General features: G+C 64.0%; 41 protein-coding genes and 1 pseudogene. 15 read left to right on the plus strand and 27 right to left on the minus strand.

Going from position 1 to position 49,080, the window contains the following annotated elements:
• Window positions 1-97 precede the first annotated feature (97 nt).
• The 6 genes from accC to ACLEJU_RS25595 all read right to left on the minus strand — a co-directional run bounded on the left by accC (window position 98) and on the right by ACLEJU_RS25595 (window position 8,153).
• Window positions 98-1,453 carry an acetyl-CoA carboxylase biotin carboxylase subunit gene (accC, locus tag ACLEJU_RS25570; RefSeq protein ID WP_003255333.1) on the minus strand — a complete coding sequence of 452 codons (1,356 nt, stop codon included), beginning with the start codon at window positions 1,451-1,453 and terminating at the stop codon, window positions 98-100.
• Window positions 1,454-1,470: 17 nt separating this feature from the next.
• Window positions 1,471-1,935: an acetyl-CoA carboxylase biotin carboxyl carrier protein gene (gene accB / locus ACLEJU_RS25575; protein WP_110633686.1), complete on the minus strand. Its 465-nt coding sequence runs from the start codon at window positions 1,933-1,935 to the stop codon at window positions 1,471-1,473.
• Window positions 1,936-2,035: 100 nt separating this feature from the next.
• Entirely contained in the window at window positions 2,036-2,488 is a 453-nt protein-coding gene (gene aroQ / locus ACLEJU_RS25580) for a type II 3-dehydroquinate dehydratase (RefSeq protein ID WP_008093086.1), read from the minus strand.
• 179 nt (window positions 2,489-2,667) lie between these two features.
• Window positions 2,668-4,443, minus strand: a complete 1,776-nt coding sequence (locus tag ACLEJU_RS25585) for a protein-disulfide reductase DsbD (protein ID WP_435424583.1) — start codon at window positions 4,441-4,443, stop codon at window positions 2,668-2,670.
• A 264-nt stretch (window positions 4,444-4,707) separates the two neighbouring features.
• Complete coding sequence (locus ACLEJU_RS25590; protein WP_435424584.1) at window positions 4,708-6,669, minus strand: methyl-accepting chemotaxis protein; 1,962 nt, start codon at window positions 6,667-6,669, stop codon at window positions 4,708-4,710.
• Between the two features lie 104 nt (window positions 6,670-6,773).
• Window positions 6,774-8,153, minus strand: coding sequence for a diguanylate cyclase (locus tag ACLEJU_RS25595; protein WP_435424585.1), 1,380 nt, complete (start codon window positions 8,151-8,153; stop codon window positions 6,774-6,776).
• A 247-nt stretch (window positions 8,154-8,400) separates the two neighbouring features.
• Between ACLEJU_RS25595 and ACLEJU_RS25600 the strand changes: the two genes are divergently transcribed.
• The 5 genes from ACLEJU_RS25600 (at window position 8,401) to ACLEJU_RS25620 (ending at window position 13,371) form a co-directional block, all read left to right on the plus strand.
• On the plus strand, window positions 8,401-9,468 hold the full coding sequence (locus tag ACLEJU_RS25600; protein ID WP_435424586.1) for a DUF2333 family protein: 1,068 nt from the start codon (window positions 8,401-8,403) through the stop codon (window positions 9,466-9,468).
• 2 nt (window positions 9,469-9,470) lie between these two features.
• On the plus strand, window positions 9,471-10,007 hold the full coding sequence (locus tag ACLEJU_RS25605; protein ID WP_435424587.1) for an NUDIX hydrolase: 537 nt from the start codon (window positions 9,471-9,473) through the stop codon (window positions 10,005-10,007).
• Between the two features lie 304 nt (window positions 10,008-10,311).
• A complete protein-coding gene (locus tag ACLEJU_RS25610) occupies window positions 10,312-10,683 on the plus strand; it encodes a translation initiation factor Sui1 (RefSeq protein ID WP_435424588.1) in 372 nt (123 codons plus the stop codon).
• A gap of 152 nt (window positions 10,684-10,835) precedes the next feature.
• On the plus strand, window positions 10,836-12,749 hold the full coding sequence (speA, locus tag ACLEJU_RS25615) for an arginine decarboxylase (protein WP_103445819.1): 1,914 nt from the start codon (window positions 10,836-10,838) through the stop codon (window positions 12,747-12,749).
• 166 nt (window positions 12,750-12,915) lie between these two features.
• Window positions 12,916-13,371, plus strand: coding sequence for an REP-associated tyrosine transposase (locus ACLEJU_RS25620; RefSeq protein ID WP_435424589.1), 456 nt, complete (start codon window positions 12,916-12,918; stop codon window positions 13,369-13,371).
• Window positions 13,372-13,493: 122 nt separating this feature from the next.
• Here ACLEJU_RS25620 and ACLEJU_RS25625 read toward each other — a convergent pair whose 3' ends face one another.
• Window positions 13,494-14,831: an MATE family efflux transporter gene (locus tag ACLEJU_RS25625; RefSeq protein ID WP_435424590.1), complete on the minus strand. Its 1,338-nt coding sequence runs from the start codon at window positions 14,829-14,831 to the stop codon at window positions 13,494-13,496.
• 180 nt (window positions 14,832-15,011) lie between these two features.
• Between ACLEJU_RS25625 and ACLEJU_RS25630 the strand changes: the two genes are divergently transcribed.
• Window positions 15,012-19,913 (plus strand): alpha-2-macroglobulin family protein, encoded by a 4,902-nt coding sequence (locus tag ACLEJU_RS25630; protein WP_435424591.1) that lies wholly within the window; start codon window positions 15,012-15,014, stop codon window positions 19,911-19,913.
• 165 nt (window positions 19,914-20,078) lie between these two features.
• Here the strand turns inward: ACLEJU_RS25630 and ACLEJU_RS25635 are convergent, their stop codons facing one another.
• Entirely contained in the window at window positions 20,079-20,372 is a 294-nt protein-coding gene (locus tag ACLEJU_RS25635; protein WP_435424592.1) for a hypothetical protein, read from the minus strand.
• A gap of 77 nt (window positions 20,373-20,449) precedes the next feature.
• Here ACLEJU_RS25635 and pbpC point away from each other — a divergent pair, with 77 nt between their 5' ends.
• Both pbpC and ACLEJU_RS25645 read left to right on the plus strand, forming a co-directional pair.
• Window positions 20,450-22,804 (plus strand): peptidoglycan glycosyltransferase PbpC, encoded by a 2,355-nt coding sequence (pbpC, locus tag ACLEJU_RS25640; protein WP_435424593.1) that lies wholly within the window; start codon window positions 20,450-20,452, stop codon window positions 22,802-22,804.
• A gap of 92 nt (window positions 22,805-22,896) precedes the next feature.
• Window positions 22,897-24,558: a ShlB/FhaC/HecB family hemolysin secretion/activation protein gene (locus ACLEJU_RS25645; protein ID WP_435424594.1), complete on the plus strand. Its 1,662-nt coding sequence runs from the start codon at window positions 22,897-22,899 to the stop codon at window positions 24,556-24,558.
• Between the two features lie 138 nt (window positions 24,559-24,696).
• Here ACLEJU_RS25645 and ACLEJU_RS25650 read toward each other — a convergent pair whose 3' ends face one another.
• From ACLEJU_RS25650 to ACLEJU_RS25685, 8 genes are all read right to left on the minus strand, one after another.
• Window positions 24,697-25,485, minus strand: coding sequence for a response regulator transcription factor (locus ACLEJU_RS25650; RefSeq protein ID WP_435424595.1), 789 nt, complete (start codon window positions 25,483-25,485; stop codon window positions 24,697-24,699).
• A gap of 113 nt (window positions 25,486-25,598) precedes the next feature.
• The gene (locus ACLEJU_RS25655) at window positions 25,599-26,069 is read right to left on the minus strand and encodes an A24 family peptidase (protein WP_435424596.1); all 471 of its coding nucleotides are present in this window, start codon (window positions 26,067-26,069) and stop codon (window positions 25,599-25,601) included.
• Between the two features lie 165 nt (window positions 26,070-26,234).
• A complete protein-coding gene (locus ACLEJU_RS25660; RefSeq protein WP_435424597.1) occupies window positions 26,235-26,804 on the minus strand; it encodes a DUF4136 domain-containing protein in 570 nt (189 codons plus the stop codon).
• 19 nt (window positions 26,805-26,823) lie between these two features.
• Window positions 26,824-27,459 (minus strand): DUF4136 domain-containing protein, encoded by a 636-nt coding sequence (locus ACLEJU_RS25665; RefSeq protein ID WP_435424598.1) that lies wholly within the window; start codon window positions 27,457-27,459, stop codon window positions 26,824-26,826.
• A 23-nt stretch (window positions 27,460-27,482) separates the two neighbouring features.
• Window positions 27,483-28,232 (minus strand): methyltransferase, encoded by a 750-nt coding sequence (locus tag ACLEJU_RS25670; protein ID WP_435424599.1) that lies wholly within the window; start codon window positions 28,230-28,232, stop codon window positions 27,483-27,485.
• Complete coding sequence (locus ACLEJU_RS25675; RefSeq protein ID WP_103445808.1) at window positions 28,229-28,534, minus strand: MazG-like family protein; 306 nt, start codon at window positions 28,532-28,534, stop codon at window positions 28,229-28,231. Before ACLEJU_RS25675 ends, ACLEJU_RS25670 begins: the two co-directional genes overlap by 4 nt.
• A 64-nt stretch (window positions 28,535-28,598) precedes the next feature.
• Window positions 28,599-29,450: a MaoC family dehydratase gene (locus ACLEJU_RS25680; RefSeq protein WP_435424600.1), complete on the minus strand. Its 852-nt coding sequence runs from the start codon at window positions 29,448-29,450 to the stop codon at window positions 28,599-28,601.
• A 2-nt stretch (window positions 29,451-29,452) separates the two neighbouring features.
• Window positions 29,453-30,805: a 3-oxoacyl-ACP reductase gene (locus ACLEJU_RS25685; RefSeq protein WP_435424601.1), complete on the minus strand. Its 1,353-nt coding sequence runs from the start codon at window positions 30,803-30,805 to the stop codon at window positions 29,453-29,455.
• A 118-nt stretch (window positions 30,806-30,923) separates the two neighbouring features.
• On the opposite strand from ACLEJU_RS25685, the gene ACLEJU_RS25690 reads away from it, so the two are divergent.
• Window positions 30,924-32,201 (plus strand): acetyl-CoA C-acetyltransferase, encoded by a 1,278-nt coding sequence (locus ACLEJU_RS25690; protein ID WP_435424602.1) that lies wholly within the window; start codon window positions 30,924-30,926, stop codon window positions 32,199-32,201.
• Between the two features lie 58 nt (window positions 32,202-32,259).
• Complete coding sequence (locus ACLEJU_RS25695) at window positions 32,260-33,039, plus strand: AraC family transcriptional regulator (protein WP_435424603.1); 780 nt, start codon at window positions 32,260-32,262, stop codon at window positions 33,037-33,039.
• 120 nt (window positions 33,040-33,159) lie between these two features.
• Here the strand turns inward: ACLEJU_RS25695 and ACLEJU_RS25700 are convergent, their stop codons facing one another.
• From ACLEJU_RS25700 to ACLEJU_RS25720, 5 genes and pseudogenes are all read right to left on the minus strand, one after another.
• A complete protein-coding gene (locus tag ACLEJU_RS25700; protein WP_371263267.1) occupies window positions 33,160-33,927 on the minus strand; it encodes a methyl-accepting chemotaxis protein in 768 nt (255 codons plus the stop codon).
• A gap of 90 nt (window positions 33,928-34,017) precedes the next feature.
• Window positions 34,018-35,103, minus strand: a pseudogene (locus ACLEJU_RS25705) (HAMP domain-containing protein); the annotation flags it as partial.
• 190 nt (window positions 35,104-35,293) lie between these two features.
• Window positions 35,294-35,698 carry a Cu(I)-responsive transcriptional regulator gene (gene cueR, locus ACLEJU_RS25710; protein WP_435425372.1) on the minus strand — a complete coding sequence of 135 codons (405 nt, stop codon included), beginning with the start codon at window positions 35,696-35,698 and terminating at the stop codon, window positions 35,294-35,296.
• Entirely contained in the window at window positions 35,695-38,094 is a 2,400-nt protein-coding gene (locus tag ACLEJU_RS25715) for a heavy metal translocating P-type ATPase (protein ID WP_435425373.1), read from the minus strand. Before ACLEJU_RS25715 ends, cueR begins: the two co-directional genes overlap by 4 nt.
• 57 nt (window positions 38,095-38,151) lie before the next feature.
• A complete protein-coding gene (locus ACLEJU_RS25720; RefSeq protein ID WP_435425374.1) occupies window positions 38,152-38,538 on the minus strand; it encodes a hypothetical protein in 387 nt (128 codons plus the stop codon).
• 145 nt (window positions 38,539-38,683) lie between these two features.
• Between ACLEJU_RS25720 and ACLEJU_RS25725 the strand changes: the two genes are divergently transcribed.
• Both ACLEJU_RS25725 and ACLEJU_RS25730 read left to right on the plus strand, forming a co-directional pair.
• The gene (locus tag ACLEJU_RS25725; protein ID WP_435425375.1) at window positions 38,684-38,881 is read left to right on the plus strand and encodes a heavy-metal-associated domain-containing protein; all 198 of its coding nucleotides are present in this window, start codon (window positions 38,684-38,686) and stop codon (window positions 38,879-38,881) included.
• 107 nt (window positions 38,882-38,988) lie between these two features.
• Window positions 38,989-40,170, plus strand: coding sequence for a multidrug effflux MFS transporter (locus ACLEJU_RS25730; protein WP_435425376.1), 1,182 nt, complete (start codon window positions 38,989-38,991; stop codon window positions 40,168-40,170).
• On the opposite strand, the gene ACLEJU_RS25735 is transcribed toward ACLEJU_RS25730, so the two are convergent.
• Window positions 40,121-40,318: a hypothetical protein gene (locus tag ACLEJU_RS25735; protein WP_240349693.1), complete on the minus strand. Its 198-nt coding sequence runs from the start codon at window positions 40,316-40,318 to the stop codon at window positions 40,121-40,123. The two genes, ACLEJU_RS25730 and ACLEJU_RS25735, sit on opposite strands and share 50 nt — an antisense overlap.
• A 466-nt stretch (window positions 40,319-40,784) precedes the next feature.
• On the opposite strand from ACLEJU_RS25735, the gene ACLEJU_RS25740 reads away from it, so the two are divergent.
• Window positions 40,785-41,492 (plus strand): transcriptional regulator, encoded by a 708-nt coding sequence (locus ACLEJU_RS25740; RefSeq protein ID WP_435425377.1) that lies wholly within the window; start codon window positions 40,785-40,787, stop codon window positions 41,490-41,492.
• Between the two features lie 5 nt (window positions 41,493-41,497).
• Here ACLEJU_RS25740 and ACLEJU_RS25745 read toward each other — a convergent pair whose 3' ends face one another.
• The 5 genes from ACLEJU_RS25745 to ACLEJU_RS25765 form a co-directional block, all read right to left on the minus strand.
• Window positions 41,498-42,445 carry an adenosine deaminase gene (locus ACLEJU_RS25745; protein WP_435425378.1) on the minus strand — a complete coding sequence of 316 codons (948 nt, stop codon included), beginning with the start codon at window positions 42,443-42,445 and terminating at the stop codon, window positions 41,498-41,500.
• A gap of 83 nt (window positions 42,446-42,528) precedes the next feature.
• Window positions 42,529-43,215: an SDR family oxidoreductase gene (locus tag ACLEJU_RS25750; protein WP_435425379.1), complete on the minus strand. Its 687-nt coding sequence runs from the start codon at window positions 43,213-43,215 to the stop codon at window positions 42,529-42,531.
• A 366-nt stretch (window positions 43,216-43,581) separates the two neighbouring features.
• Window positions 43,582-44,166: an IMPACT family protein gene (locus ACLEJU_RS25755; protein WP_435425380.1), complete on the minus strand. Its 585-nt coding sequence runs from the start codon at window positions 44,164-44,166 to the stop codon at window positions 43,582-43,584.
• A gap of 9 nt (window positions 44,167-44,175) precedes the next feature.
• On the minus strand, window positions 44,176-44,838 hold the full coding sequence (locus tag ACLEJU_RS25760) for a TetR/AcrR family transcriptional regulator (RefSeq protein WP_435425381.1): 663 nt from the start codon (window positions 44,836-44,838) through the stop codon (window positions 44,176-44,178).
• A gap of 90 nt (window positions 44,839-44,928) precedes the next feature.
• Window positions 44,929-45,846: a LysR family transcriptional regulator gene (locus tag ACLEJU_RS25765; RefSeq protein WP_435425382.1), complete on the minus strand. Its 918-nt coding sequence runs from the start codon at window positions 45,844-45,846 to the stop codon at window positions 44,929-44,931.
• Between the two features lie 118 nt (window positions 45,847-45,964).
• Between ACLEJU_RS25765 and ACLEJU_RS25770 the strand changes: the two genes are divergently transcribed.
• Window positions 45,965-47,311, plus strand: coding sequence for an aspartate aminotransferase family protein (locus tag ACLEJU_RS25770; RefSeq protein WP_435425383.1), 1,347 nt, complete (start codon window positions 45,965-45,967; stop codon window positions 47,309-47,311).
• 73 nt (window positions 47,312-47,384) lie between these two features.
• The gene (locus tag ACLEJU_RS25775; protein WP_400720457.1) at window positions 47,385-48,878 is read left to right on the plus strand and encodes a CoA-acylating methylmalonate-semialdehyde dehydrogenase; all 1,494 of its coding nucleotides are present in this window, start codon (window positions 47,385-47,387) and stop codon (window positions 48,876-48,878) included.
• Window positions 48,879-49,080: the final 202 nt, after the last annotated feature.

Raw genomic sequence — 49,080 nt, forward strand, 5'->3', positions numbered from 1 at the left:
ACACAAGGCCGCTCCTGCAGCGACCGTGCAAGCCTTCTGAGGGCTAATAAAAAACCCCGGAACAAGTCCGGGGTTTTGATGCATCACGCTAACGCGATCACTCCTGGTTGGCCAGTTTGTGCTCGAGGTAGTGGATGTTGACGCCGCCTTTGCAGAAACCTTCATCTCGCACCAGGTCGCGGTGCAGCGGGATGTTGGTCTTGATGCCGTCTACGACGATCTCGTCCAGGGCATTGCGCATGCGCGCCATGGCTTCGTCGCGGTCCTTGCCGTAGGTGATCAGCTTGCCGATCAGCGAGTCGTAGTTCGGCGGAACCGAGTAGCCGCTGTACAGGTGCGAATCGACGCGTACGCCGTTGCCGCCCGGGGCGTGGAAGTGCTTGACCTTGCCTGGGCTCGGAATGAACTTCTTCGGGTCTTCGGCGTTGATCCGGCACTCCAGCGAGTGGCCACGGATGACCACGTCTTCCTGGCGGAACGACAGCTTGTTGCCAGCGGCGATGCTCAGCATCTCCTTGACGATGTCGATACCGGTGACCATCTCCGACACCGGGTGCTCAACCTGCACACGGGTGTTCATCTCGATGAAGTAGAAACGGCCGTTCTCGTACAAGAACTCGAAGGTGCCGGCACCGCGGTAGCCGATCTCGATGCACGCATCGACGCAACGCTTGAAGACTTCCTGGCGGGCCTTTTCGTCGATACCCGGGGCCGGTGCTTCTTCCAGCACCTTCTGGTGACGGCGCTGCAGCGAGCAGTCGCGGTCGCCCAGGTGGATGGCGTTGCCCTGGCCGTCGGACAGCACCTGAACTTCCACGTGACGTGGGTTGGTCAGGAACTTCTCCAGATAGACCATCGGGTTGCCGAAGGCTGCACCGGCTTCGGTACGGGTGAGCTTGGCCGAGGAAATCAGGTCCTCTTCCTTGTGCACCACGCGCATGCCGCGACCACCACCGCCACCGGCGGCCTTGATGATCACCGGGTAGCCGACATCACGAGCGATCGCCAGGGCGACTTCTTCGTCTTCCGGCAGCGGGCCATCGGAGCCCGGTACGGTCGGTACGCCCGACTTGATCATCGCGTCCTTGGCCGAAACCTTGTCGCCCATCAGGCGAATGGTGTCGGCTTTCGGGCCGATGAAGGCGAAACCGGACTTTTCCACCTGCTCGGCGAAATCGGCGTTTTCCGCGAGGAAGCCGTAACCCGGGTGGATCGCGGTGGCGCCGGTGACTTCGGCGGCAGCGATGATCGCCGGGATGTGCAGGTAGGAATCCTTGGACGATGCAGGGCCGATGCAGACCGACTCGTCTGCCAGGCCCAGGTGCATCAGTTCACGGTCGGCCGTGGAGTGCACGGCGACGGTCTTGATGCCCAGCTCTTTGCAGGCACGCAGGATCCGCAGGGCAATTTCCCCACGGTTGGCGATCAGGACTTTTTCGAGCTTCCCAGACATCGTTGGCTCTCCGCGATTCAAACGATGGTGAACAGCGGCTGGTCGAACTCAACCGGCTGGCCGTCTTCCACCAGGATGGCGTCGATGACACCGCCAACATCGGCTTCGATGTGGTTCATCATCTTCATGGCTTCGACGATGCACAGGGTGTCGCCTTTCTTCACGCTCTGGCCAACTTCAGCGAAGTTCGGCGAGGTCGGCGAAGGCTTGCGGTAGAAGGTACCGACCATCGGCGAACGGATCACGGTGCCTTTCAGGGCTGGTGCGGCAGCAGCGGCTTCGGCGGCTGGCGCAGCGGCAGCGGCAACCGGGGCAGCGGCAGGTGCGGCAGCCATTGGCGCAGGTGCGTAGAACTGCTGGGCGGCCGGGGTCTTGCTGTGGCGGCTGATACGGACCGACTCTTCGCCTTCCTTGATCTCCAGCTCGTCGATGCCAGACTCTTCCAGCAGCTCGATCAGTTTCTTGACTTTACGGATATCCATTAATCATCAACTCCCAAAGGTTCGGTCAGGGGGCGAAATTTAAAAACGTATCTGAACGTTTCTCTCTAACCCCGGCCCACTGAGGCCAGGGTTTTCGTTATCAGGGCTGTGCGTTGGCAGCCAGTTGTTCCAGTGCAGACTCCAGGGCCAGGCGATAACCGCTGGCGCCCAGGCCGCAGATCACCCCTACCGCAACATCGGAAAAGTAGGAGTGGTGACGGAACGGTTCGCGTTTGTGCACGTTGGACAGGTGCACTTCGATGAATGGGATGCTCACCGCGAGCAATGCGTCACGTAATGCGACGCTTGTGTGGGTGAAAGCAGCCGGATTGATCAGGATGAAGTCCACACCCTCGTTGCGTGCGGCATGAATACGATCGATGAGTTCGTACTCGGCATTGCTCTGCAGGTACTGCAGATGGTGGCCAGCGGCGCGGGCGCGCTGCTCCAGGTCCTGGTTGATCTGGGCCAGGGTCACGGCGCCGTAGTGGCCCGGTTCGCGAGTCCCGAGCAGGTTCAGGTTGGGGCCGTGAAGCACCAGTAGGGTTGCCATCTGCGGATTCCTTGGATTTGTAGGGCAATTCGACACAGCGCGGCGAGTGTGCCGCAAAGCGACGGCAAGTGTCCAGTTCCCGGCAATAGGCAGCACGTTGCCCGAGGTTCGCGCGAAGTATGTGACCAAATAATGAAATCTGGTCACTCATTGGGAGAAATTTCCCGGCACGCGGGAAGTTATAGACCGAGTTTGCCGCGCACGCGCGTCAGAATCTGCGCAAATTCCCCGGCGTTTATTTCGCCAATCACCCGATCGCTGGTCATTTCGCTGCCGTTCGCCGCAAAGAACAACAGCGCCGGCGGCCCGAACAGCTGGTAGCGGTCGAGCAACGTGCGCTGTTCGGCGCTGCTTTGGGTGATATCGAAGCGCAGCAGCTTGAAGGCGCTCAACTGCCCTTGAACCTGCGGTGCATTGAGCACTTCGTGTTCGATCACCTTGCAGCTGATGCACCAGTCGGCGTACCAGTCCAGCAGCACCGGTTGGTCGGCGGCCTTTGCTTCGGCCAGGGCGGCGTTCAGCGCCGCCGGGGTGGTGACGGTTTGCCAGGCATCGGCCTTGGCCACTGCACCGCTGGTGGCAGCGGCGGGGGGTGGCAGTGGGCGCAGCGGGTCACCTTGGCCACTGAGCGCGCCGTACCAGCAGGCCAGCGCATACACCAGCAGCGCCAGGCCCAGCAGTTGTGCCAGGCGCTGACGTGGCGTTTTGACCACGAACTCCAGGGCGCCGAGGAACAGCGCCACGCCGGCTGCCAGGAAGCCGACCAGCAACAAGGTCGCCGGCCCTGGCAGCATACGGCTGAGCAGGCCGATGGCCAGGCCCAGCAGCAATACACCGATGGCGTTTTTCACGGTGTTCAGCCAAGGGCCGCTCTTCGGCAACCAGGCGGCGCCACCTGTGGCAATCAGGAGCAAGGGTGCGCCCATGCCCAGGCCCAGGGCGAACAGCTTGAGCGCACCGCCCACGGCATCGCCGCTGGCGCTGATGTACAGCAAGGCGCCCGCCAGTGGCGCCGACACACAGGGCGAAACCAGCAGGCTGGAGAGCACGCCGAGCACTGCCGCACCGAGCAGCGAGCCGCTCCGGGTGTGGTTGGCGACGTTGTTCAGGCGGTTGCTCAGGGCTTGCGGCAACTTGAGCTCGAACAGGCCGAACATGGCCAGGGCGAACACCACGAAGAAAAGCGCGAAAGGTACCAGTACCCAGGCCGACTGCAGGCGTGCCTGCAGGTTCAGGCCGGCGCCGAACAGGCCCATCAGCGCGCCGAGCACGGCGAAGCTGGCGGCCATTGGCAACACGTAGGCCAGCGACAGCGCGAGGCCGCGCAAACCACCGACCTGGCCACGCAAGACCACGCCAGAAAGGATTGGCAGCATCGGTAGCACGCAAGGGGTGAAGGTCAGGCCTACCCCGGCGAGGAAGAACAGCAGCAGTGACTTCCAGCTCCAGCCCTGTTCGCCGCCTGCAGGCACGGCGGCGCCTGCAGCGGGCGCTTCGCCATCAATGCTCAGGCGTTCGGTTTCCGGCGGGTAGCACAGGCCCTTGTCGGCGCAGCCCTGGTAACCCACCAGCAAGGTGAAGGCGCGAGCGTCGGTGCGTGGGATCTCGATGTCGAGCACGCCGTGGTACACCTCGACGTCGCCGAAGAACTCATCGTGCTTGGCTTCGCCCTTGGGGATGTTCGGCGGGCCCAGGGCGATGTCGGCCGGTTCCGTGCGGAAGTGGAAGCGGTGGCGGTACAGGTAGTAGCCGTCGGTGGCGACGAAGCGCAACTTGAGGGTTTGCGCGTCGGCCTGTACCAGGCTTAGCTTGAAGGCTTCGTGGACCGGCAGGAAGTCGGCATTGTTGGACAGCGAAGCGGCGCCGAGGGTGGCGCTGGGGCGGTTGTCGAGCAGGCCCGAGGCGAAAGCAGGGCTGGCCAGCAGCAGGAACAGCAGGAGAAACAGGCGGCGCATGGCGGACTCGCGAGGTGGAACGTGCCCGCATGATAGCGGAGTTGGCGGTGGTTGGGTGTGCAGTGGCTGGGAGGGCGACACATGGCCGCTGGCCAAGGCCTCATGCAACCTCGAAGCATGTACCGTCCTTGTGGGAGCGGCCTTGTGTCGCGAAAGGGCCGCAACGCGGCCCCAGCAATATCAGCTGTGATGCACAAATCCTGGGGGCGCTTCGCACCCCTTTCGCGACACAAGGCCGCTCCCACAGGGATATCAGTATGGTTGCTAAACCCTGAAGGCTCGCACCGCCTTGCTCAGCTCCCCGCCCAGGCTCAGCAGCTGTTCGCCCTGCTCGCGCCCTTCGCCAATACGCTGCAGGTTGTCTTCACCCAACTCATGAATCCGCTCACTGTGATCGCGAATTTCACTCACCGCACCACTCTGCTGCGCGGTGACATCGGCAATGCGCACCGCCGTATCGGCAATCGTGCGGATCGCGCTGACAATTTCGTCCAGCGCGCCATCGGCGGCCTGGGCCTGGTTGGCGGTGGCTTCGGCATGTTCCAACTGGGTGCGCATCCCGGCCACCGATTCTCGCGCCGCCTGCTGCAGGCGGTCGATCAGCGCCTGGATCTCGCCGGTAGCCCCGGTGGTGCGCTGCGCCAGTGAGCGCACCTCGTCGGCTACCACAGCAAAGCCACGGCCCATCTCGCCAGCGCGGGCGGCCTCAATGGCGGCATTCAATGCCAGCAGGTTGGTCTGTTCGGCGATGGAGCGAATCACCGTCAGCACCCCACCGATGGTGGCCGATTCCTCGGCCAGCTGTTCGATCATGCGCGCGTTGCCTTGCACCTCGTCTACCAGCGCCCGAAGGCCTGACAGGCTCTGGCCAATCACCGTCTGGCCCTGTTCCACCGCGCGGCCGGCATCGCGGCTGGCATCGGCGGCAGAGCTGGCATCGCCGGCCACTTGCTGGATGGTGGCTTCCAGCTCGCCCAGCGCATCGCGAATCTGCCCGGTGTCGCCGGCCTGGCGCTCGGCGCCGTCGTGCAGGGCGGCGCTCATGCCGGCCAGGGCGTGGCTGCTGCCGGCAACCTGCTCGGCGTTGTGGCGGATGGTGCCGACCAGCTCCACCAGGTACTGGCGCAGGCGGTTGAGCGATTCCTGAATGTCGTGCAGCTCGCGGTTGGTCTTGCCCAGTGCGATAGGCGCGGCAAAGTCACCTTCGGCCCAGCGCGACAGGGCCGGGGCCAGGCTGGTCAGGGTGCGGGCCAGGCGCCGCTGCAAAGTGTCGATGAGCAGGGCGATCAGCAGGATCAGGCCGATCATCAGCCCCTGGATGATGCGCACTTCGCCGGCAATCTTCGCGTGCTGGCCGCGCACTTCCGGCTCCAGGCCGGCGATTGCCTGTTGCACGGCTTCCAGGCGCTGGTTGGTGCTGGCGGCCAGGGCGGTGCGGCGGTCAATCTGCTCGCGGGTGCGTTGCAGCTCGGAGGGGTAGCGGTTAAGCAGACTTTGCAGCTCGCGCTTGAGGCCGACCGCCACGTCTTCCTGTTGTTCGCTGGCCTGGGACTGCAGGCCCATCATGGCGGCAAAGTCGTCGGCGTTGGATTCGGCAGCCCGGGTAACCCCCAGCAGGGGCAGGCCGTCGATGACCTGGGCCTGGGTGTGGATCAGTTGCAGTTCGCGCTCGACCTCGTCGGCCAGTTCGGCGCGGCCGCTGCTGACCAGTTTGTCCCGGGCCAGCGACAGCCGGCCCAGGTGCACGGTGGCGTCGAGCAATGGCAGCAGGTAGCGGTTGGCTTCGCTGCCGTCGCTGTCGCGGGCATAGGCGGTCAACTGTTCGAAGTTGGCCCCCAGTTCGCGTTCGGCCTGCAGTAGCAGGGCTTGCGGGTCGCCGGCCAGCTTGCCGGCGGCGAGCAGTTCGTTGGCGGTGAAGGCCTGCAGGGTGTCCAGGCTCGGGCGTAGCTTGCCGGCGAGTTCTGGCGGCCAGTCGGTCAGCGAGGCTTCGAGCTGCTTGTTGGCCTCGACGGCAGCGGCATGGCGCAGGGCATCGCCACTGCCCAGGTAGGCCTGGATGTTGCGCGCCGTCTGGTTCTGGAACTGTTGCGACAGGCCCAGGTAGCGCTCCATCAACTGATAGGGCCGCTCCAGAGCACGTTGCGACCACCACAGGGTCGCGCCCAGGGCGATACACACGGTCACCAGCAACAGGGTGTTGAAATTGGTCAGCCACTTCAGGCGCATAGCCGCGAACTTCCTGCGGGGAGTCGAGAGATAAGCGCCTGAATTTATGGCGAATTTGTTACCAGGTGATGACGATGATAGCGTTGAGCTACTGCGCTCAGTCGTTACGGCTCCACCCTGACCACGCAGTTACGCCCGGCATGCTTGGCCCGGTACAACGCCTCATCCGCCGTGCTGGCCATGCTCAGCGCATCCAGCTGATCGTCCAGCTGGACCACCCCGGCACTGAAAGTGCATTGAAGATCCTCCGGCTGCGCCGGGTAGAGAATCTCGGCAAAACGCCGGCGAATCTCGTCCAGCACCTTGTGCGCGGCTTTCAGCGGGGTGTTGGGCATGACGATGGCAAACTCTTCGCCACCATAGCGGCCAATGAAGTCGGTCTTGCGCAGGCGTTGCTTGAGGAACAGCGCCAGGCTCTTGATCACCCGGTCGCCCATGAGGTGGCCGTGGCGGTCGTTGATCTTCTTGAAATGGTCGATGTCGAGCATGGCGAAGCTCAGCGGTTGCTGCTCACGGCGGGCGCGGTAACTGCAGTCTTCGAGCAGTTGCAGGATGTGGGTGTGGTTGTACAGCCCGGTCAGGCTGTCGCGGACCATGCGAGCCTTGAGGTGGCGGGCGCGTGCGGCTCGGTTGCGCACGGTGGTGATCAGGTGCCGCGAACGGATCGGCTTGGTCAGGAAGTCATCGCCGCCTTCGCTCATGGCATCGAGCTGCTTGTCCAGGTCGTCCTCGGCGGACAGGTAGATGATCGGCACGCTGACGTAACGGTCGTTGTGACGGATCACCTTGGCCAGCTCCGGGCCTGAACACGTCGGCATGTACAGGTCGAGGATGATCAGGTCGGGCTGGAAGTCGGCCAGCTCCGCCATGGCGCGGATCGGGTCGTTCAGGCTGCGGGTCAGCATCCCGGCACTGGCCAGTACCCGTTCGGTATGCAAGGCCTGGGCGCGTGAATCGTCGATGATCAGCACGCGCAAGGGTTCTTGCTGTGCGTTGCTGGTCATGGCTTCGAGTTTTTCCAGCAGGCTGGAAGCTTCCAGCGTACCGGTCAGAAATGCCTGGCCCCCGGCGCGCACCGCCGCGAGGCGTGTCGGCGTGTCGGCCTCGTGCAGGCTGAAGAACAGCAGCGGTATGGGTTGTGCCTGGCTCCGCTGCGCCAGCGTCGCCAACGGCAGGCCGGCACCGGGGCCGTCGAAGTCGACATCCATGACAATGGCGGCCGGAGGCTGCTCGGCCAGCGATGCCAGAAACGCACTGGCGCACGGCTGCGGCTGCGCGCTCAGGCCGAAGAATTCCAGCTGTTGGGCGAGGCGCTCAGCGCGCTCATGATCGTGCAGCAGCAGGTAGACCGGTTTGCGCGCAGGTGGCAGCTCGAGCTGGTCGGGCTGATCGCCGTGGCGCAGGCGCGTACGCGACAGGCGCTGCAACAGCTGTTCGAGCTCCTGCGAGAGGCGCTCCGGGCTCGGCTTCGCGGCTTGGGTCATGTCCTGGCTACTTGTTAGTGGGCTATGCAGGTTCGATGATGGCTGTATGCTAGCACCCCTTTTTCCATCCGCACGTGCTCCGCGTCAACAAAGGCTTGCGAACGAATATTCAATTGCTGACTCATTGGTCGCTTATGCGTACGGCGGTGTCTGCTTTATAGTGCTGCCACGCGGGCTTGCCGTGGCACCCTGGCGCTGGCCTGTGGTCCAAGCCCTTGAACCGTCGTGACTGATTAAGGACAACGCCATGCTGGACTGGAAAAACCGCGAGGCCAAAGCCGAGCCCCGTGAACGTGTGGACGGCCGCGGCGCAGCAGCCCGTAGCTACCTTGGCGGCCTTTGGAGCCGTGCCCTGGGTACCCTGATCGGGTTGTACCTGCTGGTCTGCATCGGCCTGGGCTGGTACTGGAGCCAGGAACCGGACCTGTTCCCGGTGCAGCAGAACGCCCAGGCCGCCGCCGAGCGCAGTGGCCAGCAGATGGTCATCGGCTATACGACCATCGAAACACTCAAGACCGTCGCCGGCACCCTGCTGAACAAGCCGGGCGGTTACATTTCCAACGACCGCTTCCCGCCAGGCCTGTGGATGGACAACATGCCGAGCTGGGAGTACGGCGTGCTGGTGCAGGTGCGTGACCTGTCCCGGGCCCTGCGCAAGGACTTCGCCCGTTCGCAGTCGCAGTCCACCGAAGATGCCGACCTGGCCAAGGCCGAGCCGCGCTTCAACTTCGACAACAAGAGCTGGATCCTGCCGTCGAGCGAATCGGAGTTCGAAGAGGGCATCAAGTCGCTGAGCCGCTACCAGGCGCGCCTGGCCGCCGGCGACAAGGGCGCGATCTTCTATACCCGCGCCGACAACCTGAACAACTGGCTGGGTGACGTCGCCACCCGCCTGGGTTCGCTGTCGCAGCGCCTGTCGGCCAGCGTTGGCCGGGTCAAGCTCAACACCACCCTTAAGACTGAGTCGGTGGTCGCCGGCCAGGCGCCGCAGGTCGATGAAGAGCTGGTGGAAACTCCGTGGCTGCAGATCGACAACGTGTTTTACGAAGCCCGTGGCCAGGCTTGGGCACTGTCGCACCTGCTGCGCGCCATTGAGGTCGACTTCGCCGACGTGCTGGCGAAGAAGAACGCCACCGTCAGCGTGCGTCAGATCATTCGTGAGCTGGAAGCCTCGCAGGAACCGCTGTGGAGCCCGATGGTGCTCAACGGCAGCGGCTTCGGCATGTGGGCCAACCACTCGCTGGTCATGGCCAACTACATTTCCCGGGCCAACGCCGCAGTGATCGATCTGCGTCAGTTGCTGTCGCAGGGTTGAGCATGGCCATCAGCTCCAACGAGGCCGCCCACCGGGCGGCTTCCGACCGTGAACTGGTCACCTGGGTGGACGACGCCGACCAGGTGCTCGGCGCGCTGCCCAGGGCCGAGCTGCGCGAGCGTGGCCTGATTGGCCGCTGCACGTTCATCCTGTTGTTCAACAGTGCCGGTGAGCTGTGTGTGCATCGGCGGGCCCTGAGCAAGGCGCTGTACCCGGGGTATTGGGACGTCGCGGCCGGTGGCATGGTGACGGCAGGGGAGGCGTATGACGACTCGGCTGCCCGCGAGCTGGCCGAGGAGCTGGGCATCGAAGGCGTCGAGTTGCGTTTCCATGAGCGGTTCTATTTCGATATGCCAGACAACCACCTGTGGTGCGCGGTGTATTCGGCGGTGTCGGATGCGCCACTGCGGTTGCAGCCGGAAGAGGTGATCGAGGCGAAGTTTGTCAGCCTTGCGCTGGCAGAGCAGGACAGCCTGATCAAACCCTATTGCCCGGACTCGCTGGCCGCGTTGCAGCGCTACAAGGCCAGCTTGGAATGACGTCGGGGACCGCTTTGCGGTCCTTTCGCGACACAAGGCCGCTTCTGCAGGCGAACGCGCAACCCTTGTAGGAGCGGCCTTGTGTCGCGAAAGGGCTGCGTAGCAGCCCCAAGGTCGCAAATCATTCGCAAAATGGCGCATTCCAGTACTTAGCAACCGCCTGATTTATCGTTACACTGCGCGCCCTTTTCGGGCTGCCGCAGGATCTTGCGGCAGTAGCGCCGCCCCTGCCAGAGTGGGGCTTCGCGGTCGGTCTCTGCCCCAGGGACTGACCAGTTTTTGTCCTCAGCACAGAGGAACAAAAGTGGCCAAGAAAGCTTCTTCCTTCGCCGCCCTTGGCGGTCTCGTTTACTCCACCGATGCCGGTCGGCATTGTCCCGACTGTGGCCAGCCGGTGGACGCCTGCACCTGCAAGCAGCAAGTCATCCCCGAAGGTGACGGCATCGCCCGTGTGCGTCGTGAAAGCAAAGGCCGTGGCGGCAAGACCGTGACGACCGTCACCGGCGTGCCGCTGCCGCTCGACCAGCTCAAGGAAATGGCCACCACCCTCAAGCGCCGCTGCGGTACCGGCGGTGCGCTGAAGGATGGGGTCATCGAGATCCAGGGCGACCACGTCGAGCTGCTGATCGCCGAGCTGATCAAACAGGGCTTCAAGGCGAAAAAGTCCGGCGGCTGATGCGCCCCCGCGATTTTTTGCCCAACGCTTTCTAAACTCGTTCCCGTGACCAGGGTCTACCCCAGGGCACGGACGAATCGTCATTTTCGGCTTTTACACTGCGCCCGCCTCCTTGCGGGGCAGTGTCTTCGACTTATCTATAGGGGACTTGAATGTCCGTACGACGCACACGCAAAGACGATGGTAGCCAATGGACCGTGGCCGACAGCCGCAGTGTTTACGGCATCCGCCATTGGGGCGCTGGTTATTTCGCCATCAATGAAGCCGGGCGCGTCGAAGTGCGCCCCAACGGCCCCGGCAGCGCGCCGATCGACCTGTTCGAACAGGTCGACGAGCTGCGTCAGAGCGGCCTGTCGCTGCCGCTGCTGGTGCGCTTCCCCGACATCCTGCAGGACCGCGTACGCCAGCTGACCGGCGCTTTCGATGCCAACATCGCGCGCCTGGAATACCAGAGCCAGTACACCGCGCTGTACCCGATCAAGGTCAACCAGCAGGAAGCGGTGGTGGAAAACATCATCGCCACGCAGAACGTCTCGATCGGCCTGGAAGCCGGCTCCAAGCCTGAGCTGCTGGCCGTGCTGGCGCTGGCGCCGAAGGGCGGCACCATCGTCTGCAACGGCTACAAGGACCGCGAGTTCATCCGCCTGGCGCTGATGGGCCAGAAGCTCGGCCACAACGTGTTCATCGTCATCGAGAAAGAGTCGGAAGTGGCTCTGGTGATCGATGAGGCTGCCGATCTCAAGGTCAAGCCGCAGGTCGGCCTGCGCGTGCGCCTGTCGTCGCTGGCGTCGAGCAAGTGGGCCGACACCGGGGGCGAGAAGTCCAAGTTCGGGTTGTCCGCCGCCCAGCTGATCTCGGTGGTGCAACGCTTCCGCGATGCCGGCCTGGACCAGGGCATCCGCCTGCTGCACTTCCACATGGGCTCGCAGATCGCCAACTTGGCCGACTACCAGCACGGTTTCAAGGAAGCCATCCGCTACTACGGCGAATTGCGTGCGCTGGGCCTGCCGGTCGACCATATCGACGTCGGCGGTGGCCTGGGCGTGGACTACGACGGTACCCACTCGCGTAATGCCAGCTCGATCAACTACGACATGGATGACTACGCCGGTGTGGTGGTGGGCATGCTCAAGGAGTTCTGCGACGCGCAGGGCCTGCCGCACCCGCACATCTTCTCCGAGAGCGGTCGTTCGCTGACCGCGCACCACGCGATGCTGGTGATCCAGGTGACCGACGTCGAGAAGCACAACGACGATGTGCCGACCATCGAAAACAAGGAAGCCCTGCCGGAAACCGTGCAATGGCTGGTCGACCTGCTGGGCCCGACCGACATCGAGATGGTCACCGAAACCTACTGGCGCGCCACCCACTACATGGGCGACGTGGCGGCGCAGTATGCCGATGGCAAGATCAGCCTGGCCGAGAAAGCCCTGGCCGAGCAGTGCTACTTCGCCGTGTGCCGCCGCCTGCACAACTCGCTGAAGGCCCGCCAGCGCTCGCACCGCCAGGTGCTGGACGAGCTCAACGACAAGCTGGCCGACAAGTACATCTGCAACTTCTCGGTGTTCCAGAGCCTGCCGGACACTTGGGCTATCGGCCAGGTACTGCCGATCATCCCGCTGCATCGCCTGGACGAAGAGCCGATGCGTCGTGCTGTGCTGCAGGACCTGACCTGCGACTCCGACGGCAAGATCAACCAGTACGTCGACGAGCAGAGCATCGAGACCAGCATGCCGGTGCATGCGGTCAACGAAGGTGAGGACTACCTGCTGGGCGTGTTCCTGGTCGGCGCCTACCAGGAAATCCTTGGCGACATGCACAACCTGTTCGGTGACACCGACTCGGTGAACATCTACCAGAATGCCGATGGCAGCGTGTACCACGCCGGTATCGAGACCCACGACACCATCGAAGACATGCTGCGATACGTGCACCTGTCGCCGGAGGAGTTGATGACTCACTACCGCGACAAGGTAGCCAGCGCCAAGATCAGCGCGCGCGAGCGGACCCAGTTCCTCGATGCGTTGCGCCTGGGCCTGACCCGCTCGTCCTACCTGTCGTCGTGACCGCCGAGGCCGCTCCTGCAAACGCCGTACGGCTTTTTTGTGGGAGCGGCCTTGCGTCGCGAAATGAGGGCGAAGCCCTGACCGAATTCACACTCGGTAATGAACCTCTCTGAAGGCTCAGCTCCACCGCGTCTACCTTTGAGTGCAATGTTCAAAGGAGAGTGACATGGAAAGTCCTAGCTCCAATCTGTTGCGGCGAGGCCGCTGGTCCGAGTTCGGCCGCCTTTACCTCATTACAACCAATACAAGAGATCGCGTCCCGCTATTCACTGATTTCCACTGGGCCAGGACTATCGTCCATCAGTTACGTAAAAGTGATGAAGACATGGCATGCCGATCTCTGGCCTGGGTGCTGATGCCTGACCATCTTCATTGGTTGATTGAGTTGAATGACGTCGGTCTCAGTGATCTGATGTGCGCATTCAAGTCGCGAAGCAGTTGTGCGCTCTACAGGGCCGGCGCTGACCGGCGTCAGATCTGGCAATCCAGTTTTCATGACCGGGCCTTACGTCGCGAAGAAGATGTTAAGGCGGTGGCACGGTACATCATTGCGAATCCTGTCCGCGCTGGTTTGGTCAAACGTGCAGGTGAATATCCATATTGGGATTGTGTGTGGCTTTGAGTCAGCAGGTGAGGGCTTCGCCCTCATTTCGCGACACAAGGCCGCTCCCACATTGATCGGCGAACGCAGGCCCTTGTGGGAGCGGCCTCGTGTCGCGAAAGGGCCGCAACGCGGCCCCGGCGTCACTGAATCCAACGCTCTCTTGCCTGCAATCGCCAGCCAACCCACCCCAGCGTCACCGCCCGCAACGCCATGAACCCGAGAAAGGCCAACCACAACCCATGGTTGCCAAACCCGCTCATGACCACCCCCAAAGGCAGCGCAATCAGCACCGACAGCACCATCGCATTGCGCATTTCCCGCGCCCGGGTTGCGCCGATGAACAGCCCGTCGAGCAAGTAGCTCCACACCGCAATCAACGGCAGCAGCGCCAGGTACGGCAAGTACGGATAGGCCGCCGCCCGCACGCTATCAATATTGGTCTGCAGGTCGATGAACAGGTGCCCGCCCAGCAGGAACAAGCCGGCAAACCCCAGGCTGGTGATCAGCGACCAACCGCAGGCCACCACCAGTGACCGGCGCAAGGTATCCCGGTCCCGCGCACCAATGGCATGCCCGCACAGCGCCTCGACGGCGTGCGCCAGACCATCGAGGGCGTAGGCAGTGAGCAGCAGCCCGTTGAGCAGCAGGGCATTGGCCGCCACCGTGGCCTCGCCCAGGCGTGCGCCCTGCACGGTGATCAGCAGGAACACCAACTGCAGCGCCAGGCTGCGCAGAAAGATGTCGCGGTTTACCGCCAGCAATGGCCGCCAGGCTTGCCAGCTTTTGAGCGCAGTCCAGACGATCTGCCCGGGGTAGGCGCGCAAGGCAGGGCGGGTCAGGGCCAGGCCGAGTAACGCGGCACTCCATTCGGCGATCACCGAGGCCCGCGCCGAACCCAGCACGCCCCAGTTCAGGCCAAGCACGAACCACAGGTTGAGGGCGATGTTCAGCAGGTTGGTGGTCAGCAGAATCGCCAACGGCGCTCGTGCGTTCTGTGTGCCGAGGAACCAGCCGACCAGCGCATAGCTGGCCAGTGCGGCTGGCAGGCCGAGCAACCGGGTATGGAAGAAGTCTTCGGTGGATTGCTGCAACGCCTCGCTCGGTTGCATGGCGTGCAGCGCCAACTGGCTGAAGGGCAGTGCAAGCAGGCCAATGAGCAGGGCGAAGGCCAAGGCCAGCAGCAGGCCTTGTACCAGTACCTGGCGCAGGGCGGCGCCGTCGGCACGCCCGGCGGCCTGGGCGGCGAAGCCGGTGGACCCCATGCGCAGGAAGCCCATCAGGCCGACCATGAAGGTGAACAGCGTGGCGCCCACGGCCACGGCACCGAGCTGGTGGGCGTGCGGCAGGTGGCCGATCACGGTGCTGTCGACCAGCGCCACCAGCGGCACCGAGATGTTGGAGAGGATCATGGGCGCTGCCAGCGCCCAGACCTTGCGGTGGGTGGGGCGGTGTTGCCAGTCGGCGGACAGTTGCGACATTGCTATTCCTGAGGCTGCGGGGCGCAAAGCGTCCCCGGTATTCGGCTGGACACAGTGTACCGGCCAGGCAACCAATCCGCGCGAACAGGGTCTCACTTGCCGCATCGGTGAAAGTCCCACGTCCACCGTTGCGCTATAGTTGCTGCCCTCACGTACACGCTGCCTAAGAGTTCCCACTCCATGTTCAACAAAGGATTGTTGCTGGCCTGCGCGCTGGCCTTGCTCAGTGCCTGTGATTCCTCGACGCCGGACAAACCCGCTGCCGCCGAAAAACCGGCCGCGAGCGCTGCGGTCGAGGCCCCGGCGCCCAAGCGCGAGGACCCTGCTGTCCTCGCCAAACGCTACGAAGGGCGCGAGCTCAGCGTGCTGGATGTCTCGGAAGTGCAGCTCGATGGCGCCAGCACCTTGTCGATCAGCTTCTCGGCACCGCTGGACGCCAAGCAGGACTTCGCCGCCAAGGTGCACCTGGTCGACACGGTCAAAGGCAAGGTCGATGGTGCCTGGGAACTCTCCGACAACCAGATGGAATTGCGTCTGCGCCACCTCGAGCCGCAGCGCAAGCTGGTGCTGACCGTCGACAAGGGCCTGTTGGCGGTCAACGGCAAACAGCTCGACAGCGAATCGGTGAGCCGCCTGGAAACCCGCGACATGCAACCCACCGTCGGCTTTGCCAGCCGTGGTTCGTTGCTGCCCACCCGCCTGGCCGAAGGCCTGCCGGTGATTGCGCTGAACGTGCCCAAGGTCGATGTCGAGTTCTTCCGGGTCAAGCCCGAGATGCTCTCGACCTTCCTGGCCAGCTGGGGCCGCAACAGCAGCCTGTACTACTACCAGTCCAAGGAAACCCTGGACATGGCCGAGCTGGTCTACAGCGGCCGTTTCGACCTGAACCCGGCGCGCAACACCCGCGAAACCGTGTTGCTGCCGATTGCCGGGATCAAGCCACTGCAGGAGCCAGGCGTGTACCTGGCCGTGATGCGTGCCTCGGGCACCTATGACTATTCGCAGCCGGCGACACTGTTCACCCTCAGCGACATCGGCGTGTCCGCCCACCGCTACCGTGATCGCCTGGACGTGTTCGCCCAGGCCCTGGAAGGCGGCAAGGCACTCAAGGACGTCAACCTCGAACTGCATGACGACAAGGGCAAGCTGCTGGCCCAGGCCAAGACCGACGGCGCCGGCCATGCCCAGCTGCCGATCACGGCCAAGGCCGACACCCTGATCGCCACCCAGGGCGTGCACACCACCTTGCTGCGCCTGAACACCGCTGCCCTGGACCTGGCCGAGTTCGACATCACCGGCCCCCAGGCCAACCCGCTGCAGTTTTTCATCTTCGGCCCGCGCGACCTTTATCGCCCGGGTGAAACGGTGCTGCTCAACGGCCTGCTGCGCGACCAGGATGGCAAGCCGGTCAAGGCCCAGCCGGTCAGCGTGGAAGTGCGCCGCCCGGATGAGCAGGTCAGCCGCAAGTTCGTCTGGGAGGCCGACGCCAATGGCCTGTATCAGTACCAGCTGCAACTGGCCACGGAGGCCCCGACCGGCCGCTGGCAATTGCTGCTCGACCTGGGTGGTGGGCGCAAGCAGGTCTACGAGTTCCTCGTCGAAGATTTCCTCCCCGAGCGCCTGGCACTTGAGCTCAAGGGCAGCGATACACCGCTGTCGCCCGAGGAAGATGCGCGCATCCAGGTCAATGGCCGCTACCTCTACGGTGCGCCAGCTGCCGGCAACCGCTTGAGCGGCCAAGCCTATGTGCGCCCACTGCGCGAAGCCGTGCCCGCACTGCCGGGCTACCAGTTCGGCTCGGTTACCGAAACCGAACTGACCCAGGATCTGGAGCTGGACGAAGTCACCCTCGACCAGGCTGGCAAGGGCGTGGTCGATATCGAGAGCCACTGGGCCGAAGCCCGCTCGCCGCTGCAGTTGACCGTGCAGGCCAGCCTGCAGGAGTCCGGCGGCCGGCCGATCACCCGCCGCCTTGAGCAGCCAATCTGGCCTGCCGAGCGCCTGCCTGGCCTGCGCGGCCTGTTCGACGGCGAGGAAACCGACAGCGATGGCCCGGTGGAATTCGAGTTCCTCGTGGCCGACCGCGAAGGCAACAAGCTCGCCGCCAACGACATGAAAGTGCGGCTGATCCGCGAGCGTCGCGACTACTACTGGAACTACTCGCAGAGCGATGGCTGGAGCTACAACTACAACGAGAAATTCCTCACCCAGAGCGAGGAGACCATCAGCGTCAAGGCCGGCTCCACCGCCAAGCTGAGTTTCCAGGTGGAGTGGGGCCCATACCGCGTCGAGGTGGAAGACCCCGAGACCGGGCTGGTTTCCAGCGAGCGCTTCTGGGCCGGTTACCGCGCCCAGTACAACGCCGAAGGCGGCGCGGTGCGACCGGACCAGGTAAAGCTGGCGCTGGACAAGCCGGCCTATGCCGATGGCGCCACCGCCAGGGTCACCGTGACCCCGCCAGCGGCCGGCAGCGGCTACCTGATGATCGAGTCCAGCGATGGCCCGCTGTGGTGGCAGGAAATCGAGGTGCCTGCCGAGGGCAAGACCTTCGATGTGCAACTGGACAAACAGTGGGCGCGCCACGACCTGTATATCAGCGCGCTGGTGATCCGCCCGGGTGAGCGCAAGGCCAATGCCACGCCCAAGCGCGCCGTCGGCGTGCTGCACCTGCCGCTGGCGCGTGCCGAGCGCAAGCTCGCGGTCAGCCTGCAGGCGCCGGAGAAGATGCGGCCCAAGCAGCCGCTGACGGTGAAGATCAAGGCTGCCAATGCTGACGGCAGCGTGCCGAAGCAAGTGCACGTGCTGCTGTCCGCAGTCGATGTAGGCATCCTCAACATCACCGACTTCAAGACCCCCGACCCCTTTGCCAGCCTGTTCGGCCGTAAGGCCTACGGCGCCGACCAGCTGGACATCTACGGCCAGCTGATCGAAGCCGGCCAGGGCCGCCTGGCCAGCCTGGCCTTCGGCGGTGACGCGGCAATGGCCAAGGGCGGCAAGCGGCCCAACACCACGGTGACCATCGTTGCCCAGCAAAGCCTGCCGGTGACCCTGAACGACCAAGGCGAAGGCGAGGCGACCGTCGATATTCCCGACTTCAATGGCGAGCTGCGGCTGATGGCCCAAGCCTGGACCGACGAGCATTTCGGCATGGCCGAAGGCAAGACGGTAGTAGCCGCGCCGCTGATCGCCGAACTGTCGGCGCCGCGCTTCCTGGCCGGCGGTGACCGCACCAGCCTGGCGCTGGACCTGGCCAACCTGTCGGGGCGCGCGCAACAGTTGAGTGTCGAGATCCGCACTGAAGGCCAGCTGAGCCTGGCGGCCAGCGCCCAGCAGACTATCGCCCTGGCCGAAGGCCAGCGCAGCACGCTGCTGATCCCGGTACAGGCCTTGGGCGGCCTGGGGCAAGGCAAGGTGCAGGTGCGGGTCAATGGCCTGCAACTGCCGGGCGAGCCGGCGAACACCTTCGAACGTGAATGGACCCTGGGCGTGCGCCCGGCTTACCCGGCGATGCTCAAGCATTATCGCGTGGCCCTCAAGGACCAGCCATGGACCTTGCCGGAAACCGACCTGGCCGCCTTCGAGCCGGCGGGCCTGGAAGCCAGCCTGGCGCTGTCGAGCCGCCCGCCACTGAACCTGGCCGAACAGATCCGCGCCCTCGAAGCCTACCCTTACGGCTGCTTGGAGCAGACCACCAGTGGCCTGTATCCGTCACTGTACGCCGATGCCGAGAGCCTCAAGCGCCTGGGCATCAAGGGTGAGCCGGCCGAGGTGCGCAAGCGCAAGATCGAGATGGGCATCGAGCACCTGCTGGGCATGCAGCGCTACAACGGCAGCTTCGGCTTGTGGAGCTCGGACAGTGAAGAGGAATACTGGCTGACGGCCTATGTTACCGACTTCCTGCTGCGTGCCCGCGATCAGGGGTACGGCGTGCCGGCCGAAGCCCTGAAAAAGGCTAACGAGCGCCTGCTGCGCTACTTGCAGGAACGCAACCTTATCGAAGTCGACTACAGCGAAAACGCCGAGCACACCCGCTTCGCCGTGCAAGCCTACGCTGCACTGGTGCTGTCGCGCAGCCAGCAGGCACCGCTGGGCGCATTGCGCAGCCTGTTCGAGCGCCGCGCCGATGCCCGCTCCGGCCTGCCGCTGGTGCAACTGGCGGTCGCGCTGGACGCCATGGGCGACAAGCCGCGTGCCGAGCAGGCGCTACAGGCGGGCCTTGGCGTCAGCCGCAGCAAGGGCTGGATGGCTGACTATGGCAGCAGCCTGCGCGACCAGGCACTGATCCTGGCACTGCTGCAGGAGAGCAAACTGGCCAGCAACCAGGTTGACCAGCGCCTGTTCGCCCTGTCGGACGAGCTGGCGGCCAACCGTTGGTTGTCGACCCAGGAGCGCAACGCGTTGTACTTGGCCGGCCGTGGCCTGCTGGGCAAGCCGGAAGCACCGTGGAAGGCACGCCTGGACAGTGCCGGTGAAGTGCGTGAGTTCAACAACGTCGAGGCGGGCATGAAGCTCGAAGGGCCATTGCTGGCCTCGCCGCTGAGCGTGCAGAACGAGGGTAGCGAAACGCTCTATCAGCAACTGACCCTGTCGGGCTATCCACGCCAGGCGCCTGTCGCGGGTGGCAACGGCATGGAGATCCGCCGTGAGTACCTGGGCATGAACGGCCAGGCGCTGGACCTGCATAACCTGCGCAGCGGCGACCTGGTGCTGGTGCACCTGGCGCTCAAGGCCAGCGATCGCGTGCCGGATGCCCTGGTGGTCGATTTGCTGCCAGCTGGCCTGGAACTGGAGAACCAGAACCTGGCGCAGAGCGCTGCCAGCCTGGACAACGCCAGCAGTGCGGTGAAGCAATGGCGCGAGTCGATGCAGAACGCCAGCGTGGTGCACCAGGAATACCGTGATGACCGCTACGTGGCGGCCCTCAAGCTCGATGGTTATGGCACCACGCACCTGCTGTACCTGGCGCGGGCGGTGACCCCGGGCACCTACCGGGTGCCCCCGCCGCAGGTGGAGTCGATGTATCGACCGAATCTGCAGGCGGTGGGAGATGGGCAAGGAGAGATGACGGTAAAAGCTCGTTAAAGGTTAGTGCGGACCTTGTGGGAGCGGCCTTGCCGGGACGCCGGACCGGTCGGAAAGGGGTGCGAAGCGCCCCCGGATCTCAGCCGGGCAGCTGAAATTGCCGGGACTGCTGTGCAGCCCTTTCGCGACGCAAGGCCGCTCCCACAGAAGCAGTCCAGCATTCCGTCAGTGAATGACCCAGCTCATCACCCACAACCCCAACACCAGCCAGATGATCCCGAGGATGATCGAGGCGCGCATGAAGGCGCGGATTGCCGAGTACAGCAGCATCAGGCCGATGATCAGGGCGAGGATGCTGATCAGCGAGGTGTCCATGCCCAACGTGCGTGCCAGGCCATCGATGAAATTGCCCCCGGCGTTGGCCAGCAGGTTGAACAGGCCGCTCATGATGTCGACGATGAAGCGGATCAACGACCCCAGTGCTTGGCCAAGCCACTCGAAAAAACCTTCTACATGCATAGTTGCTTCCTGATGTACGAATCGGCACGGTTGCCGCTCCCCAGCCTTAGGCCATTACCTGGCCAGGCCGGTTCCCGATGCCAAGCTTAGCGCGGCCACGTACCCGAGCGGGAACGCTTGTGCGTGCGACTGTGATCAGCATCCTGATGCTGCTCGGCCTGTTGTGGCTGGCCGACCGCATCTGGCCGCTGCCGATGCCGGGCAATGACCTGGCTCGGGTGGTGCTGGCCGAAGACGGCACACCGTTGTGGCGCTTTGCCGATGCCGATGGTGTGTGGCGATATCCGGTCAGCCCGGAAGACGTTTCGCCGCTGTACCTGCAGGCCCTGCTGACGTATGAGGATCGCTGGTTCTACCGCCACCCGGGGGTCAACCCGCTGGCCCTGGCGCGGGCCGCCTTGCTCAACCTGCGGGGTGGGCGGGTGGTGTCTGGCGGCAGCACCTTGTCGATGCAGGTTGCACGCCTGCTCGACCCGCATGATCGCACCCTGGCCGGCAAACTGCGGCAGCTGTGGCGCACCGCGCAGCTGGAGTGGCACCTGTCCAAGCGCGAGATCCTGCAGATCTACCTGAATCGTGCGCCGTTCGGCGGTACCTTGCAGGGCGTGGCCGCGGCCAGTTGGGCTTATCTGGGCAAGTCACCGCAACATCTCACGCCCGCCGAGGCGGCACTGCTGGCGGTGCTGCCGCAGGCACCGAGCCGCTTGCGCCCGGACCGCCACCCGGCCCGTGCCCAGCGGGCCCGGGACAAGGTGCTACAGCGCCTGGACGAATATCAGGTGTGGCCGGCCCGACAGATCAAGGAGGCCGCCGAGGAGCCTTTGTTGCTGGCCCCGCGTCAGGAACCTGCGTTGGCGCCCCTGCTGGCGCGGCGACTGAACACCCCTGACAGCCCGACGTTGATTCGCACCACCCTCGACGCCTCGCTGCAGCGGCGCCTGGAGGACCTGCTGCTGGGTTGGCGCGCACGCCTGCCGGAGCGCACCTCGGCGGCGATCCTGGTGGTCGAGGCGCAGACCATGGCGGTGCGCGCTTACCTGGGCTCGATCGACTTGGGCGACGAGCGCCGTTTTGGCCATGTCGACATGGTCCGCTCGTTGCGCTCGCCAGGCTCGACGCTCAAGCCTTTTCTTTACGGCCTGGCCATGGATGACGGCCTGATCCACTCCGAATCGCTGCTGCAGGATGTACCGCGTCGTTACGGCGACTATCGCCCCGGTAATTTCTCGATGGGCTTCAGCGGCCCAGTGTCGGCCAGCTCGGCACTGGCGCTGTCGCTCAACCTGCCGGCAGTGCAATTGCTCGAAGCGTATGGGCCCAAACGCTTCGCCGCTCAGTTGCGCATGGCCGGCGTGCCGCTGGCGCTGCCGCCACTGGCCGAGCCCAACCTGGCATTGATTCTGGGCGGCGCCGGTAGCCGCCTGGAGGACCTGGTCGGCGGCTATGCGGCACTGGCCCGGGGCGGTAACAGCGCTCAGGTTCGCCTGCAACCGCAGGATCCGTTGCTGGAGCGGCGACTGATGTCGCCGGGCGCGGCCTGGATCATCCGGCGCATCCTCAGTGGTCAGGCGCGGCCCGACCGCGACCCGTATGCCGAACTGGTGCAGCGCCCGCAGCTGGCCTGGAAAACCGGTACCAGCTATGGCTTTCGCGATGCCTGGTCGATCGGCGTAGGGCCGCGCTACCTGATCGGGGTATGGATCGGTCGCCCCGATGGCACGCCGGTGCCCGGGCAGTTCGGCCTGGCTTCGGCGGCACCCTTGATGCTGCAGGTGCATGACTTGCTGAGCAACCGCGACAGCCAGCGCGGTATCCGGGTACCGGTGGAACGTGTGCCGGAAAGCGTTGGCGTGGCGGCCATCTGCTGGCCGCTGGGCCAGCCAATGAACCGACAGGACCCGAACTGCCGGCGCCAGCGCTTTGCCTGGACCCTCGATGGCACGACGCCTCCCACTTTGCAGGCTGCTGACCAGCCCCTCGGCCTTGGCCTGCGCGAGAGCATCTGGGTCAATACTCAAGGCCTGCGCGTGGACGGCAGTTGCCCAGGCGCCAAGGCAATCGACATCGCCTTGTGGCCGGCACCGTTGGAGCCTTGGTTGCCACGCGTCGAGCGGCGTGCGGCGCGGCTGCCGGCGGTGGACCCAAGCTGCCCGCCACAGGTCCCGGCCAGCGCGCCGCCGCTGTCGATCGTCGGCGTGCGCCCCGACGACAACCTGCGGCGCCCGGCCACCAGTAGCGAACCCTTGCAGTTGCGCGTTTCTGCCTTGGGTGGTGGCGGGCGCCGCTGGTGGTTCCTCAACGGCCAGCCGCTGGGCGAAAGCGAAGGGCAGGAAAGCGTGCTGGTGCGTTTTGACCAGGTCGGGCAGTTCGAACTCAGTGCTCTGGACGAGAGCGGAGAAACAGCGCGGGTAGCGTTCCAGGTCAACGAGTAGGCGTTCGACGTTTACCGGGGCAGCACCTACGCTTGCAAGTGACGGGTGAGGCCGGTCGACGCCCCGGTACCCAAGGGATTGTGGAGCGTCCTATGCGTCTTCTGCTGATGCCCCTGCTGCTGTCGGCCTGTGCCAGTGTGGTGATCGCCGAGCCCTTGCCAGTGTTTCTCGACGGCCACGAATACGAGCGCCGCCTGCCCAGCGCGAACCTGCCGATCGAGGCCTACCGCCCACTTGCCCCGAGCCTGCAGCTGGCGCCGTCCAGCTCGGTATCCGACACGTTGCCCCTGGCGACTCGTTTCGTGCTGCACAAGGTGCGCTTCGAAGGCGGTACTGTCTATCCGTTGAGCGAATTGCGCGAGCATTACCAGCCATTGATTGGCCGCGAAGTGAGCGTCGGCGAGCTGCAGCAGTTCACTGAACGCCTGACCCGGCGCTACCAGCGCGACGGTTACCTGCTGTCTTTGGCCTACCTGCCTGACCAGGAATTTGCCGAGGGGCGCGTGCATGTGGTGTTGGTCGAGGGGTATGTCCACGACGTGCGGCGTGAAGGGGATATCGGACCCGCTGGCGCTTACCTCGACCAGCTGCTGGAGCGCTTGCGGGCGGAACGCCCGTTGACCCAGGCGACGCTCGACCGCTTCATCGGCCTGGCCCAGCGCATCCCCGGGGTGACGTTGCAGGGCGACTTGATCCAGGCCGAGCACGGCGAGGGCGCCGCGCAGCTTACCGTGCATGCCTTGCGCAAGCCCTTCGAAGCGGCAGTGGCGTTCAGCGATGGCAGCCGCGATGGGCCGCAGGGGCTGTTCAAGGTAACCAGCAATGCCCAGACCCGTTTTGCCGAGCAGTTGACGGCCAGCGTCCTGCTGCCACCGGGTGATGACCACAGCCATTACCAGCGCCTTGATTACAGCCAGCACCTGGACGCACAGGGCAGCCAGCTGCTGCTTTCGGCCGCTCGCTACCGCAGCGAGCCGCGCACACCTGTGCCGCTGGAGCATGGTTCGCAGTTTTTCCAGCGGATTGAAAGCGAGCGTTATGCAATCGGGCTTGGCCAGCCGGTGATCGTCACCGCGGATGAATGGTTGGCGGTGACCGGGCATGTGTACACGGTCAGTGAGCATGACGAAGATCTCACCGGCGGCCTGGGGCACAACGACACCTATGTGCGTGCGCTGTCGTTCGAGGGCGATTGGCGCAAGGCCGAGGCCGGGCGGTTACGCATGGTCAGCGCCGGGGTGTATCAGGGGCTTGATTACCTGGGCGCTCGCAGCGATGCCGACTACGACATGGACTTCCTGCGCTTTCGCGTGGCGGGGTTGCAGAGCGACAGGTTGTTTCAGCGCTGGCAGGGTGTGTTGTCAGGCGCCTTGTACTGGACCGATGACCGGCTGCCCGACAGCGAGCGTGCGGTGTTTGGCGGGCAGAACTTCGGCCATGGCTACCCCCAGGACCAGGCGTCGGGGGACAAGGGCTGGGGCGTGGCCTACGAGCTGAACTACAACATCCAGCCTGGCGCTGGCTGGGTGCGACTGGTGCAACCGTATGCGCTGCTGGATGCTGCGCAGGCCTGGTACAACGGCGGGCCATTCGAAGATGCCAGGATGCGTTCGGCGGCATTGGGTGTGCGGCTTGGGGATGGGCGGTACGGCAATGTGGCACTGGAGGTGGCCAAGCCATTGGCGGATGTAGCGTTGGACAGCATGAGCCGAGTGCCGCGATGGACGGTGAGTTTTAGCTACATGCTGGAGTAGATGCTGGCTGTACCGTCTTCATCGCCGGCAAGCCGGCTCCCACAGGATAACCACCAGCCACCAGGCCAGCGTTGTCCCTATGGGTGCTGGCTTGCTGGCAATGAGGCCATTGGCATTCATGCCAAGCCTCAGAAGATCTCAATGTGTGGTGAACCGCTGATGCACCGGTGAAGAACTCGGCGTCAATGCCAACGCCAACTGCGTGCGGTTGTGCATGTGGGTCAAGCGCAGTACCTGCGACACATACAGCTTCACGGTGTTCTCGGTGATCCCCAGTTCACAGGCAATCTGGTAGTTGGTCTTGCCCTTGCTCACCAGCCGGGCAACTTCCAGTTGCCGCGGAGACAGCTTCTCGAACGCCGCAGGCAGTTCACCCTCAACAACCTCTTCGACGCCGTCGGTGGCGCGGCGGTGGACGCCCTGGCCGCGGGCCTTCTCCAGGTCCTGGTAGAGTTCATCGATGGAGCCGGCCAGGTCCTGCAGGCGCTGATTGAGGTTGCCCAGGTCCCGAAGGTTGGCCTTGCGCTCCAGCAGCACTTGTTCCTGGCGGCGCACGCCTTCGAGCAGCTCATCGAGGTCCATGGGCTTCTGGTAGTAATCGGCAAAACCTTCGCGAAGGGCGCGGATCACGTCCTGCTTTTCGGCACGCCCGGTGAGCATGATTGCCTGGAACATGCGCTGGGCCCCGGCAATTTCTTTCAACGCCCGGACCAACTCGATGCCATCGCGTTCGGGCATGTGCAAGTCGCACAACACCAGGCCGATGGCTTCGTCAGCGACGAAGCGTTCGATGGCTTCGTCGGTGGAGTGGGCCGCCGCACAGTGGTGGCCCTGGATTTCGAGGTATTCACACAATTGTTCGACGATCAGCGGCTGGTCATCTACGACCAGAACCTTCACCTCACTGAATGACTTGTTCACGATCAACTCCCTGTTCGTAAGCGGCCCTGCTCCCGGGCCAGACGCTCTGGCAGCTTAAAAGTAGACGCTCCTCGCAGTTCTGTACAAGGTTTGTACAAGTGATCGGACAACAGGGATGGCTATTGGATCCATACAGCCGTGAGAAGAAAGCCTGCCAATACGTAAGGCACGAAGGCTTGTTTGTCGCCCATTTCTTCCGTCAGGGTGGCCACGCGCTTCTTCACTTTGGGGTTGAGCAGTTTCCACAGGCGCCTGCGGGTCAGCAGCCACAGCACCACGCTGACGCCCGCGCCGATGAAGGTGCCGAGCACATATTGCGGGCTGGTTGCCAGGGCCAGTGCGCCCATCAGCTTGACGTCGTCGGCACCGAAGCGGCCCAGCATGTAGCCTGGCAGGGTCAGCAGCATGACGATGGCCAGGGCCCAGCCAGCGTCGCTGGCATCGGCGCCGATCCAGGTGTGGCCCGTAGCGAACAGCCAGACCAGGGCGCCAGCGGCGAATCCCAGGGTCAGCATGTTGGCGATTTGGCGCTCGCGGATATCTTGTTCAGTGCACAAGGCAAGCCACATCAGGAGAACAATGCTTTGCATCGGCAGGCCGCCTTTCCCATTCGTTGAACACTGCTACCCGATCAGTCAGGTTTCCTAAACAGGGTAGACGCGATCTGACGAACGGGCATGGCAGAGGGGCAAAAAGGTCGTTGTGGGAGCCGCACATGCCGGCGTAGGGCCGCACAGCGGCCCCCTGCGATTGGTTTATTTCACCCGGCCCGGCGGATAGTTGCCGAGCACCTGGGCAACGGTCTTCTGGATTGCGCTGTTACGCTCGTCGGGGCTAGGCGGGTAGTTGTTCATGATCTGTTCGGCACTGCCACGCCAGACCAGCTTGCCATCATGGCCATCGAACATGTCGACCTGGATGGTTGCCACCTTGTAGTCGACGCTGCGGGTCTCGTTGTACATCGGGCCGCCCCAGTAACCGTTCCAGTAGCCACCCCAGGCGCCGCCATAGTTGGTGGTGATCTGTTGCTGGCGTTGTTCGACGATCAGGTAGGCGCGGATTGTCACGTCAGGCCTGGCATTGCCCTGGACGGGGCGCAGGCCACGCTGGTCGAGCTGGTCGGCGACCGCCGCGCGGATGCGCTGCTCGGTCAGGTCGCTCTTGATGCGCGGGTCATCCGGGCGGTATTGCAGGCCCGGTTCCTGCCATGCCCAGCTGCGATAGGCGGCAAAATCGCGGCTGGCGTCGAAATCCTGCTGAACGTTGTTGCTCGAACAGGCCGTAAGCAGCAGCGCGAATGACAGTAGAACGAGGCGGCGCAACATGATGGTTCTCCGTTAGGCATTAACTGGGAGGATAGCCGCTGAGCGCTTTGTGAACCGATTCGCGCAAGGCGGTCTCGCGATCGCGCGGCGAGCTTTTGTCGCTGCCGCTTTCAGCGCTGGCGCTCCACACCGGCTGGCCGTTGCGGGCATCGAACAGGTCGATGCGCACCACCATCACCTCCACTTCGTAGGTGCGTACGATCGGCACGCTGCCGTAGGCACCGTAACCGTTGCGGTAACCGCCGAAACCGGCACTGCCGTAGGGGTACGGGCCGTAATAGGGGTCGTAGGTGTCATAGTCACGCACTTGGCGCAGGCGCCGCTCCAGGCGCATGTCGGCGCTCACCAGCAGGTCGCCGGTGGTGCCCCGGGCAGGGCGCAAGCCATGCTGGTCGAGGGCGCCGCTGACGGCGTCGGCAATCTGTGCCGGGTCGGCGTCGGCATTGCCGCTTGGCAGCTGGCCGTTACGCCAGCTCCAGCTGCGGTAGTGCCCGTAGTCGCGCGGCGCCGCCGGGTAGGCACTGGCGTCGAAGGTGTTGGCCGCTTGTGGAGGGGCTGGCGGCAGCGGGCGGCTGCTGGCCACATAGGGGTTGCTGGCCTGGCAGGCGGCCAGGATGAGCGGCAGCAAGGCCAGGCACAACAGACGGTACGGCATGTATCCCTCCTGGAGGGGCGCAGTCAGCGGGGGCGGCACATCCAGTGCAGGTAGCGGCCGAGCCCGGCGAAGCTTGGGTGACGGCGGTGGGCCAGTTCCATTTCCAGCAGGTCGAGCAGCTCGGCCTTGTCCTGGAATTCCCTTGGCATGTAGTCGTGGAAGACGCGCACGCCACTCTCGCTTTCGACTTGCCACATCACTTCAAGTTGCGCCTTGAGTTCCCGTGGATCAAGCGGTTTTTGCGGGGTCAGGCTCTGTTTTTCGCCTTCCAGGCGGTTGCTGCGTAGCTTGCGGAAATGGCCCTTGAGCAAGTTGCGGTAGACCAGCGCGTCGCGGTTGTAGAACGCCAGTGACAGCCAGCCACCCGGGGCAGCCAGCTGGTGCAGCACCGGCAGGATGCTCTGTGGTTCGGCCAGCCATTCCAGCACCGCGTGGCACAGCACCAGATCATAGGGCTCGGTCAGTTGGCCAAGCAGTTCTTGCCAGGGCGCCTGGATGAAGGTTGCCGATTGGCCCGCTTCTGCGAAACGCGCCCGGGCACCTTCGAGCATCGGTGCGGCGGGTTCGGCCAGCGTCACCTCGTGCCCGCGCTGGGCCAGCCACAGGGCCATGTGGCCCAGGCCGGCGCCGATGTCGAGCACCCGCAGCGGTCGATCGGGCAGGGCATCGGCCAGGTCGGCCTGGAGCACCGCCAGGCGAATCGCGCCCTTGGCACCGCCGTAGATCTTCTCGGCAAAGCGTGTGGCCAGTTCATCGAAGTGACGGTCGTTCATCGCGCGAAACGCCTCTCGCTGTCGGCCAGCTTGGCTCGCACCACCTGCTCCATGTCCAGGCCCAGCTCGCTGCACAGCAGCAACAGGTACAGGACCACGTCGCCGACTTCCTGGCCGGCATGGGCCAGTTGATCGGCGGGCAATTGGCGCGATTGGTCTTCGCTCAACCACTGGAAGATTTCCACCAGCTCGGCCATCTCGACACTGGCGGCCATGGCCAGATTCTTCGGGCTGTGGAAGCCGCGCCAATCGTTGTTGTCGCGGATCTGATGCAGGCGTTGGGTGAGTTCTTGCAGGTTCATCGGGCTCTCCTAATGCTGCATAGCTTCTGCGCAGGCCCGATGCAAAGCAAGTGCAATCAGGGCGCTAGAGCACGGCCCAGCGCCCGACCATGTGCAGCAACCCGCCATGCCCGTCCAGCCGCAGTTCACCCGCCGGCCCTGCTTCGCTGGCACTCAGCACAACCTCCGACGGCAAACGCACCGGCTTGCGGAAAGTTACCTCGAAGCGATAGCCACTGTTTGGCATGTGCGTACGCAAGGCCGCCAACGCCATGGCATTGCTCCACATACCGTGGGCGATGGCCTTGGGGAAGCCGAACAGGCGTGCGCTGACGGCACTCAGGTGAATCGGATTGTAGTCGCCGCAGACCTTGGCGTAGCGCCGGCCGATATCGCCGTCGGCGTACCAGCGGGTGACCTCCGGCAGGGTGCCCGGCTCGGTCTCCTCGCCATCCTCCGACGGACCCTCCAGCTTCAGGCCACGCACCAGCATACGGCTGGATTCACGCCAGAGCAGGCCAAGACCATCCTCGGCTTCGGTGACCAGGTCGAAGGTGCCGCCCTTGGCATGCGCTTGCAGATTGGCGGCGTAGACCGCAAAGCGCAGCCCGTCGATGCCACCCAGCGGGCGGAGCACGTCGATGCGGTTGTGCAGGTGCACCAGCCCGAGCAACGGGAAGGGGAAGTCGTGGGCGGTCAGCAGCTGCAACTGCAGGGTGAAGGCCATCACGTGCGGGTAGGTGCCGGGCAAGCGGCCATCGTCGCTGAAGTGGCAGAGCCGACGGTAGGCTGCGAGGTTGCCGGGCTCCACGCGGATGAAACAGCGCAGACCGGCCGAGGGCAGGCTGGCACCGCTGATCTTGCGTTTGCTGGCGGCGCGCAGGTACAGGCCGGCGCGTGAGTCCGGGCTATGCAGGTCTTGCCATTGGCGGCTCATGGTCAGGCCCCCATCAGGGCCTGGCCGCAGACGCGCAGCACCTGGCCGTTGACCGCCCCTGATCCCGGCTGGCTGAGCCAGGCGATGGCTTCGGCGACATCCTGCGGGCGCCCGCCCTGGCCCAGCGAGCTCAGGCGCCGCCCGGCCTCGCGCAGGCCGATGGGCATGGCGGCGGTCATGTGCGTCTCGATGAAGCCGGGCGCCACGGCATTTATGCTGCCGCCGCGCTCGGCGAGCTTCGCTGCCCAGGCTTCGGCGAAACCGATCAGGCCAGCCTTGCTCGCGGCATAGTTGGCCTGGCCACGGTTGCCGGCAATGCCGCTGACCGACGCCAACAGGGTAATGCGTGCGTCATCGCCCAGCGCGCCGCCTTCGTACAGGGCTTGGGTCAGCACCTGGGGAGCCTTGAGGTTGACGGCCAGTACCGCATCCCAATATTCCGGGGTCATGTTGGCCAAGGTCTTGTCGCGGGTGATACCGGCGTTGTGCACGACGATGTCGATTCCGTCTGGCAGCGCTTCGAGCAGCTTCGCGGCGGCATCGCCGGCGCAGATGTCCAGGCCAAGGGCCTTACCTCCGAGGCGAGCAGCAAGGGCATCGAGTTCCTGCTGGGCCTGAGGCACGTCGAGCAGCATCACTTCGGCGCCATCGCGCGCCAGTGTTTCGGCGATAGCGGCGCCGATGCCGCGTGCGGCGCCGGTGACCAGGGCGCGCCGGCCACCGAGCGGGCGGGTCCAGTCATCGACCTGGGTGGCACAGGATTGCAGGCGCAGGACCTGGCCGGAAACAAAGGCACTCTTGGGTGACAGGAAGAAGCGCAAGGCGCCTTCGAGCTGAGCGTCTGCATCCGGTGCCACATACAGTAACTGCGCGGTGGCGCCGCTGCGCAGCTCTTTCGCCAGCGAGCGGCTGAAGCCCTCCAGGGCGCGCTGGGCGACGCTGGCCTGCGGGTTGTCGAGGGATTCCGGCGCACGCCCAAGGATGACCACATGGGCACAGGGGGCGAGGCTGCGCAGCAAGGGCTGGAAGAATTCGCGCAGCTGCTTCAGCTGGTCGCTGTCGGACAGATGGCTGGCGTCGAACACCACGGCCTTGAGCTTGGGCCCCAGTCCGGCGACCCAGGCGGGCGCCTGCAGGCCGTCGCCGTTGAAGCTGAACAGCGCTTCGGTCAGGCGCGGGGCGATGGCCTCGACCTGGTTCGCCAGCGGCCCGCCACCCAGCACCAGCGCGCCCTCCACCGGGCGCAGGCGGCCCGCCTGCCAGCGCTCCAGCGGTGCCGGTCGCGGCAGGCCAAGGGCATCGACGAGGCGGCGCCCGAGGTTGGAGTTGGCAAAGCCGAGATAGCGATCGCTCATGTGCGGGTCTCCCTGAAGGCAAGCTTGCAAGTGTGGACCAACTTTGTGGCAAGGTCGTTCGAATGCGGCAAAAACACCTAGGCTGTACGGATCAAATTGTTTCAGGAGGAACAAGCGCATGGGTTCAACTCGCCGGGTCGCGATCTTGGGCGGCAACCGTATTCCTTTCGCCCGCTCCAACGGCGCCTACGCCAGCGCCAGCAACCAGGCGATGCTGACCGCAGCCCTGGAAGGCTTGATCGAGCGTTATCGCCTGCACGGGCTGCGCCTGGGCGAAGTGGTGGCAGGGGCAGTGCTCAAGCACTCGCGAGACATGAGCCTGACCCGCGAATGCGTGCTCGGCTCGCGCCTTTCGCCGCAGACACCGGCCTACGACATCCAGCAGGCCTGCGGGACAGGCCTGGAAGCGGCGCTGCTGGTGGCCAACAAGATCGCCCTCGGGCAGATCGACTGTGGCATTGCCGGTGGCGTGGACACCACGTCCGACGCCCCCATCGGCGTCAACGAGGGGCTACGACGCATCCTCTTGCAGGCCAATCGCGGCAAGACACTGGCTGAGCGGCTCAAGCCGTTCCTGCAGCTGCGCCCAGGCCACCTGAAACCCGAACTGCCGCGCAATGGCGAGCCCCGCACCGGGCTGTCGATGGGTGAGCATTGCGAACGCATGGCGCAAACCTGGGCAATTGGCCGTGCCGAACAGGACGCGCTGGCGCTGCACAGCCATCAGCAGCTGGCGGCCTCGTACAGCGAAGGGTGGCAGAATGACCTGCTGACGCCCTTCCTGGGCCTCTCCCGTGACAACAACCTGCGCACGGACTTGACCCTGGAGCAACTGGCCGGGCTCAAGCCGTCATTCGACCGCAGCGGCCTGGGCACGCTGACGCCGGGCAACTCCACGCCGCTCACCGATGGCGCCTCCATGGTGCTGCTTGGCAGCGAACAATGGGCACAGCAACAGGGGCTGCCGGTGCTCGCCTACCTGGTCGATGGCGAAACCGCCGCCGTGGATTTCGTCACCGGGCGCGAAGGGCTGCTGATGGCGCCGGTGTACGCCGTGCCACGCCTGTTGGCGCGCAATGGCCTGACCTTGCAGGACTTCGATTACTACGAAATCCACGAAGCCTTTGCCGCGCAGGTGTTGTGCACCCTCAAGGCCTGGGAGGATCCCGAGTATTGCCGCGAGCGGCTGGGGCTGGATGCACCGCTTGGGGCCATCGATCGCAGCAAGCTCAACGTCAAGGGCAGTTCGCTGGCGGCTGGCCACCCGTTCGCGGCTACCGGCGGGCGTATCCTGGCCAACTTGGCGAAATTGCTGGCCAAGGCCGGAAAAGGGCGTGGCCTGATATCTATCTGCGCAGCGGGTGGGCAAGGGGTCACGGTGATCGTCGAACGCTGAACGAAGGGCGGTACCGATCTCTGTTAGGCTTGTCTGCTCAGAACTACAAGAATTCGCTATGCAGACGATCGGACATCCCCGCGCCATTCCTGCCCTGGACCAGTTGCCCAGGCCCTTGTACGCCCGTGCCGAAAGTCTCGGCGCCGGCTCCTGGACGACTCGCCATAGCCACGACTGGGTGCAGTTTTCCTACGCGATCAGTGGTGTATTGGGGGTGTATACCGACGATGGCAGCTACTTCGCCCCACCGCAGTGGGGCGTGTGGATACCGGCCGGTGCCGAACATGAAGTGGTGACGTCCGGGCAGGCCGAAATGCGCAGCCTGTATATCCGCCGGGATGCCTGCCCTTGGGCGCCGTCGCAATGCCGGGTATTGGAGGTGACAGCGCTGGCGCGGGAGCTGATCAAGCAGTTCTGCCTGTTCCCGGCTGAATACGCCGAGGGGGACAGTATCGAAGGCCGCCTGGTGGCTGTTCTGCTCGATCAGTTGCGCACCTTGCCCGAGGTGGGTTTCTCCCTGCCGCTACCGCGGCATCCGGGGCTGTTGGCGCTGTGCAATGGGCTGATTGCCGCGCCGGACCAGGTGCAGACGTTGCAGCAGTGGGCGGTGCAGTTGGAGTGCTCGGAAAAGACCTTGATGCGGCTGTTCCAGCGCGAGACCGGGTTGAGTTTTCGTAACTGGCGCCAGCGGATGCGGTTGCTGTCGTCGCTGGCGTTGCTGGAGGCGGGGGAGAGTGTGACCGAGGCGGCGTTGGGCTGTGGGTATGATTCGACTTCGGCTTACATCGCGGCCTTCAAGCAGTTGTTCGGGGCGACCCCGGGGGAACTGAAACTCTAGTAGTGTCAGCACCGGCCTCTTCGCGGGTAAACCCGCTCCCACAGGGATCGCACAGATTTCAAATGCTGTGCAGTACCTGTGGGAGCGGGTTTACCCGCGAAAGGGCCGGTACTGGAGAAATCAGGTGCGGAAACGGCGTACCAGTGAGTCCAGTTCATTGGACAGCCCGGCCAGGCTCTCGGAGTCCTGACGCGCCGCCTGGGCCAGTTCCGCCACCAACTGCGCATCGCCATGGATCTGGCTGATATGGCGGTTGATGTCTTCGGCCACCTGGTGCTGCTCTTCCGCCGCCGTGGCGATCTGCGTGTTCATGTCGCGAATGATGTCCACCGACTCGCGAATCTGCCCGAAACTGTCACGGGCCAGGCCAATTCGGCTGACCGACTGCTGCGACACTTCAAGGCTGGCATGCATCTGCTCGGCCACTTCGGCGGTGCGGCTGGCCAGGTTGCCCAGCAGGCCATCGATTTCGGCCGTGGAGTCGGCCGTGCGCTTGGCCAGTGCCCGTACCTCGTCGGCCACCACGGCAAAGCCGCGGCCCTGCTCCCCGGCCCGGGCCGCTTCGATCGCTGCGTTGAGTGCCAGCAGGTTGGTCTGCTCGGCAATCGAGCGGATGGTCCCCAGGATCGACTGGATGGCGTTGCTGTCGCGCTCCAGTTGCTGGATCGACTGGGCCGACTGCTCGATCTCCTGGCTCAGGCGGTCGACGCTGCTGACCGCCGCGTCGATCTGTTGCTGGCCTTCGCGGGCCTGCTGCTGGCCGCTGTCGGCCGATTGCGCGGCCTGGCTGCAGGAGCGGGCGACTTCGTTGGCGGTGGCGACCATTTCGTGGAACGCGGTGGAGACCATGTCCACGGCTTCACGCTGGCGCCCGGCCGCCTCGGCCATGTCGCTGGAGACCCGGGTGGAGCTGCTGGAAGTGCTGAGGATCTTGCTGGCAGCCGAGCCGATATGCTGGATCAGGCTGCGGATGGCGCCCAGGAACTGGTTGAACCAGTTGGCCAGTTGCGCGGTTTCGTCGCGCCCGCGCACTTCGAGGTTGCGGGTCAGGTCGCCTTCGCCCTGGGCAATGTCTTCCAGGCCGCTGGTGACGCTGTTGATCGGGCGCACGATGAGTTTGGCGAAGGCGGTGCCGACCACGGCGAACAGGGCCGCCAGTATCAGCGCGATGGCGCCGATCAGCCAGGTCAGGCGAGTGGTGGTCTGCATGACTTCACCCTGCTGGATCAGGCCGATGAAGGTCCAGCCCAGTTTCTCGTCGGGGTAGACGTTGGCCATGTAGCGCTCGCCATTGATCTCGACCTCGACCAGGCCCTTGCCGGCCTTGGCCAGTTCGGCATAGCCATCACCGAAGCTGGCCAGCTGCTTGAAGTTGTGGCTGGCGTCGCGTGGGTCGACCATCACGTTGCCGTTATTTTCCACCAGCATCAGGTAACCGCTTTCGCCGAGCTTGATCTGCTTGACGATCTCAGTCAGGCCCTTGAGCGACACGTCGATGTTGACCACGCCGCCGGGGTTGCCGAGTTGGTTGGCCACGGCGCGCACGGTGCTGATCAGCACGGCATCGTCGGCAGCCCAGTAATAGGCGCCGGTGCGCACGGTCTTGCCGGGGTTGGCCATGGCCAGCTGGTACCACGGGCGTGGGCGCGGGTCATAGTTGACGAACTTCTGCCCGGCCGGCCAGCCTACGTAGCCGCCATCACTCACGCCGTAGGAAACGTAGGCATAGCCTGGGTGGGCGTCTGCCAGGCGGGTGAAGAATTCCAGCAGTTGCTTGTCCTGATCGCCCAGCTCGTAGGACGGGGTGGCGCTCATGAACTTGTTCAGGTTGTTGCCGGTGGCCGCCACCATCGGTTGCGACGCCAGGTAGGCGACGTTCTGGTCGATACCCTGGAAGAAGATGTTCATCGCGTTGCTGACCTGGCGGATTTCCCGACTGCTGCTGTCGAGGAAGCCGTCGCGGGCTTCACCGCGCAGGTTGATCACCACCATGGTGGCCACGAGAACGATGGGCAAGCCCGCGATGATCGCGAACGCCCAGGTCAGTTTCTGTTTGATGTTCATCGACGCTCCCGGAATTTATTTTTTTGCACGCGAGGCAGGTAGCAACTACATCGGCAGCGTCCGGGGATATATTAGCGAAAGTGCCCGTATTTATTGGATGAAGTCGCATTTGGCGACTATTCGGTCGGCTTTGGGCTAATATGGCATACCAAATTGCCGTGGCGTGCTGATGACAGCACGCCACAAGCCATCAGTGGCAGCACCCTGCGCCGTTGGCCAGGTCTTTCAGGATCGGGCAATCCGGGCGGTCATCCCCTTGGCAGTGGGCAACCAGATCACCCAAGGTATCACGCAGGCTCACCAGTTCTTCGATACGCTGATTCAGCTCATCGATATGCTGCATGGCCAGGGCCTTGACGTCGGCGCTGGCTCGTCCGCGGTCCTGCCACAGGGTCAGCAGCTTGCCCACTTCTTCCAGAGAAAACCCGAGGTCACGGGAGCGCTTGATGAAGGCCAGACTGTGCAAGTCCTCAGCCTGGTACAAGCGGTAGCCGCTGTCGCTGCGGGTGGCCGGCTTGAGCAGGCCGATGGATTCGTAATAGCGGATCATCTTGGTACTGAGCCCGCTGCGGCGGGCGGCCTGGCCAATGTTCATCGGGCCTCCTGCGTGGTGCTGGTGGGTTTCCAGGTCTTCAGCCACAAGGCATTGCTGACCACGCTGACGCTGGACAGCGCCATGGCGGCGCCGGCCAGTACCGGGTTGAGATAGCCCAGCGCGGCCAGGGGAATGCCGATCAGGTTATAGATGAAGGCCCAGAACAGGTTCTGACGGATTTTTGCATAGGTCTTGCGGCTGATTTCCAGTGCGGCAGGCACCAGCCGTGGGTCACCGCGCATCAGGGTGATACCGGCAGCCTGCATGGCCACGTCGGTGCCACCGCCCATGGCGATACCGATATCGGCAGCGGCCAGGGCCGGGGCATCATTGATGCCGTCGCCGACCATCGCCACCACGCCGTCCTTTTTCAGGGCAGCCACGGTGGCGGCCTTGTCGGCCGGCAGCACTTCGGCGTGCACGTCGTCGATGCCGAGGGCATCGGCCACCACCTTGGCGCTGCCGCGGTTGTCGCCGGTCAGCAGGTGGCTGCTTATGTGGCGGGCGTGCAGGGCGGCGATGGCCTGCTCGGCGCCCGGCTTGAGGCTGTCGCCAAAGGCGAACAGGCCGAGCACGCGAGGCGCAGCACCCCGTTCGATGAGCCACGACAGGGTCCGGCCTTCGGCTTCCCAGGCTTGAGCCTTGGCGGCCAGCTCGCCGGGTTGCAGGTTGCTTTCGTCGAGCAGGCGGCGGTTGCCCAGCGCCAGGTCGCGGCCTTCCACATGCCCGGCAATACCGCGGCCGGTGAGTGATTGGCTGTCAGTGACGGCGGGTACTTCCAGGCCCTGCTCGGCGCAGGCATCCAGTACCGCCTTGGCCAACGGGTGTTCGCTGCCGCGCTGCAGGGCACCGGCGAGGCGATGCAAGGCCGCGCTGTCACCAACCAGCGCCTGGCTGTGTACGACGCGCGGGCTGCCGGAGGTGAGGGTGCCGGTCTTGTCGAACACCACGCGATTGACCGCATGGGCACGCTCCAATGCTTCGGCGTCCTTGATAAGGATGCCATGGCGGGCGGCGACGCCGGTGCCGGCCATGATCGCTGCGGGTGTGGCCAGGCCCAAGGCGCAGGGGCAGGCGATCACCAGTACGGCGACCGCATTGATCAGCGCGGTTTCCAGCGGTGCACCGGCCAGCCACCAGCCAATCAGGGTGAGCAGTGCCAGCACCAGCACGGTAGGCACGAACACTTGGCTGACCCGGTCGACCAGCTTCTGGATCGGCGCCTTGGCGGCTTGTGCGTCTTCGACCAGGCGGATGATCCGGGCCAGCACGGTTTCCGTGCCCAGCGCCTGGGTCCGCACCAGCAGCCGGCCTTCACCATTGATGGCACCACCGGTGACCCTGTCGCCGGGCTGTTTGGGTACCGGTAGGCTCTCGCCGCTGATCAGGGCTTCATCGGCGTGGCTGCTGCCTTCTTCCACTTCGCCGTCGACCGGGAAGCGTTCGCCGGGCTTGACCAGTACCAGGTCGCCGAGGCGCAGTTGGGCAATCGCCACGTCCTCTTCGCGGCCGTCGATGACGCGCACGGCACGCTCCGGGCGCAGGGCTTCCAGGGCACGGATGGCGCTGGCAGTCTGACGCTTGGCCCGGTTTTCGAGGTATTTGCCCAGCAGTACCAGGGCGATGACCACCGCCGAAGCCTCAAAGTAAAGATGAGGGGCCATGCCGGCTGGGGCATTGGCCCATTGGTACAGGCTCAGGCCATAACCCGCGCTGGTGCCGAGGGCAACCAGCAGGTCCATGTTGCCGGCGCCAGCTCGTACGGCTTTGCAGGCGGCTTTGTAGAAGCGTGCACCGAGAATGAACTGCACCGGGGTGGCCAGCGCGAACTGCGCCCAGGCGGGCAGCATCCAGTGCAGGCCGAAGGGCTGCACCAGCATCGGCAGCACCAATGGCAGGGCCAGCAGCAGCGCGGCAGTGACGGCCAGGCGTTCGTTGCGCAGGCGTCGTTTGGCGTCATGCTGATCAGCCTTGGCCGTTTGCGGCAGACTGGCGCTGTAACCGGCCTTTTCGACAGCGGCAATCAGTTGCTGGTCATCAAGCGCCCGCAGCACTTCAAGGTGGGCACGTTCGCTGGCCAGGTTGACGCTGACCTGCTCAACCCCCGGCAGTTTGCCGAGGGCGCGCTCGACGCGGCCGACGCAGCTGGCGCAGGTCATGCCACCGATCTGCAGCTCCACTGTTCGGGTTGGCACGCCATAGCCGGCGTCGCGGACAGCCTCGACCAGGGCTGGCAGGCTGTCGGCCGGAGCCTGGACCCTGGCCTGTTCGGTGGCGAGGTTGACGCTGACCTGATCAGCGCCGCTGACTTTGCGGAGGGCGCGCTCGACACGGCCTGCGCAGCTGGCGCAGGTCATGCCGGAAATCGGCAGGTCGAAAGTGGTAGATGCGGGCATGACGCTCCTCCTTGGCAGGGCTTCAGCATCAGCATCAACCTTGCCACGCGGGGAAGGTCAATAGCCCAGGCTGGCTCGCTTCAATTCGAGGCCATTGTGGCCCATGGCGATGCGGTACTTGGTAATCTGGCCTGCTTGCAGGTTGAGTCGCGTGCTGCGTTGGTCCTCAATGCCGGGTGCACAGCCGGGCATCTGTCCGGGTAGCAGGCGCAGGCGTACGTCGATCGGGCCGGGCGGCAGGTTGAAGGACGTGGACTGTTCCTGGAAGACGCGACCAGAGAGCTGATCGTTGAGGTACACGCCGATTTCGCAGCTGGTAGCCACTTCCAGGCGTTCCCGGGAAATGATCAGCACGCTGTAGTCCGAGTTGCCCTCGGCGCTGGCCGTTGGCACTGCGGCCAGCACGGCCAACAGCCCGGCAACACCCACTGCTGTCCTGAACATGAAGAATCTCCTGCTTGCACAAATGTCAAAAGCGCAGCTTGGCCGAGGTGCGCGCGGATTTCCAGCCCGGCCGTTTCATGCAGAACTTGACCTTGCCCCGATGGCAAGCTTGAAACTGCGGAAAACCCTGAAGGAGGCAGTCCCCATGCAAGTGTTCAATGTTCAAGGCATGACCTGTGGCCATTGCGTGAAAGCAGTGACTCGTGCGGTACAGGAGCAGGATGCGCAGGCCACGGTGGAAGTCGATCTGCCTGGCCAGAAAGTGCGTGTGCAAAGCTCGTTGGCTGCTGATCAGGTGTTGGCGGCTATTCGTGAGGAAGGCTACCAGGCTGAAGTCGCCTGAGCCGAAGGGGCCGCAGTGCGGCCCTGATTTTGTTGCAAATGTTTTCATGCTGAGGGTGGCCACTGCAGGTAGACTTAGCGGCTTGCTTAGCCTGCTATGGATTCCTGATGAACCTGCGAATGGTGCTGATTCTGGGCGCACTGAGTGCGTTCGGGCCCTTGGCGATCGATTTCTACCTGCCCGCCTTCCCGGCCATGGCGCAGGCGTTCGCCACCGATGAAAAACATGTACAGGCCACCCTGGCGGCCTATTTCCTCGGCCTGTCGATCGGCCAGCTGGCCTACGGGCCGGTGGCTGACCGCTTCGGCCGACGCAAGCCGCTGTTGTTCGGTGTGGCGCTGTTCACCCTGGCCTCGCTGGCCTGTGCCTACGCCCCTAACCTCGACACCCTGATCGTGGCGCGCTTTGTCCAGGCCCTGGGCGGTTGCGCCGGCATGGTGTTGTCGCGGGCCATTGTCAGTGACAAATGCGACCCGGTGGCATCGGCCAAGGTGTTCTCGCAGTTGATGCTGGTGATGGGCCTGGCACCGATCCTTGCGCCGATGCTGGGTGGGGTCCTGGTGAATGTGGCTGGCTGGCAGTCGATCTTCCTGGCACTAAGCCTGTTCAGTGCTGCCAGCCTGCTGGCGGTAAGCCTGGGCCTGCCAGAGAGCCTGCCGGCGCATATGCCGCGCCAGCCGCTGTCAGGTGCATTGCGCCAGTACCTGCGGTTGTTGGCTGATCGCGTGTTCATTGGCCACGCCTTGACCGGTGGCATTGCCATAGCCGGGATGTTTGCCTACATCGCCGGTTCGCCTTTCGTATTCATCAAGCTCTATGGCGTACCTGCAGAGCACTATGGCTGGCTGTTTGGTAGCAACGCGGCCGGCTTCATTCTGGTCGCCCAGGTCAACGCCCGCCTGCTGGCCAAGCGAGCCCCGGCATTTCTGCTGGTGCGGGCAGTCTGGCTCTACCTGGCGGCGGGCCTGGTACTGCTGGCCGTGGCAGCCTTGCGCCCGGCGCAGTTATGGCCATTGCTGGTGCCGCTGTTCATCTGCATTGCCAGCCTGGGTTGCATCATCCCTAACGCTTCGGCCTGCGCGATGAGCGGCCAGGGCGCGCGGGCAGGCAGCGCGTCTGCACTGATGGGTTGCCTGCAGTTCAGCGTCGCGGCCGGCGCGGCGTCTCTGGTCGGTGTGCTGCATGACGGCAGTGCAGTGCCCATGACACTGGTGATCAGCCTGTGCGGGACGCTGGTGGTCAGTGTCGCGCTGTTGACCCGGCGTTTGCAGGCCACGCGTCCGGCATGAGCGGGTGAGGTGCCTGCAGGCGGGTTTCCAGGGTGGCAACGAAGGCTCGTGCTTCTGCCTCGCTGCGGAAACTCACCACGTGTTGGTCGAGCCTCACCTGCCAAGGGCAGTTGGGGTTGCGGTTCGACGCACTGACGACAATCTTCATCGCGGCATACCTCCGAATGGGTGGGAGAGCGGATGTAGTGTAGCGCTGCTCCCCCCTCGCGCCATGACTTGCATCAGTGCCCTGACTGGCGGTCAGGGCATAGTTCCCAATGGCTTGTCCGACGTTTCCGGGGGTAATGCCTGGATGGTTGTAGAAGCTTCGCTTTGATTTGAGCTATTTGAGGAAGCTAGCTGTCAGCAGAGTCGCTGCTTGCTCTGGGCCATTTTTCCTCATGCCTTGTATTTTCCTATCTGCGTCACGTGGTGTTGACTTTTCGTGCGGCGATGACTCGTTTGAGGGGTGCCCTACCCATCGCTGAATGAGCCTGGCGAGCCGTGTGTGGGGCTGCCGGAAGGGATGCGACTGCGGCTTATACTGGCGCCTGAGCAGTTTGCCAGGGGGCGATCGGCCTAGCCAAAGCAGGCCTCTGGAAACCAGACGTGATCAAGCGGGGAGATACAGGGACATGAATGCAGTCAGCAGTATCAGTCAGATTGCCGGCCTGATGGCCGACCCCAAGCGCAGCGCGATGTTGTGGGCGCTGATCGATGGCACACCGAGACCGACCGATGAGCTGGCGATGATGGCCGGGCTGACCTCGTCTTCGGCCTGTGCACACCTGTCGTTGCTGTCTTCGGCCGGCCTGCTCAGGCTTGAGGCGCGCGGGCGCAAACGCTACTTCAGGCTCGCGACACCCCAGGTGGGCGTAGCCGTCGAAGCTTTGGCCAGCGTCCAGCTCGCGTCGGAAAAGAGGCCGCGCACAGAGGCACTGCAATTGCCGATGTCGATGCGCAGGGCACGCCGTTGTGGCGAACACCTGGGGGGCGAGCTGGCGGGTGAGCTTTATCATCGGCTGGTGGTGGCGGGCTGGCTGGAGGGAAGCGAGCGGGAGCTGGTGGTCAGCGAGGAGGGGCGCACGCAGCTGGCTGCCATCGGCGTCTACATCGATGCGCTGGCATCGCGGCAGCAGCGTGGCTGTGTGATCTGCCATTGCAATGAATGGAGCGACCAAGGGCCGCACTTGGGCGGCAGCCTTGGTCAGGCATTGCTCAAACTGTTTCTGCAGTCTGGCTGGATACGCGAGCCTGAAGGCACGCGGGTGTTGCAGATTTCCGCCGAGGGTGTGCAGCAGATCAACCGCATCGCTCGCGTGATGACACTGCAGGTCGGCTGACAGCTTCAGACCAAGCGAGCGTCCAGGCTGTTCTGTGCGAGGCGGCGGGCCTGGTCCTCGGTCATGCCCAGGTGGGTGTGCAAGGCGTGGAAGTTCTCGGTGACGTAGCCGCCGAAGTAGGCTGGGTCGTCCGAGTTCACCGTCACCTTCACACCACGCTCGAGCATGTCGAGGATGTTGTGCTGGCTCATGTGGTCGAACACGCAAAGCTTGGTGTTCGACAACGGGCAGACGGTAAGCGGGATCTGCTCGTCGATGATGCGCTGCATCAGGCGGTCGTCTTCGATGGCGCGCACGCCGTGGTCGATGCGCTTGATCTTCAGCAGGTCGAGGGCTTCCCAGATGTACTCGGGCGGGCCTTCCTCACCGGCATGGGCAACGGCCACGAAGCCTTCGCTGCGGGCACGGTCGAACACACGCTGGAATTTGCTTGGCGGGTGACCCATTTCCGAGCTGTCCAGGCCGACGGCGATGAACGCGTCGCGGAAGGGCAGGGCCTGGTCGAGGGTCTTTTGCGCTTCGTCTTCGCTGAGGTGGCGCAGGAAGCTCAGGATCAGGCCGCTGCTGATACCCAATTGCTCACGCCCATCCTTCAGTGCCAGGTTGATGCCATTGAGCACGACTTCGAACGGGATGCCGCGGTCGGTGTGGGTCTGCGGGTCGAAGAACGGTTCGGTGTGGATGACATTCTGCGCCTTGCAGCGCTGCAGGTAGGCCCAGGTCAGGTCGTAGAAGTCCTGCTCGGTGCGCAGCACGTCCGCACCCTGGTAATACAGGTCGAGGAATTCCTGCAGGTTGTTGAAGGCGTAGGCGCTGCGCAGGGTTTCCACGTCGTTCCACGGCAGGGCAATCTTGTTGCGCTCGGCCAGGGCGAACAGCAGCTCGGGCTCCAGCGAACCTTCAAGGTGCAGGTGCAACTCGGCCTTGGGTAGGGCATTCAGCCAGTCATACATAGGGGGATGTCTCGAATCAGGTACGGTTGCCGCCATTCTACAGGGCCTGGCCGGGCATTGCGCCCGGCCGGTCGGTATTCGCCTCACCAAGTGAGCGACTCGCCTTTGTAGTTGATGAAGCGCAGACCACCGTGGCCGCTTTGCGCCTTGATCTGTTCGAGCATGCCACGGGTGCTGGTGAGCACGTCGATTTCAGCGTTTTCGCCACCCATGTCGGTCTTCACCCAGCCCGGGTGCATGGCCAGCACGCACAGGTCGGGGCGCTGCAGTTCGACTACGAAACTGTTGATCATCGAATTGAGCGCGGCCTTGCTGGCCTTGTACAGGCAGATCTCGCCACCGTCGGGAATTGTCACGCTGCCGAGGATCGAACTCATGAACGCCAGCACGCCGCTGCCTTCCCGCACTTGACCGGCCAGGCGGCGGGCGACGCGGATCGGGGCCACGGCATTGGTCATGAACAGATCGCCGATGGCTTGGGGCTGCACGGTTTCCAGGTCTTGCGGCAGTGGGCCCATGACCCCGGCGTTGACGAAGACCAGATCGAACACTTCACCTTGCAGGCGTTGCTTGAGCCCGTCGAGCTGGGCGGTGTCGTTCATCTCCAGCTGGTCGATGCGTACGCCGGGTACATCGGCAAGGGCGCCTGGCTGTTGTGGGTTGCGCACGGTTGCTGTGATGTTCCAGCCGTCTTCGTGCAGGCGTTGTACCAAGCCCAGGCCAAGGCCGCGGGAGGCGCCGATGATGAGGGCGGTTCTTGAGCTAGCCATGTGAGCGCTCCTAGTTCGGTTGAAGTGAAAGGTGTTGAGAATAATGCAGATGGCCCGCGTCTGCCGTTACTGAAGTTGAACAAAAAGTGTTCAGTGGCTCGGGGCCGTGGGCGAGCGGGGGTTTGGTCTGTTGGCTAACGGGTTATCCACAGCTTGGTCCACAGTAAATGTGAGCAAGCGCAACGCGAGGGGCTGTGTAATACGCCTGACACACTGGGGATAAGTCGCCAGGGTTCAGTCGCTTACGGCTGTCATCAAACAGTGATCAAAATATGCTCAATGCTCTGAAGGTCTTGCCATGCTTGGGCTGTAACGGAGTGCCCCAAGCTTATCCACAGGCCAGCCCACAGTTGTTGTGGGCAAGCTTCAGTGTGCTTCGAGAATGATCCGGCCGCGGCTCAGATCTGCCAGTTGCTGTTGCAATGCGGGCAGGTGAGCTTCGCCCACGGCAATCTGCAGGTCGACGCCATTGGCGGTGAATTGTTCGTCCAGCACCAGGCCATCCACGTCGGCCAGGCGCAGTTTCACCAGGGCCAGTTCGCTGAAGGTGCAACTGCAGGTGAACTCGCTGCGCTGGACCAGCAGGCGTTTGGGGGCTTGCTGCAGGCATTTGTTGGCGCCCCCACCGTAGGCACGGGCGAGCCCGCCGGTGCCCAGCTGGATGCCGCCGTACCAGCGAATCACCAGCACCACCACCTGGTCGCAGTCTTGTGCTTCGATGGCCGCAAGGATCGGCCGCCCGGCGGTACCGCCCGGCTCGCCATCGTCATTGCTGCGATATTGCCCGCCAATCTTCCACGCCCAGCAATTGTGGGTGGCGGCCAGGTCGCTGTGGCGTTCAATGAAGCTCATCGCCTCGGCGGCACTGTTGATCGGGCCCGCGAGGGTGATGAAGCGGCTCTTGCGGATTTCCTCGCGAAATTCGCAGAGGTCGAGCAGGGTAGAAGGCATAGATGAACGTCAGGCAACCGGCTTGATGCCGCACCCCTTGAGAATGATGTGGATAAGATTGTTGCTGGCATCTTCCATGTCTTGCTTGGTCAGGCGGCTACGGCCGGTGACCTGGCAGATCTGGGTGGCGAAGTCGGCATAGTGCTGGGTGCTGCCCCAGAGCAGGAAGATCAGGTGCACCGGGTCGACCACGTCCATCTTTCCGGCTTCCATCCAGGCCTGGAACACGGCGGCCCGGCCGCGGAACCATTCACGGTAGTCGGCGCTGAAATACTCGGTCAGGCAGGTGCCGCCGCTGATCACTTCCATTGCGAAGATACGGGAAGCCTGCGGGTTGCGCCGGGAAAACTCCATCTTGGTGCGAATGTACTGGCTCAGTGCTTCGCCCGGGTCGTCCTCGACGCTCAGGGCGTTGAAGGTGCTGTCCCACAGCTCGATGATGTTGCTCAGCACGGCGATGTACAAGCCGAGCTTGTTGGTGAAGTAGTAATGCAGGTTGGCCTTGGGCAAGCCGGCTTTCAGCGCGATGGTGTTCATGCTGGTGCCTTTGAACCCATGGCGGGCGAATTCGTCCTCGGCGGCCTGGATGATGGCCTGTTCGTTCTTCTGGCGGATGCGGCCGGCGGGCTTGCCCGAGGCGGCGAGGCGATGCGCAGGGACTTCTAGGGTCATGGACGATTCCGGACAGGTCTGTGGCAACGAATGTCGGACAAGATTACCTGCCTGTGCCGGCGTGACAAGCCTTAGCGTCAGATGCTGGCATCAACGTGTCGCAGCCAGGCTTTCCAGGAAGCTTTCCAGCACCAGGTTCGGTCGCCGCCCCTTGCGCGTGACCCAGCTCAGGCTCAGGTCATAGAAACGTTGTGCAGGCTTGAGTGCACGCAGGCGGCCTTGCTGTACCCAGAAGGTGGCGTAGTGGTCAGGCAGGTAACCGATATAGCGGCCGGTGAGGATCAGGAACGCCATACCTTCGCGGTCCGAGGCGCTGGCGGTGCAGTTGAGCGCCTGGTAGTGCTCCTGGATTTCCGCAGGCAGGCGGAAGGTTGGCGCGATGGCTTCCTGGCCGTTGAGGCGGTCATCGTCGATCTGCTGGTTGTCGGCGTAGAACAAGGGGTGGCCAACCGCGCAGTAGAGCTGAGACCGTTCACTGTACAGTGATTGGTATTCCAGGCCGGACAGCGGGCTGGTCTGCGGTACCACGCCGACGTGCAGGCTGCCGTCCAGTACCCCTTGCTCGACCTGGCTGGGGGCGATCATGCGGATCTGGATGCGCACATCCGGGCCGCGATCCTTCAGCTCGGCCAGGGCATGGGTGATGCGCATGTGCGGCAGGGTGACCAGGTTATCGGTCAGGCCAATGTTGAGCTCGCCGCGCAGGTGCTGGTGGAGGCCGTTGACCTCGGTACGGAAGGTTTCCAGCGCACTGAGCAACTGCAGTGCCGAGTGATAGACCTCGCGGCCTTCCTCGGTCAGCGAGAAGCCGGCGCGGCCGCGCTGGCACAGGCGCAAGCCCAGACGCTGTTCGAGGTCGTTCATCTGCTGGCTGATGGCCGAGCGGCCAATCCCCAGCACGTTCTCCGCTGCCGAAAAGCCGCCGCATTCAACCACGCTTCGATAGATTTTCAGCAGGCGGATGTCGAAATCGCTGACTTGTGCGAGAGGGTCGGGGCGTCGGCTCATAAGTTTAGTCTTGCGCTACCTGAAGATTAGAAATGTAGGCTTTTTCAGACTTTATCCCCGTGCGAATTTAGCTGCAACAACATCCATCGTTGCCTAATCGTCTTCCGAGGAACCGCCGATGAACATGCCCGAAACCGCAACCGCCGGTATCGCCAGCCAGCTGAAGCTGGATGCGCACTGGATGCCCTACACCGCCAACCGTAACTTCCAGCGCGACCCGCGCCTGATCGTGGCGGCCGAAGGCAACTACCTGGTCGATGACAAGGGGCGCAAGATCTTCGACGCCCTCTCTGGCTTGTGGACTTGTGGCGCCGGGCATACCCGCAAGGAAATCACCGAGGCGGTCGCGCGCCAGGTCGGTACCCTCGATTACTCCCCTGCGTTCCAGTTCGGCCACCCGCTGTCGTTCCAGCTGGCCGAGAAGATCGCCGAGCTGACCCCGGGCGACCTGAATCACGTCTTCTATACCAACTCCGGATCCGAGTGCTGCGACACCGCGCTGAAAATGGTGCGTGCCTACTGGCGCCTGAAAGGCCAGGCCACCAAGACCAAGATCATTGGCCGTGCCCGTGGTTACCACGGGGTGAATATTGCCGGGACCAGCCTGGGCGGCGTCAACGGCAACCGCAAGATGTTCGGCCAACTGCTGGACGTCGACCACCTGCCTCACACCGTGCTGCCGGCGAACGCGTTCTCCAAGGGCATGCCGGAAGAGGGCGGTATCGCCCTGGCAGATGAAATGCTCAAGCTGATCGAGCTGCACGATGCCTCGAACATCGCAGCGGTGATCGTCGAACCGCTGGCAGGTTCCGCCGGTGTGCTGCCGCCGCCAAAGGGTTACCTGAAGCGTTTGCGTGAAATCTGCACCCAGCACAATATCCTGCTGATCTTCGATGAAGTGATCACCGGCTTCGGCCGCATGGGTGCCATGACGGGCTCCGAGGCTTTTGGCGTCACCCCTGACCTGATGTGCATCGCCAAGCAGGTCACCAACGGTGCCATCCCGATGGGCGCGGTCATCGCCACCAGCGAGATCTACCAGACCTTCATGAACCAGCCGACCCCGGAATACGCGGTGGAATTCCCCCACGGCTACACCTACTCGGCTCACCCGGTAGCCTGCGCCGCCGGTCTCGCCGCGCTCGACCTGCTGCAGAAGGAAAGCCTGGTGCAGTCGGCTGCCGAACTGGCGCCGCACTTCGAGAAACTGCTGCATGGCGTGAAGGGCACCAAGAACATCGTCGATATCCGTAACTACGGCCTGGCTGGCGCGATCCAGATCGCTGCCCGCGACGGTGATGCAATCGTGCGTCCTTACGAGGCAGCCATGAAGCTGTGGCAAGCCGGCTTCTATGTGCGCTTCGGTGGCGACACCCTGCAGTTCGGCCCAACCTTCAATACCCAACCGCAGGAACTGGACCGCCTGTTCGACGCGGTCGGCGAAGCCCTGAACCAGATCGACTGATTTTTCCGCTTTTGACGTAGGGCGCGTGAACCCATCACGCGCCTGCCTCAACCTTCTTTATCTGGAGTTTTGCATGAGCATTGTTCAGCACCTGATCCACGGCGAACTGGTTACCAAAGGTGAGCGCACCGCCGATGTTTTCAACCCGTCCACCGGCCAGGCGGTACGCAAGGTCGAACTGGCCAGCCGCGCGACCGTGCAGGAAGCCATCGATTCGGCCAAGGCTGCCTTCCCGGCCTGGCGCAACACGCCACCGGCCAAGCGCGCCCAGGTGATGTTCCGCTTCAAGCAACTGCTGGAGCAGAACGAAGCCCGCATCTCGCAGATGATCAGCGAAGAGCACGGCAAGACCCTCGAAGACGCGGCCGGGGAACTGAAGCGTGGCATCGAGAACGTCGAGTTCGCCTGCGCGGCGCCGGAAGTGCTGAAAGGCGAGTACAGCCGCAACGTCGGCCCGAACATCGACGCCTGGTCCGACTTCCAGCCGCTGGGTGTGGTCGCTGGCATCACCCCGTTCAACTTCCCGGCCATGGTGCCACTGTGGATGTACCCGCTGGCCATCGCCTGCGGTAACGCCTTCATCCTCAAGCCATCTGAGCGTGACCCGAGCTCGACCCTGTTCATCGCCCAGTTGCTGCTGGAGGCTGGCCTGCCGAAGGGCATTCTCAATGTGGTGCATGGTGACAAGGAAGCGGTCGATGCGCTGATCGAAGCGCCGGAAGTGAAAGCACTGAGCTTCGTCGGTTCGACTCCGATTGCCGAATACATCTATGCAGAAGGCACCAAGCGCGGCAAGCGCGTTCAGGCCTTGGGTGGTGCAAAGAACCACGCGGTGCTGATGCCAGATGCCGACCTGGACAACGCAGTCAGCGCGCTGATGGGCGCCGCCTACGGCTCGTGCGGTGAGCGTTGCATGGCTATCTCGGTGGCGGTGTGCGTGGGCGACCAGGTTGCCGATGCACTGATCGCCAAGCTTCAGCCGCAGATCAAGGCGCTGAAAATTGGTGCCGGCACTTCCTGTGGCCTGGACATGGGCCCGCTGGTGACTGCTGCAGCCCGTGACAAGGTTGTCGGCTACATCGACGATGGCGTTGCCGCTGGCGCCAAGCTGGTGGTGGATGGCCGAGGCTTCCGCGTGGCAGGTAATGAAGATGGCTATTTCGTTGGCGGCACGCTGTTCGACAATGTGACCCCGGAAATGCGCATCTATAAAGAAGAGATCTTCGGCCCGGTGCTGTGCGTGGTGCGCGTTAACAGCCTGGAGCAGGCCATGCAGCTGATCAACGATCACGAATACGGCAACGGTACTTGCATCTTCACTCGTGATGGTGAAGCGGCGCGCCTGTTCTGCGACGAGATCGAAGTGGGCATGGTCGGGGTCAACGTACCGCTGCCGGTGCCGGTTGCCTACCACAGCTTCGGTGGCTGGAAGCGTTCGTTGTTCGGTGACCTGCATGCTTATGGTCCGGACGGGGTGCGCTTCTATACCCGTCGCAAGGCGATCACCCAGCGTTGGCCGCAGCGGGCCAGCCATGAGGCGTCGCAGTTTGCGTTCCCTAGCTTGTAAGGGATGGAAGGAAGGGGGGAGGCCGAGAGGCCTCCCCGCTTTGCTTTTCAGCGATATTAAAGTTTCTTGAAATTAAAGGTTGACGCGCTTTCGAATCCCCTTATAATGCGCCCCACTTCCAGCGACATCGGAACGACAAACTCCTTGAGATTCAATGAGTTAGGTAGTTAAGGTGAGGTTGGAGGCGCTTTGATCGAAAGAT

This window comes from Pseudomonas sp. SMN11, from assembly GCF_052041945.1.
Lineage (GTDB): Bacteria > Pseudomonadota > Gammaproteobacteria > Pseudomonadales > Pseudomonadaceae > Aquipseudomonas.

What these genes read in the sequence shown, in the direction of transcription:
- accC (WP_003255333.1), bottom strand. Translation starts at nt 1,453, where the DNA reads ATGTCTGGGAAGCTCGAAAAAGTCCTGATCGCCAACCGTGGGGAAATT.
- accB (WP_110633686.1), bottom strand. Translation starts at nt 1,935, where the DNA reads ATGGATATCCGTAAAGTCAAGAAACTGATCGAGCTGCTGGAAGAGTCT.
- aroQ (WP_008093086.1), bottom strand. Translation starts at nt 2,488, where the DNA reads ATGGCAACCCTACTGGTGCTTCACGGCCCCAACCTGAACCTGCTCGGG.
- ACLEJU_RS25585 (WP_435424583.1), bottom strand. Translation starts at nt 4,443, where the DNA reads ATGCGCCGCCTGTTTCTCCTGCTGTTCCTGCTGCTGGCCAGCCCTGCT.
- ACLEJU_RS25590 (WP_435424584.1), bottom strand. Translation starts at nt 6,669, where the DNA reads ATGCGCCTGAAGTGGCTGACCAATTTCAACACCCTGTTGCTGGTGACC.
- ACLEJU_RS25595 (WP_435424585.1), bottom strand. Translation starts at nt 8,153, where the DNA reads ATGACCCAAGCCGCGAAGCCGAGCCCGGAGCGCCTCTCGCAGGAGCTC.
- ACLEJU_RS25600 (WP_435424586.1), top strand. Translation starts at nt 8,401, where the DNA reads ATGCTGGACTGGAAAAACCGCGAGGCCAAAGCCGAGCCCCGTGAACGT.
- ACLEJU_RS25605 (WP_435424587.1), top strand. Translation starts at nt 9,471, where the DNA reads ATGGCCATCAGCTCCAACGAGGCCGCCCACCGGGCGGCTTCCGACCGT.
- speA (WP_103445819.1), top strand. Translation starts at nt 10,836, where the DNA reads ATGTCCGTACGACGCACACGCAAAGACGATGGTAGCCAATGGACCGTG.
- ACLEJU_RS25620 (WP_435424589.1), top strand. Translation starts at nt 12,916, where the DNA reads ATGGAAAGTCCTAGCTCCAATCTGTTGCGGCGAGGCCGCTGGTCCGAG.
- ACLEJU_RS25625 (WP_435424590.1), bottom strand. Translation starts at nt 14,831, where the DNA reads ATGTCGCAACTGTCCGCCGACTGGCAACACCGCCCCACCCACCGCAAG.
- ACLEJU_RS25630 (WP_435424591.1), top strand. Translation starts at nt 15,012, where the DNA reads ATGTTCAACAAAGGATTGTTGCTGGCCTGCGCGCTGGCCTTGCTCAGT.
- ACLEJU_RS25635 (WP_435424592.1), bottom strand. Translation starts at nt 20,372, where the DNA reads ATGCATGTAGAAGGTTTTTTCGAGTGGCTTGGCCAAGCACTGGGGTCG.
- pbpC (WP_435424593.1), top strand. Translation starts at nt 20,450, where the DNA reads ATGCCAAGCTTAGCGCGGCCACGTACCCGAGCGGGAACGCTTGTGCGT.
- ACLEJU_RS25645 (WP_435424594.1), top strand. Translation starts at nt 22,897, where the DNA reads ATGCGTCTTCTGCTGATGCCCCTGCTGCTGTCGGCCTGTGCCAGTGTG.
- ACLEJU_RS25655 (WP_435424596.1), bottom strand. Translation starts at nt 26,069, where the DNA reads ATGCAAAGCATTGTTCTCCTGATGTGGCTTGCCTTGTGCACTGAACAA.
- ACLEJU_RS25660 (WP_435424597.1), bottom strand. Translation starts at nt 26,804, where the DNA reads ATGTTGCGCCGCCTCGTTCTACTGTCATTCGCGCTGCTGCTTACGGCC.
- ACLEJU_RS25665 (WP_435424598.1), bottom strand. Translation starts at nt 27,459, where the DNA reads ATGCCGTACCGTCTGTTGTGCCTGGCCTTGCTGCCGCTCATCCTGGCC.
- ACLEJU_RS25670 (WP_435424599.1), bottom strand. Translation starts at nt 28,232, where the DNA reads ATGAACGACCGTCACTTCGATGAACTGGCCACACGCTTTGCCGAGAAG.
- ACLEJU_RS25675 (WP_103445808.1), bottom strand. Translation starts at nt 28,534, where the DNA reads ATGAACCTGCAAGAACTCACCCAACGCCTGCATCAGATCCGCGACAAC.
- ACLEJU_RS25680 (WP_435424600.1), bottom strand. Translation starts at nt 29,450, where the DNA reads ATGAGCCGCCAATGGCAAGACCTGCATAGCCCGGACTCACGCGCCGGC.
- ACLEJU_RS25685 (WP_435424601.1), bottom strand. Translation starts at nt 30,805, where the DNA reads ATGAGCGATCGCTATCTCGGCTTTGCCAACTCCAACCTCGGGCGCCGC.
- ACLEJU_RS25690 (WP_435424602.1), top strand. Translation starts at nt 30,924, where the DNA reads ATGGGTTCAACTCGCCGGGTCGCGATCTTGGGCGGCAACCGTATTCCT.
- ACLEJU_RS25695 (WP_435424603.1), top strand. Translation starts at nt 32,260, where the DNA reads ATGCAGACGATCGGACATCCCCGCGCCATTCCTGCCCTGGACCAGTTG.
- ACLEJU_RS25700 (WP_371263267.1), bottom strand. Translation starts at nt 33,927, where the DNA reads ATGGCCGAGGCGGCCGGGCGCCAGCGTGAAGCCGTGGACATGGTCTCC.
- cueR (WP_435425372.1), bottom strand. Translation starts at nt 35,698, where the DNA reads ATGAACATTGGCCAGGCCGCCCGCCGCAGCGGGCTCAGTACCAAGATG.
- ACLEJU_RS25715 (WP_435425373.1), bottom strand. Translation starts at nt 38,094, where the DNA reads ATGCCCGCATCTACCACTTTCGACCTGCCGATTTCCGGCATGACCTGC.
- ACLEJU_RS25720 (WP_435425374.1), bottom strand. Translation starts at nt 38,538, where the DNA reads ATGTTCAGGACAGCAGTGGGTGTTGCCGGGCTGTTGGCCGTGCTGGCC.
- ACLEJU_RS25725 (WP_435425375.1), top strand. Translation starts at nt 38,684, where the DNA reads ATGCAAGTGTTCAATGTTCAAGGCATGACCTGTGGCCATTGCGTGAAA.
- ACLEJU_RS25730 (WP_435425376.1), top strand. Translation starts at nt 38,989, where the DNA reads ATGAACCTGCGAATGGTGCTGATTCTGGGCGCACTGAGTGCGTTCGGG.
- ACLEJU_RS25735 (WP_240349693.1), bottom strand. Translation starts at nt 40,318, where the DNA reads ATGAAGATTGTCGTCAGTGCGTCGAACCGCAACCCCAACTGCCCTTGG.
- ACLEJU_RS25740 (WP_435425377.1), top strand. Translation starts at nt 40,785, where the DNA reads ATGAATGCAGTCAGCAGTATCAGTCAGATTGCCGGCCTGATGGCCGAC.
- ACLEJU_RS25745 (WP_435425378.1), bottom strand. Translation starts at nt 42,445, where the DNA reads ATGTATGACTGGCTGAATGCCCTACCCAAGGCCGAGTTGCACCTGCAC.
- ACLEJU_RS25750 (WP_435425379.1), bottom strand. Translation starts at nt 43,215, where the DNA reads ATGGCTAGCTCAAGAACCGCCCTCATCATCGGCGCCTCCCGCGGCCTT.
- ACLEJU_RS25755 (WP_435425380.1), bottom strand. Translation starts at nt 44,166, where the DNA reads ATGCCTTCTACCCTGCTCGACCTCTGCGAATTTCGCGAGGAAATCCGC.
- ACLEJU_RS25760 (WP_435425381.1), bottom strand. Translation starts at nt 44,838, where the DNA reads ATGACCCTAGAAGTCCCTGCGCATCGCCTCGCCGCCTCGGGCAAGCCC.
- ACLEJU_RS25765 (WP_435425382.1), bottom strand. Translation starts at nt 45,846, where the DNA reads ATGAGCCGACGCCCCGACCCTCTCGCACAAGTCAGCGATTTCGACATC.
- ACLEJU_RS25770 (WP_435425383.1), top strand. Translation starts at nt 45,965, where the DNA reads ATGAACATGCCCGAAACCGCAACCGCCGGTATCGCCAGCCAGCTGAAG.
- ACLEJU_RS25775 (WP_400720457.1), top strand. Translation starts at nt 47,385, where the DNA reads ATGAGCATTGTTCAGCACCTGATCCACGGCGAACTGGTTACCAAAGGT.